This window comes from Chryseobacterium sp. C39-AII1, assembly GCF_039672645.1.
Lineage (GTDB): Bacteria > Bacteroidota > Bacteroidia > Flavobacteriales > Weeksellaceae > Chryseobacterium.
This window is the reverse complement of the sequence record NZ_JBDFPQ010000013.1, coordinates 1-57,671: the sequence shown is the minus strand read 5'-3', so window position 1 is coordinate 57,671 and position 57,671 is coordinate 1. Positions and strand designations below refer to the sequence as shown.

Here is a 57,671-nt window from a genome sequence, read left to right as displayed (position 1 = left end):
CTGGAAGTGTTGACATTTTAAGCGCCAATTCTTTCAGCTTAGCCAAGTCGTAAGTTGTGTCTACAGGCTGTTGAACAGCACCTCTCTTTCCAATTGGATAGTTCGTCCAGTCTTCCGCCATGAAAACGTCCATTACGTTTTTCTCAATTTCTTTAGAAGCATCAAAATCTTTATCTAAAAGACCTTTGAAATCTGCCTCCATTTTAGCGATTACATCATTTGAAGTAATACTGTCTTTAAGCAATTTATCTTTATAAATCTCTCTTGGGTTCGGATGCTTAGAAATTAATTTATATAAATTAGGCTGAGTAAATCTTGGTTCATCACCTTCGTTATGACCATATTTTCTATATCCTAATAAATCGATGTAAACATCTTTTCCGAATTTAGCTCTGAAATCAGCAGCAAAGTGAATTGCGTGAACTACCGCTTCTGCATCATCAGCATTTACGTGCATTACAGGAGATTCTGTAACTTTTGCAATGTCTGTACAGTACGTAGAAGATCTTGCATCCATATAATTCGTTGTAAACGAAACCTGGTTGTTAACCACAATATGAACTGTACCTCCCGTTCTGTAACCTTCCAAAGTCATCATCTGAGCCACTTCGTAAGCAATACCTTGCCCAGCAATTGCACCATCACCGTGAATGATGATTGGTAAAACTTTAGCATAATCTTTATACTTATCATCTACTTTTGCACGGCAAATTCCTTCTACAAGAGCTGCTACCGTTTCAAGGTGAGATGGATTCGGAGTCAAATTGATAGAAACCTCTTCTCCTGAAGCTGTTTTAATCTTTTTAGATGAACCTAAGTGATATTTAACATCACCAGAGAATACATCTTCTTCGAATTCTTTTCCTTCAAATTCTGAGAAAATCTGCTTGTAAGATTTACCGAAAATGTTGGTTAACACGTTCAATCTACCTCTGTGAGCCATCCCCAAAACCACTTCGTCTACTCCTAATTGAGAAGATCTTGAGATCAACTGATCTAAAGCAGGAATTAAAGTTTCACCACCTTCCAGTGAGAATCTTTTTTGTCCTACGAATTTTGTGTGAAGGTAGTTTTCAAAAGCAACAGCCTGATTCAATTTTAATAAAATCTCTGTTTTTTCATTTGCTGAAAGATTCGGATGGTTTTCGTTTACTTGTAACCATCTTTTGATAAAATCTTTCTCTTCAACATTGTTGATGTGCATGTATTCAACCCCGATAGAATCACAGTAAATAGTTTCTAAACGAGTTACGATTTCTTTTAAAGTAGCAGGCTCTTTGAACCCGATTTCTACAGCACCGTTGAATTTTGTATTTAAATCTGAACTGCTAAGACCGAAATTTTCAATGTCTAAAGTAGGCGTATAATGTCTTCTTTCTCTTACAGGGTTTGTTTTTGTGAACAAATGCCCTCTTGTCCTGTACGCTTCAATAAGGTTGACTACCTTAAACTCTTTCTTAATGTGCTCAGGAACCTCACCGTTTGCTGCTGCCTGAGTTGCTTGCTGCACAGGAGCTGAAGTGGCTGGTACCTGGATATATTGGATGTTTTCGTCGTCACCATAAGTCTCCAAGGCAAAATCGAAGCCTTGAAAGAAGGCTTTCCATGATGGTTCTAAGGAGTCTGGGTATTTTAAGTACTGTTGGTATAAATCCTCAATTAACTGAGAATGAGCTGCGTTTAGGAATGAAAATCTGTCCATTATTACAGTTTATCTGTTATTAAAATTTGTTTGTCGAATTAATCCTCAAATTTAATAAAAAAAACCGAGTTAAAACAGCCTTTAAAGTATTAAAAAAACTATAAAATAAATATCTCTGAAAAATTTACTTAAATACTGATAATGAGAGCTTCATATTGACCTCCTGCCCCTCCATTGGGCGTTCTACAAAAGTCTGATATATATCACCAAAACGCATCTCGTCTTTTTTGGCTTTCTGAATTAATTGTTGTATAGCTTTCACTCTCCCTTCGTATGTTCCTTTGTAATACATCACGTAATTCTCTGTCGCATTTATCGTTCTGAAACTAAAGTTATTATCTGTAATCCCGAATTTTTTAGACAAAGGAATAGCCATAAAATAAGAAACCTCTTTATCTTTATAATTATCAGCATCTGTAATCATCATCGGATAACCGAATTCATCATCTTTTTTCCCAAGATCCATCGTTACGTAATTATAAACTTTATTATAATTCATCACAACATTCCTATATAAAGCATCTTTTTTATTAGATGTACTTACGTTGATTCCTAATAATAGTTGCGAATCTTCTTTTTCCACCATTAGGCTGTCGTATTTTATCGCAGCCATTTTGTTATCCTTTTCTACTTTGTTGCCTAAAACGTTTTTCAGATTCGTCATGCTTTTATCAATATTTTCAGCAAAACGGTCTTCAGTCCAAAAATTTTCAACTCTTCGGAAAACGGATAATTTCGGCGTACTTACATACCATATAATCTGTGTTTTTTCGGGAGCAACAGGTTTAAATTTAACATCAACCAAAGTCGGGTTTTCATTTTCGTCCTCAAAAAGCTGATATCTTAGGGTTTTATTCATATTTTGATATCTAATGAACATTTCACCATCAGTATCATTTTTCTTATCAACATAGCTCATAGAGCTTCCCTGACCTTCATATGGCGTATAATAATCGATGTCGATAGTCGGTGAGCTTGTAAAGAAATTGTTCCAACGGGTAAACTGCTGCAAATTATTGAACTGCGAAAAAACCTTATCCACGGGATAATCGATCTCTTTTACAATTTTAAAATTCTTGCTTTCATCCACGAAATAATACATAGAAGCTGCATAAGCTCCCGCTAGTAAAATAACAAATACCGCTATGACTTTGAAAAAACGCATATCACAAAAGTAATACAAATAAAAAAAGTGACCAATATCTTGATCACTCTTGTTTTTTTATTTTGGATGGAAGCTGGAGGAATAGATGATGGAAGTGAATATATGAAATTTAAATAGTTCATCTTTTTCAACATCAAAACTTCCTGCTTCCCACTTCTATCCTATATGAGTTCCCGGAGGTAAAACGGCACCTTTCTTCACGACAACAATTCCGTCCTGAACGGAGTGTGTTCCGAAATCACCGTCTTTAAGATGTTTTCCACCGATAATTCTTACATTATCTCCAATGTAGCAGTTTTTATCCAAAATTGCTTTTTCAATATAGCAGTATTTCCCTATTCCCATGTTGGGTTTACCGCTTCTGTCATTCATGACAATTTCAGTTGTATTCTGATAGAAATCTGCACCCATGACATAAGAGTTCACGATCGTACTTCCTTTATCAATTCTGGTTCTGTTTCCTATCACTGAATTTTCAATTTTATCAGCCATAATGATACATCCGTCTCCAAAAACAGCTTTGCTTACGTAAGAGCCGTTAATTTTCGATGGTGGAAGCATTCTTGCTCTCGTGTAAATTGGCGATGACGAAAACAGATTAAACTGAGGAAAATCCTGACAAAGATCTAAGTTAGCCTCGTAAAAAGATTCGATGGTTCCGATGTCCGTCCAATATCCTTCATACTGATAGCTCAACGTGGTATATTTTCCGATGGAATTTGGAATGATATCTTTTCCGAAATCATCTCCTGCCCCTTCATCAAACATTTTTTTAAGAATGCTTTTCGTGAAAATATAAATTCCCATCGAAGCTAAATATTCTTTTCCCGCATGTTTGTTTTCTTCGGAAACTTCAGATTTTAAACCATCCAAAAGGTCATTGGTTGGTTTTTCAACGAAAGAAGTAATATTTCCTTCATCGTCTGAGCTTAAAATTCCGAAACCTGTGGCATCTTTGGCATTTACCGGAATTGTGGCAATCGTTACATCACCTCCTTTTTCGATATGGAAATCCAGCATTTCCTTAAAATCCATCTGATAAAGCTGATCGCCGGAAAGAATCAAGATATACTCATAATCATACTTTTCTAAATGTTTCATTGACTGGCGAACCGCATCGGCAGTTCCCTGATACCAACTTTCGTTTTCTACATTTTGTTCTGCTGCTAAAATATCAACAAAACCTTTGCTGAAAATATCAAAATGATAAGAGTTTTTAATATGAGAATTCAAAGAAGCAGAATTAAACTGAGTCAACACCAAAATTTTATTCAATCCAGAGTTTAAACAATTTGAAATAGGAATATCTACCAACCTGTATTTTCCCGCGATGGGTACAGCCGGCTTTGATCTTGTGTACGTTAACGGAAAAAGTCTTGTTCCTCTTCCTCCCCCTAAAACAATGGAAATTACATTGTGATTCATAAATTATCTGCGTTTTATTTTATTAAGTTTACTGTTCTATCCTTGGTGTTCACGTTTACTGAAAAACATTCTTTATTTTCAGCTTTTAAATTTTGATTATAAACTACAACTTTATACAAATTATCTCCCAACTCTTTTACCTCCTTGTCTACGTCGTAAATTTCTATATAATATTTCTTTAGTTCATCTCTGAATACTTTATTGGTAATTAAAACATCCATAACATCGACTTTCTTCATCATAAATCCATCAATATCTTTATCGTATTTTTGTCTCCAATCTTTTCCGTATTTTCTTTCAATGGCAGCGTAGGTCTTTTTATTTTCAGCATCAACACTATCCATTACTTTTTTATCAATCATACATCCGGAAACCGAATGATACTTAATTTTCCATTTATCTGAAATTCCATCTGCTGCTTCGTGAAAGTCCATTCTCGGATAACCGTAGGTATAAATCCAATAATATCCTCCTCGATAACTTCCTTTCTCGTTACAAGAAAACATCGTTATCAACAGAAATAAAAAAGACAGCTTTTTCAATGTTTTAGCTTTTATATAAAGCTATGTATTTTTCTGCCGACTTTTCCCATGAAAAATCAAAATTCATATTAGAATGGATTAAATTCTCCATCACCTCCTTTTCATTATAAATGCTTAAAGCTCTGTTCATCGCATGAATAATATCGTCTACTCCCGGAAATGTAAAATTAATTCCCGCTCCGCCTGTTGAAATATCTTCTACGGTATCTCTCAAACCACCCGTATATCTCACAATCGGAATGGTTCCGTATCGCATAGAATACATTTGATTCAGACCGCAAGGTTCAACCCTTGAAGGCATTAGTAAAAAATCCGCCGAAGCATATATTTTATGTGAAAGATGTTCTTTATACCCTAAATCCAACGCAAAATTGCTGTAGACATAGTCATATTCTTTCAGTTTATTTTCAATATAAGAATTTCCAGAGCCTAAAATCATGATATTTAAAGCACCATAACTTTGCTTTATGCTTCTCCAAACTACATCCGGAAGAAAATCCGCCCCTTTTTCTGTGGCAAATCTTCCGATAAAAGCAAACAAAGGAAGTTCAGGCTTCAAACCATATTCTTTACAAAGCTTTTCTTTATTTTTCTTCTTTTGAGCGATGGCATTTTTACTATTAAAATTAAAATCAAGCATCGGATCGGTTTCTGGATTCCAAACATCAGAATCTATTCCGTTGATAATTCCATAAGCTTTACCAAACTCATCACGAACCAAACTTTCCAACCCTCTGAAACTCACAAAAAGCTCTTCAAGATAACCTTGAGAAACCGTCGTAAAAGCCGTCGCACATTTAATCATGCTTGCTAAAGGATTAATAAATCCATTCCAGTCCATCAATCCCCATTTATAAGAATCAAAAGAAGGCATATAGTTTGCCATTTCCCAACTCATCATTCCCTGATATTCACCGTTGTGAATGGTTCCGATGGTTTTAACGCCTCTCAAAAACGAAAATTCGTCGCAATGTTCAATCATAAAAGGAACCAAGCCCGTATGATAATCGTGGCAGTGCAGAATATCGGGACGAATTTCCATCGCACTCAGCCAATGCAAAACGCCATGCTGAAAGGCCAAAAACTGAAAACTTTCATCCTGATAACCGTAAGGATTATCGCGGTCTAAAAGTCCGGGAATTCTAACCATAAAAAGTTCAAATCCCAAAGCATTGGTTTTCTCTTTCAAAACCTGAACCTGAAGCATATTTGGCCCTTGGTGAATGAAACCATCAAAAACTATGTCAAACTCATGTTCGTGAACGAAACTTTTGTTATACCAAGGCATAACTACTTTCGCATCAACACCTTTTATTTTGTTCTGATATTTCGGTAAAGCGCCTACTACATCTGCCAAACCTCCTACTTTCGCTATCGGATAACACTCCGTACTGAGATGATAAACTACCATTTTTACTTTTTATCTTTTGTGTTGTTTGATTCTATTTTGTTTGTACTTTTTGTCTTTTCTTTTCAGTACAATTCCTGCAAGCGGCGGCAATTTTATACTGATTGATTTCTGATGCCTCATATAATCTTCAAACTGCTCGCTGAAAATTTCAGGCTGAACTCCGCTTCCTGCATATCTTTCATCATCAGAATTAAAAATAATCTCCCAATGACTGCCTGCATTCACTCCTATTTTATAATCGATCACTCGTGGCGTAAGATTTAAAACAATCATGAAAACATCTTCTTTCTTCTTCCCTTTTCTAAGATATACATATACCGAATTTTCAAGATCATCTGCTTCTACCCATTCAAAACCATCTTTATTAAATTGATTTTCGTAAAAAGCAGGTTCATAACGATAGAGATGATTTAAATCTTTCACTAAAGTCTGCAAACCTTTATGAACAGGATACTGCAATAAATGCCAATCCAGACTTTGTTTAAAATTCCATTCGCCCGTTTGCCCGAATTCATCACCCATGAAAAGCAATTTTGCTCCCGGATGCGTAAACATATAGACATACAACGCGCGAAGATTAGCAAATTTTTGCCATTCGTCGCCCGGCATTTTATAAATTAAACTCGCTTTTCCATGCACCACTTCATCGTGTGACAAAGGCATCATATAATTTTCATTATACATATACATAGAAGCAAATGTGAGCTTATGATGAAAAAACTTTCTGTTGAGAGGATCTTCTTTAAAATAATCCAACGTGTCATGCATCCAGCCCATCATCCATTTCATACCAAATCCCACGCCACCGTCGTGCACAGGCTTCGTTAACATAGGAAAATCTGAACTTTCTTCCGCAATCGTTATGATATTATCTCCAAATTCTTTATAAACCGCTGTATTAAAATCCTGTAAAAAGGCTTTGGCTTCCAGATTTACATTTTCTCCATAAATATTTGGTTCCCACTCGCCTTCATTTCTTGAATAATCGAGGTGCAACATGGAAGTTACGGCATCTACACGCAATCCATCGGCATGATACCTTTCCAGCCAAAACATGGCGTTTGAAATCAAGAAAGATTTCACTTCATTTCTTCCGTAATTGAAAATATAAGACTTCCAATCGGGATGAAAACCTTTTCTGGGATCTTCATGCTCATATAAATAAGAACCGTCGAAACGATGTAAACCATTTGCGTCACCCGGAAAATGCGACGGAACCCAATCGAGAATAACGCCAATTTCATTTCTGTGAAGCTCATCAATCAGAAACATTAAATCCTGCGGCGATCCAAAACGTGAATTTGCCGCAAAAAAACCTGTGATCTGATAACCCCAACTCGGATCATACGGGTATTCCATCAAAGGCATAAATTCTACGTGCGTAAAACCCATCTCTTTTATATAAGGAACCAGTTTTTTTGCCACATCCCGATAATTCAAAAAACGATCGGGATCATTTTCATACCTTACCCACGAGCCCAAATGCATTTCGTACACAGAAATCGGAGCATTTAAGCTATTCTTTTTCCAACGGTTCTCAAGCCATTCTTTATCGTTCCATTCATACCAATTGGTAGAAACCATCGACGCTGCCTGAATATTTTGTTCCCAGCTTAAAGCATAAGGATCACTTTTCTCCAAAATTTCTCCCCGAGGAGTTTCAATAGCATATTTATATAAAGTTCCCCACGTTAAACCGGCAATAAATCCTTCCCAAATTCCGGATTCATCCCAGCGCGGAAATAAAATATGGTCTTTATGATTCCAATTATTGAAGTTACCTATAACTGAAACTTTTTTCGCATTTGGAGCCCAAACCGAAAAATAAACACCTTTTACCCCATCTTTCTCTGCAGAATGTGTACCGAATTTCTCATACAGCTTATAATGTTTACCTTCTTTAAAAAGATAAATATCCTGATCTGTAAAAAGTGTATACGTTTTAACCGAATTCATCACGGTTTTAATTTAATTTATTATTTTCTTTGAAACTACGAAAAAATATTAACAAGAACTGTTAACTATTGTTGAATAATTATAATGCCAATCTCTTCCCATCGCTTGTTCTATCAAATATAGGATATTTTTTATTCCCTTTTTTATGATTTTAAAATTAATGATATAAAAGATTTTTTATAAATTTATCAGTTAGAAAATTAATAAAAACACACGATGAGGTTTGAACTTTATACCGAGGAAAGTGACGAGAGAACAATCTACATCACAGGAAATTTCAATAGCTGGAATCCGAAAGACAGGAGATTTCAGCTTACACAAACAGATCCCAACCATTATTTTATAGAACTTGAAGATCAGATTCTATCAGAAATTATTGAATATAAATTCACAAAAGGCGGCTGGGAAAATGTGGAATTGGATAAATACGGAAATATTACCCCCAACAAAAAAGCAGCAAAATCACTGGGAATAACTTCTGATATTGTTGAGAAATGGAGGTTTAACTGGGGACCTTTTAAAGATGAATATTTTCCGATCGCTGAAATTATTTCGGAGGAATTTTACATTCCTCAGTTGGAACGTTATCGTAAAGTTTGGGCTCTTTTGCCTTATGATTACTATGTTTCCAATAAAAATTACCCTGTTTTGTATCTTCAGGATGCTCAAAATTTATTCAACGAAGGAAGTGGCTATGGAAATTGGGAAATCGACAAAAAACTATCCATTCTCTCCGAATATGGTCGTGGCGACGTAATTATCATCGCGATTGAACACGGTAGCGAAGAACGAATTAAAGAATATATATTTGATAATGACAATGTTGCGAACGGTTCTGAAGGAAAAAAATACATACGATTTATTACAGACACGTTGAAACCTTACGTAGATCAGAACTATCGCACAAAAAGGGATAGGGATAACACAGGAATTGGCGGAAGTTCATTAGGTGCATTAATCAGCATTTATAGTGGATTTTTGTATCCTGAAGTCTATTCCAAACTTCTTATTTTTTCACCTTCCCTTTGGGTAGAGCCTAATAATAATTTTCCGATGATGAGTTTCAGAGTTCCATTTAAAACAAAGATTTATCTTTACGGAGGCGATCAGGAAGGCTCAAAAATGGTAAAAAGAATCCATATTTTCGAAGAATATTTGAAACGTTGGGAAAAGAAAAATTTATTCGATTTTGAATTTAAAACCAATATCAATCCGGAAGGTACACACAGCGAATTTTACTGGTCTCAGGAATTTCCAAGAGCTATAGAATGGCTGTATTATAATAACACAGAAAATCCTGTAGAAGTAAAACCCCATCAACAAAGCATTAAAAATTAACGTTATGAAGCTAATTAACACAAAAAATAAAAACTATACTCAGGTTTTTCACATCTTTACTGAAGAAGAGTGGTCAAAAACAAGTAAAAATTTCAATAAAAACATTGCCAATTTCTTTACGGGAAAAAAGCATGAAATTTTCGTAAATGCCCATGAAGAAGGAATTACTTACTTTATAGGTTTAGGAAAATCGACTTTACAAAATTTCGAAATTCAGCAGGTTGCCGTAAAATTTTCTCAAACACAAAAAGAAAAAGTTCATGCGGTTCCGACTTTGTTTTTTGCGGATTTTATGAATGAAAAACAATTTGAAGAATTTGCAAAAGGCTTGTTGATCGGAACTTACCACTACCCTTTTGAGAAAAATCATCCTGTCTGGGATTCTAAATTTGAGCTTCATTTTGAGAATTTAAGTCAGAAAAAATTAGACAATATCAGTCGAAAAGCTGAAGCGCTAAGCAATGGGCAAATCGCCTGTCAGGAATGGCTAAACAAACCGGCAAATCTTAAAAAGCCGGATGCTTTTAGCTTATATTTAAAGAATTTAGCTAAAAAATACGATTTAAAATATACTGTTTTAAACAGAAAAAAATGCGAAGAACTTGGCTTGGGAGCTTATCTATCGGTAAATCAGGGAAGTGCTTACGATGCTGCATTCACTATTTTGGAATATAAAACAACGGCAAAAAATGCTAAAACTTTTGGTTTAGTCGGAAAATGTGTTTTATTTGACACAGGCGGAATTTCGTTGAAAAACCCAGATAATATGCATTATATGAAATCGGATATGGGTGGCGCAACAGCTGTTTTGGGAACTTTAATTTATGCTGCAGAAATGGAACTTCCGGTAAATATTATCGCTATTTTGCCGATTACGGATAATGCTATTTCTGAAAACGCTTTTCTTCCAAGCGACGTGATCACAGCTTATAACGGAAAAACAATTGAAGTTCTGAATACCGATGCGGAGGGCAGAATGATCTTAGCAGACGGGCTTTCTTATATGGCAAAAAACTACAAAACAGATTTTATGATTGATCTTGCGACATTAACGGGAAGTTCGGTGAGAATGTTCGGTGATACCTGCGGTGCGATGTTTTCGAATGATGAAGAATTAAAAAATCTTTTAATAAAAACTGGAGACAGAACTAATCAAAGACTTTGGAATCTTCCGCTTTGGGATGTTTGGAGCAATGATATTCAATCGGACGTGGCAGATTTGAAGAATATTTCAATGAAACCTATCGGAGATTGTATTGTTGCTGCAAAATTTTTAGAACAATTTATTGAAGATCATCCAAAATGGGCGCATTTAGACATTGCGGGAGTAGCTTTCGGAAGTGTGGGTTATGCTAAAGAAAAGGCTGCAACCGGCTTCGGAGTGCAATTATTAGCAGATTTAATTGAAAATTATCACTAAAAATTAGTTTATTTCAAAAATTCTCTGTATAATTGATATAGAAATTTTCAAAAACACAGTATAATTAAGTTTTTAACATTAACTAATTAACAAAAATTTAATTTTATTTTTGAAAATTCATAAAAACATAAAAAACATTATATGGAGAAGAAAACAATAGTATGTATTTCGTGCTATTATAAGGGCTATGACTTCATGGACGAAATGAAGCAGCTTGGTAATAAAATAATCTTAGTAACATCCGAAAATCTTAAAGAAAAAGACTGGCCTTGGCACGCCATTGATGAGGTATTTTACATGCCTGAGGTAAAGCCTTCCGTTTGGAATTTAGATCATCTTATTCAGGGATTTTCATTTTTAATGCAAACCAGAAAGGTTGATGCGGTGATTGCTTTGGATGATTACGATGTGGAAAAAGCCGCTCTTATCCGCGAATCATTCAGAATTCCGGGGATGGGACAAACTACGCACAGATATTTCCGAGATAAACTGGCCATGCGACAGAAAGCAAAAAGTTCGGGCATTCATGTTCCTGAATTTACGGCCGTATTTAACAATGATGAGGTTAATGATTTTGTTGAAAAAGTTCCCGCGCCTTGGGTGTTGAAACCCCGTTCAGAAGCTTCTGCATCAGGAATTAAAAAACTAACATCAAAAGATGATCTTTGGGAAGCGTTGAATGCGCTGGGTGAAGAACGTCATTTGTTCCTTTTGGAAAGCTTCAAACCTGGCGATGTTTATCATGTTGACAGCTTAACATTCAATAAAGAAATTGTTTTCACTTCTGCTTCAAAATATTTGGCTCCTCCGATGCAGGTTTCGCACGAAGGCGGTGTTTTCAGAACCAAAACTCTGGGAAGATATTCTGATGAATTTAAAGCATTGGAAGAAGCTAATGAAAAAGTTCTTTCAAATTTCGGCTTGATGAATGGCGCGACTCACACAGAATTTATCCGCAGCAAAGAAGATGGAAAATATTATTTTCTGGAAACATCATCGCGAGTTGGCGGCGCTCACATTCCCGATTTGGTGGAAGCTTCAAGCAATATTAATATCTGGAGGGAATGGGCAAAAATAGAAGATGCTTTGTTGAGAGGAAATCATTATGAAATTTCTAAACCTACAGGATATTATTCAGGATTAATTATTGCTTTAATTAAGGATAAAGAGCCTAATTACAGTGAGTTTGAAAGCGAAGAAGTCGTAAAATTTTTACCTATTGATTACCATGTTGGAATCGTTTACAAATCAAATGATTCTACCGTAGTTCAGGAAAAATTAGATAAAGCAGCAGAAAAAATTCATGCTGAAATGCTGAATATTCTACCTCCGAAAAGCAAACCGACGAGTTAAAAAATATCAATTAAAAAACCAAATAAGAAGAAAAATGCCGCACATAGAGCATACAGACTATTATTCACATATATTAGGAACAAGCCTTAAAGTGGAGGTTACGGGACACTATGGTTATCCAATCGTTATGTTTCCCACTTCCCAAGGTCAATACACCCAAAACAATGATTTTCATTTAAATGGAAGCATCAATTGGTTTGTTGAACAGGGAAAAGTTAAACTTTATAATATCCAAACGATTGACGGCTGGAGTTTTTATGATGACAATATTTCTCCACAGCAAAGAATCAGAAATTACGAAAAATATGTTCAGTTTTTGATCAAAGAGTTTATTCCTTACATTCAGAAAATTCATAAAGTGCATCGTGTGGCAGTGGCTGGAGCTAGTTTTGGCGGTTATCACGCGGCAAATTTTGCATTCAGATTTCCCGATGTGGTTTCGCATTTATTCTGCCTGTCCGGTGCATTCAGCATAAGAAACTTTATGGACGGATATTCTGACGAACTGGTTTATTTTAACTGCCCCAGAGAATTTGTGAAAAATGATGAAGCTTGGAAATATAAGCACATGCACATTGTTTTAAGCACTTCTGATCAGGATATTTGTAAAGATAAAAATATCGAAATGGCAGAAATTTTAAGTTCAAAAGGAATTGATTTCTGGTATGACGAAAGAAAGTGGATCAATCATGACTGGCCGCTTTGGAGAATGGTTTTCCCAACATTTATCGGAGCATTCTTCTCTTAAAAATTTTAATTAAAATCAAATATTAATATAAAAACATTTAAAAATACAATTATGGCAAAAAAAGTTGGAATTCTATTCGGTATGGAAGATACATTTCCTTGGGCGTTTATAGACAAGGTGAATGAATTAGGCGGAGGAGAAATCATCGCAGAACCCGTAAACATCGACAAGCTTGAGCAAGGTGCAGATTACGAGTATGCAGTCATTATCGACAGAATTTCGCAGGACGTTCCTTTCTATAGAGCTTATCTTAAAAATGCAGCATTAAACGGAACTTACGTTATCAACAACCCTTTTTGGTGGAGCGCAGACGAAAAGTTCTTCAACAATGCTTTAATGACAAAACTAGGAATCCCTCTTCCGAAAACGGTTTTGCTTCCTTCGCATGAAAGACCTACCGACACTTCAGAAACTTCTTTCAGAAATTTAAAATTCCCGCATGACTGGGATTACATTTTCGATTATGTGGGATTCCCGGCTTATATGAAACCTCATGATGGAGGTGGTTGGAAAAACGTTTACAGAGTAGAAAGTCCGGATGATCTTTGGAGTAAATTAAGTGAAACAGGCCAGTTGGTGATGATGGTTCAGGAAGAAATCGTGTTTGATGACTATTATAGAGTATATTGTTTAGGTCAGAAATACGTTCATATCATGCCTTACGAACCGAGAAATGCGCACCACTTGAGATATGCAACAACACATCAGACACAAGGTGAAGAATTGGAAAAGCTATTAAAGACCATTCATGATTATACGATTAAAATGAATAAGGCGCTTGGTTACGATTTTAACACGGTTGAATTTGCCATAAGAGACGGAATTCCTTATGCGATCGACTTCTGTAATCCAGCTCCTGATGCAGACAGAAACTCTGTAGGTGAAGAAAATTTCGCTTGGATCGTAGAACATTCAGCAAAATTAGCGATTGAAAAAGCGAAGGAATATGTAAAAGGTAAACCTAATATCTCTTGGGGAACTTTTGTAAAAGATTCCGTAAAAAAATAAAAACATAGAAAAACATAAAAGCACAAAGAAAATGCATCAATTTACCATTGGAATCGAAGAAGAATATCAGATTATTGATGTTGAAAGCAGAGACTTAATATCTCATGTTTCTAAAATAATTGAAGGGGGAAAAGCCGTTTTAAGTGAAAATTTAAAGCACGAAATGCACGAATCCATGATTGAAATGGAAACGGGCATTTGCCAGAATATTCAGGAAGCAAGAGCTGAACTCACCAATTTAAGAAGGCATTTAATAAAAATTGCTCACGAACAGGGACTTAGAGTTTCCGGAGGCGGAACACACCCTTTTTCAAACTGGGAGCACAACACCATTACCAACGGCGAACGTTACAACAAAATCGTAGACGACATGGGCGATGTCGCCCGTGGTAACCTTATTTTTGGTTTACACGTTCACATAGGGATTCCTAATCGTGAAGAAGGGGTAAGAATTCAGAATGTGATGAGGTATTTCCTGCCACACGTTTATGCGTTATCAACGAATTCTCCATTTTGGATCGGAAGAAATACGGGTTTTAAATCTTACAGACAGGAAATTTTCGTTAAATTTCCAAGAACCGGGATTCCGAGTTTCTTTAATTCATTAGCAGAATTCGACAGTTATGTTGATCTTTTAGTAAAAACAGGAACTATTGATAATGCCAAGAAAATCTGGTGGGATTTGCGGGTTCATCCGTTCTACCCTACCATTGAATTCAGGATTTGTGATATGCCGCTGAGAATCGATGAAACTGTTTGTATGGCTGCGATTATGCAGGCTTTGGTAGCTAAAATTTATAAACTTCATCAGCAGAATTTAAGTTTCAGAAGCTACCGAAGATTATTATTGAATGAAAATAAATGGCGTGCTTCCAAAAGCGGAATTGAAGCTCATTTGATCGATTTTGGTAAAGAAGAATCTGTGCCTTATCCTGATTTATTGAAAGAGTTATTAGAGTTTATCGATGATGTTGTGGATGATTTAGGATGTCGTGAGGAAGTGGAATATGCTTGGAAAATTTTAGAAAATGGAACGGGAGCCGACAGACAACTTCAGATCTACAGAGAGACAGGCGATCTAACGAAAGTAGTTGATTATATGATCTCTGAAACAGAATATGGTATCACACATGGCGAAACCGCTTCGTAATTTTTTGGTAACTTTGCAGAAAATATGAAGCAGTATGAATGATATTAGAATCGCTTTGTTAGACATGAATAATAATCAGGTCAATCAAGGCTTTAAAAATATAAGAGAAATTTCCGAAGTTTTTCAGCAGAATTCTGAAGAAAATGTAAGCATCAAAACTTTTGATGTAAGATTTAAGAATGAAATTCCCAATATTGAGGATTTTGATATCTTTATTTCTTCGGGAGGTCCCGGAGATCCTCACAGAGAAGGGCTTGAATGGGAAGATCAATTTGCTAATTTTTTAGATTCAGTTTTTGAGCACAATAAAAATAATGATGATAAAAAATATTTGTTTTTGATCTGTCATTCGTTTCAACTGGCAAGTATTCACTGGAAACTGGGAAATATCTGCAAGAGAAAATCTTATTCCTTCGGAGTAATGCCGATTCATAAAACTGAAGAAGGCGAACAGGAATTTTTATTTAAAAATCTTCCAGATCCTTTCTATGCCGTAGATTCAAGAGCATTTCAGTTCATTGAACCAGATCATGAGCGCATGGATGAATTAGGAATGAAAATCGTTGCTATCGAGAAAGAACGTCCGCATATTAATCTGGAAAGAGCTATTATGGCGGTTCGTTTTTCAGAAGAAATTTTCGGGACACAATTCCATCCGGAAGCTAATCCAGAAGGTATGATTGAAAACCTGAAAGACGAGAAAAATAAAGAAGCCATGATCGAAAATTTCGGAATGGAAAAATATCTTGAAACCGTCGACAGAATGGATGACGAGGACAAAATTGTCTTAACTCAGGCACAAATTCTTCCAAGATTTTTGCAATTTGTAAAAAAAAACTTGTTGAAGCAAGCTGAAGCTTTAGTTTAAATTAATATATATGCTTTGACATGTTCAGCATGATATTTCTAATACTAATATTAAGTGTTTTTATTAGAATTAAATTATCGCAATATCATGTTGAGCGCAGTCGAAGCATAAAAATAATTAATCACAGAATCGGGCAAAAACTGTCCGATTTTTTAAAATCACAAAGAAAAAGAATATGATCTCAAAATACAGAAAACAGTTTAATCAGGAATTTTCACAGGAAAAATATGAACAGTTTAAAGAAATTTTAAATAAAAAAAGTGGAATTCCGCCAGGTTTTAGAATTTCAGAAAGTCCCATGATTCTTTCAAATGATTTTAAAAATAAACTGATAGAAGCGAGTGAAAGCATTATTGATCAGATCAAGGCTTTGCCGGAAGAAACCCTTCAAAAGGCGATTCCTGAAAACTGTTATGTTCCCAACGACACCAAACAACCTCATTTTTTCACCATTGATTTTGGAATCTGTAAAAATGAAGAAGGTGAAATTGTTCCTCAACTGATAGAATTACAAGCATTTCCGTCTCTTTATGCTTTTCAGAAAGTTTTAGAAGAAACCTTTTGTGAAGTATATCCTTTTCTGTCTGAAATCAGGAATAAAATGCCTCATGAAGAGTTTAAAAACTATCTTCAAGAAGTTTTGATAGGAAATGAAAATGTTGAAAACGTAGTTTTATTAGAAATTTACCCCGAAAAACAAAAAACAGCAATTGATTTTGCTTTGACTGAAAAATTATTGGGCATCAAAACTGTTTGTCTAACAAAAGTACAGAAAGAAGGAAGGAAATTATTCTATGAAAATGAAGGAAAACGAATAGAAATTAAACGAATCTATAATCGTGTAATATTTGATGAACTTGATCGCATTCCTGACTTAAAATTAGAGTTTGACTTTCGTGAAGATATTGATGTAAAATGGATTACGCATCCTAATTGGTTCTTTAAAATTTCAAAATACCTTTTGCCTTTATTGAATCATCAATACGTTCCTAAGAGTTATTTTCTTAATGAATTTCTAGCAAACGAAAATCTTGAAAATTTTGTATTAAAACCTTTATTTTCATTTGCAGGAAGCGGAGTAAATCTAAATCCAACGAAAGAAATTACAGATTCTATCGAGGATAAAGAAAATTATATTTTACAACGAAAAGTAAATTATGAACCAATATTTGAAGATATTAACGGTGAATTTTCAAAAGCTGAAGTTCGTTTGTTGTATATTTGGCGGGAAAATGATGAACGCCCTATCCTATTGGAAAATCTTGCAAGAATGACAAAAGCAGCTATGGTAAATGTAGATTTCAATAAGAAAGATGCAATTTGGATCGGTAGTTCTAATGCTTTTTTTACGGAAGAATAATTTACACTTACAATGATAGCTAAATTTAAAATTTCTGTATTTTTCATTTTAGGACTAAATTTTTATCTTCCCGCACAGGAAGTAAATCCTAATAAATTAAAAAATGAAGCTCAAGAATTCGCAATTTCTTATGTTAAATTATATTTCAATGGAGATTGTGAAGAAACATATAGTTTAATGTCTGAATCATTGATTCATTTTGAAAAAAAAGACATTAAATTCTTTGATAAAGAGAAAATAAAAGATAGAATTTGTGAAACTTATAATAAAGCTGTCCGTGACAAATCAAAGTCATTTGACGATTATCTCCAAATTTATGAAACACGTATATATTCCCCTTACGAATTTGAAGAGGCACTAGATACAAAATTACCCAATACTTACATTCCAAAAGTGACAGAATTCTTTTTTATTGGAGGATACAAAAAAGATTCTCAAGAAGAGAGTTTTATTTGGGATGATGTATTTATATTTATGGTAAGGAAAGAGCACGAAAAATGGTTAGTTGTTAGCATTTAATATTATGCAAATAATTACAATAAATTCACGAATACATAATTTTCATCTCTCTAAATCCGAAAATTTTGAAGCATTCAGTAAATTTTAACATTATTTTATAATTCCATTTAATTTTTTGGCACACATTTTACATGATTACTAATAACAAATTTTAATATTAATCACTTAAAAAAATAGAAATCATGGGAAACAAGACAAAAGGTTTATTAGCGCTAGTAGGTTTAGGAGCATTGGCATATTGGAAGTACAAAAACTCTTCTGCTGAAGAAAAACAAGCAGTAAAAGACAAAATAAATACAGCAAAAGACAACCTAAACAAATGGGGAAATGATCTAAAGGATAAGGCTAACAATGTTGCTTCCCAGGTTCAGGATAAAGTAGATGATGTGAAGAACAAAGCACAAGAAACCATCGGGTAAGACTAGTTTATTTTAACATTCATATATTTAAAAGTCATCGTAATTTTATAGTTACGATGACTTTTTTTGAGCTTTTATCGCAAATATTAAAGGGATTTTATTTCCAAACTGAGGAATTCGCCATTTTCCTTTTTCGAATTCATTTACATGTTTGAAGCATGGATAGGGTGACCAGTCGAATTCTTTAAAATTTTCAATCTGAATATCGTTCTGAAGTAAATTATCAATGACATCAGCCAAAGAATGATTCCACATGACATAATCCTGAACGATATCTGCATTTTGATCTGCATAAGTTCCTTCATAGGTTTCCGTTATTGGCTTTTCATTGAAATAATTGTATTTCACTCCTTCAAAATCATCATCAAACATCCAAACGACAGGATGAAATTCTGCCATGATAAATTTTCCGTTAGGTTTTAGAAAATGATTGATAATTTTCGCCCACTTTTCTAAATCTGGAAGCCAGCCAATGGTTCCGTAACTTGTGAATACAATATCAAACTTTTGATCTAGAGCATTAGGCAAATTGTACAAATCGGTGCACATAAATTCAACATTTTCGCCAGTTTTCTGTGCTAAATCTTTTGCCGTTTCAATAGCTTTATCAGACAAATCGATTCCAGTAACTTTGGCTCCCATTCTCGATAGCGAAATAGAATCCTGACCAAAATGGCATTGCAAATGAAGAACTGTTTTACCTTTTATATCTCCCAAAAGCTCCAACTCGATAGAATTTAGAGAAGTTCTGCCTTTTAAAAATTCATCTACAAAATAGAAATCAGACTTCAAATGCGGCTCTACTTTGGCATTCCAAGAATTTTTGTTGATTTCGAGATAGTTTTCCATTGGTTTTTAATTTTAAATTAAAGTCTTTCCAGTAATTTCTTTTTCTGTTCCGCAAATTCTTCTTCCGTCAAAACTCCCATTTCTCTTAGCTTCCCAAGCCTTTCCAATTGCTGGAAAATCACTTCTGCAGATTCTTTTTTTACATTTGAAGCAGCAGTTTGAGGTTTATGATAACTTTGTGGCTCAGGTGATTTCTGTGTGCCATAAAAACTATTTGCCGAAGCTTGATTTTGTGGTATATTTTGTGTTTGAGGTTTCTGTCGAACATTTCTTATAGCATTGTCGAAATCTTTTGCTGCACTCTTATTATACAGTTTAAATTCAACTACAGCACCCGAAACATTTAGTTTTAAACTTGAAGTCAACAAACTTGAAGAATGGTCAATAGATGAAATTTTTTCTAAAATAAATTCGTTTTTATCAACACCACCAAAGAATTTTTTATCAAAGAAAATCACTCTTCGCTGTGTTGCAACCAACACACCTTCCAGATTGTTATACAAATATTTTCCTTCAGCAATAGCGATCAATCTTTCGTCTTTATCTAAAATATTGACCAGCTCTTTCACTTCACTGTTTACAAAAATACTTAATCGGGCATTTAAACCTACAATCTGATCTTTTATTTCATCCAATCTTGAAGGAGCTTCTGGTCTATACTGATAGCCACTTTCGCCTGAATCGGAAGCTAAATTTATATTTTGTTGAAAAGAAGAAATCTGAAAAACTTCGGGCTCTTCATAGATACCCAATTTGCCCTGAAGAAGAATTCCCCTGATTTCAGCGAGATTGAAGCTGCTGAGATTATTTATAAGATTTTTATTAACATTCGTAGCTTCGTTAAGGCATTTATTACAAAGAAGTTGCCCATCGGAAAGTTTGTTTTCGCCCAAAAGTGTGTCCATAGACGTTAACGGATTTCCGCATAATGCACAAATAGTACTCATCTGGTTTTTATGTTTTATTAGTTTAAATAATTAATACTGTATTTTATTAATACAAATTGGTGCTCAATTTAATAAAATTTTTTAATTAAACTAAAAAGCACTATCGGGAAGATAATGCTTTTTAATTTTATATTTTATGAAAGATTACTTCAGAAACTCTTCTAAAGAAACCGTTTTCTGTTCTCCAGCTTCCAGATTTTTAAAGGTAACCGTTTTATTTTTCAATTCCTCTTCGCCTAAGAAAACCAAATTCTTAATTCCTTTCTTCTCGGCATAGGTAAATTGTTTTCCAAGCTTTGCATTTTCCGGATACAATTCTGCAGAAATTCCTTTTTCTCTTAATTTTAAGATTAATTTCAAAGCTTCTACCGTTTCTTCACCTCCGAAATTAGCGAACAAATATTCGATTTTGGAAGTCGCTTCTTCAGGGAAAAGTCCTAATTCTTCCATGACAAGATAAATTCGGTCAAGACCAAAAGAAATACCGATCCCCGGAATATTTTTCACTCCAAAAACTTCTGTAAGGTTATCATATCTTCCGCCACCTCCGATAGATCCCATCTGAACCTCATCTGCTTTCACTTCGAAAATAGCACCCGTATAATAATCTAAACCTCTTGCTAAGGTAATATCAAAAACAAGATTATTCATGTCAACTCCAAGATTTAATGATTGCGTAAGAACAAATTCAAGCTCTTCAACACCTTTTAAACCAATTTCATTTCCAACAAATTTCTCTTTCAACTGAAGAAGATTTTCCAGCGCATCATTGGACTGAGTGAATAAGAAATCCAGCTTATCAATCGAATCCTGAGAAATTCCTCTCTCCAATAATTCTTTTACAACACCTTCTTTGCCAATTTTATCAAGCTTGTCAAGAGCAACAGTAAAATCAATTAATTTATCTGTAATTCCAGCATATTCAGCCAATCCGGAAAGGATTTTTCTGTTATTTAAATGAATCGTAACCGGAACTTTTAAATCTGAAAATGATTTTAAATATAACTGAACCAAATCAACTTCCTGAAAAAGACTTTCGCTACCCACAACATCGGCATCACACTGATAAAATTCTCTGAATCTCCCTTTCTGAGGACGATCCGCTCTCCAAACCGGTTGAATTTGATAACGTTTATATGGAAATGTTAATTGACCATGATTCATCGCCACAAACCTCGCAAAAGGCACAGTAAGGTCGTAACGAAGAGCTTTGTCTGTTAAATTATCTGAGCTAAATGGCTTATCTAACGCTTTTTGAAAATCATTGAGCATCTGATTTTTTTTCTCTTCTTTAGCTTCATTAATACTTGAATTTAAGATTTTGAAGATCAATCGATCTCCTTCTTCTCCGTATTTTCCTGTTAATGTTGAAAGATTTTCAAAACTAGGTGTTTCTAATGGTTGAAATCCGAATAGTTCAAAATTTTTCTGTAAAATATTGATAATAAATCTTCTTCTTGAAACTTCTAATGCCGTAAAATCTCTCGTCCCTTTTGCTAAACTTGGCTTCATTATATTGTAATAAATGATAATTAATAATTGATAAGACTGCAAAAATAGTGAATTGAAAGGACTTTTAATCTAAATAAAAAAACCATAGAAAATTAATTCTATGGCTTCGGTATGTTTTCCAGCACTTGTGTCCTTGGTTGTTTTTATAAATATTTACGAATATAGTTAATTTTTGTTAAACTATTCAAATATTTTCTAATATATTTATTATTTCCATACCATAATTTTCTATTTTGTGTTTACCAAATCCTTTTATATCTAATAATTCTTCTTTTTTGGCTGGTTTATATTTTGCAACGGAAATCAACTCTTTATTGGTTGCAACAAAATAAATTGGCAAATTTTGCTCTTTCGCTCTATCTGAACGCCAAGATTTTAAGGCTTCTAAAATTTTAAGTTCATCAAAAGACAATTCTTCACTTTCGGCAGAGTATTTATTTGTTTTTGAATCTTTTACCGTATGTTGAGGTGATTTGGTTTCTCCAAAGTATAAAATTACAGACCAATAGTTTTCATCATTTACAAATGCTGTTTCTACATTCAGAATTTCGTGTGATTGTAAAAAATCGTCAAGCATTTTCTGATCAAGATGAAGAAATTCTTCACCTAATCGAATTTTAAAAATTTGTACTTTCATGGTTTGTGTTTTTATCCTTTATTTTCCGCCTAACAATAGAATTTCATCTACTTTTATTTCTGTTATATAGCGTTTTACGCCATCTTTGTCATCATACGAACGATACATCAATTTTCCTTCAATCGCAATTTCTTTTCCTTTTGTGACATATTTTTGAAAAATCTCTGCCGTTTTACCAAATGCAACCAGCGAATGCCATTGCGTTTCCTCAACCTTTTCACCTTTTGCATTGGTATAATGATCGTTGGTTGCTAAAGACACACTTGCCTTTACATTACCATTTTCGAAATTGATCATTTCAACTTCTTTACCTGTGAACCCAATAAGGGATACCGAATTTCTTAGTGACATAATTTCTGTTTTTTTTAAGATTATTACTCAGATAAGAGACGCTCACCGTTTTCTCAAATCTCTGATGCAAAGATTGTTGAACAGTAAAATTAAAGTCGGTTGTAAACTATTTAAATCCGTTTGTAGTCGTTTGTAAATAAATTTTAAAACACATCAAAATAACAAAAGCTCCCTGATAGAAAGCTTTTACTGAAATTATATGTCGAATAAATTTTACTGAATTAAAAGTAAATTTTTAACCGTTTAAAACAGGAAATTCACCATCTTCCAAAGCAGGTCTGAAATTAGAATGCATTGTCGCGGTAAAAAAATCACTAAAAATCTGATAAATCGCAGAATCTGTATGCGTTGCTTTTATTCCTAACTGAATATAGATTTGAAGAATTTTATGCGATAAATCTTCAACTACAAAAGTTCCAAATTGATGAATTTCGGATTGTTTTTCAGAAGAAATTAACTTTGAATTATTTAAAGTGAATTCAATATCATCTGCAAAACTCAACGTTTTCTGTAGTTTTTCTTTAATTAAATTATGAAACGGATCTAAATTAAGATTTGGTCTGATAACATTCGCTTCCTCCAAAAAATGCGACGCCATTCCTAAATAATTAACCAATAAAGTAAGATCCGCAAAAATTCTAAACGGAATCCTGTCTAAAGCATCATTGGTGAAAAATTCATCATAAATAAAACTGTTATCCTCTGAAACTTTCACATTATTTACCTTAAAAGAATAGGTTCCGGTAGCTTTCATCCCCATCGATTTCCAATTGGGAATAACTTCAGCATCATTCTTAGAGATAATAAATGATCGGATAATTTCCTCTCCATTTTCATTTAAAATTGGCAGTCCGTTTTCTGTAAGTTTTGCATTTAAAGTAAAATGACTTAAATGTGGTGCGCCCGTTGCAAAATGCCAAAGTCCGTTGATTAGATAAGTTCCGTCATCTTGTTTTTCTGCCGTTCCACCAATCATTCCGCTTCCACCAAAGCAGGTTTTAGAATTACTGAAAAGTTCTTTAGCAATAGTTGGCTTTAAGTTTCTTGAAAAAAAATTGGCTCCAGCGCATAAAGTGAGCATCCAGCCTAAGCTTCCGTTTGTTTTTGCCCATTCAAATAATAAAGATAAACCTTCCCCAAAACGATAGCCTAAACCACCATATATTTTAGGAACCCAAACCTGAAGTAATCTTTGTTCGTGGATACAATTTATTATTGAATCCGAAACTTTTGTGGCTCCTAACATTTTTCTTCTGATTTCACTAACTGTAAGCATCAACTTTCTTTTGATTTAAAATTTTTCTCCATTCCATATAAGCTGAAACCGCGACGATAAATAAAAAAGCCGTCAAAACCGCATAGAGATACAAATTTTTATGAATCATCAACGGAATTGAAATAATATTGCTGATATTCAGTAAAATCCAGTTTTCAATTTTTCGTCTTGCCATCAGCCACATTCCAGCCCACGCAAAAGCGCTCACTAATGAATCCCAAATCGGCACATCAGAATCTGTATAGTGCGTCAGAAAAAACCAGAAAATTCCGAAAGTTACCACTACAATTCCTGCAGAAATCAGTTTTTCCGAATTTGTTGTTGAGGAAATGGCAGTTTCTTTATGCTGTTTTCCAAATTTCCAATATATCCAACCGTAAATGCTCATCACGAGGTAATAGAGATTTAAAGTAAATTCTGCATACAATCTCGACACAATCATAACATAAAGTGTCAGCAAAATTCCTGCGATCCCAAAAAGATAATTGTTTGAATTGTTTTTTCGAGCCAATAAAACCTGCACTACCGAAAATAAAACCCCGAACCATTCTGCCCAGGTTGTTTGTTGTAAAATGTCCTGCATCAAATTAACTTATATAAATTAAATGATGAGATGATAAATCAAAATCCCTACGTCGGCATTATCCGAATCAGGTGTGGAAGCCAGTTCCCGGGTATCATCTCAGCCGCCAAAACAAGCAGCACCCCATTGAGGGATCAAAGTTGATGCTTTTTTCTGAGAATAAAAAATCAATGATCATAATTTAGCTGAAATAATAAAAATAGCTTCCGAAAATATTTAGATTTGTATTTCAGAAGCCATTAGAGTAATAAAGTTAATTTAAATTTAAGTGAAGTTCTGCCAAACTATTACTTTACTGATTTGAATGACAGCTTTTACATTCGTATAGTGTACAGCGTCTTCTTCAAGGATTGTTTTATTAGGCAAAAAACAATTGTAAAAATGCTCAATTTCTTCGAAAAAAAGATGCCCAATAACTTTGTAAACAGAATCGGAAGATTCGGATTTCTCAATTCCGATCCCTTTCAAATAATTTCCAAAGACAGATTTTGATAAAGCTAAATGCTTTTCGGTATAGTATTCCATGTCAAACCAATCATTTTGTTTTACAGGATAAAATATGGTAATTTTAAACATATCTATACTTTTTCACATTCTACAATGCTAGAAATTTCTGTATTAGTTTGAATTAACTTTTTAAAAGTAAGCCCAGATTGCTCAACAAGATATTTAAATTCACTTAGAGTTCTCTCTTTTCCTGTTGTCATCGCCATTATATTAATATCCAACAACTTACCGGCATGAGGTTTATTTTCAGAATCATCAGGAATTACAGAATCTATGATTAATAATTTACTTCCGACAGGCATTGCTTTATAAATATTTTTTAAAATTCTGATTGATTCTTCATCGTTCCAATCATGTATTACCCATTTTGTCATATAAAGATCCTGATCAGCAGGAAGTTCTTCGAAAAAACTACCTCCCATTACCATACATCTGTGTTTTATGTCGGGTGGAATTAAATTAACGGTTTGTTCCACTACATAAGGCTGATCAAAAACAATCCCGACGCTATCTGGTGCTGTGTCCAAGACGGCAAATAGTAGCGCTCCATTTCCACCGCCAATATCTGTAATCTTCTTATGGGGCTTGAAATCATAAACATCAATAATCGCTTTTAAAACTGCACCAGACATTCCCGCCATTGCTTTTGCTAAATTAGCTCCAGCTTCAGGATTTTGCTTATAATATTCCCATACCGGAATTCCATATGCATCGTCGAAAGGTACCTTTCCGGTTTTTACACCGTAAGTAAGATTTCCGAAAGCTTTGTAATGCTCTCCTAAATTTGCGAGTGCCCAAGGTTTTACTGATCCTGGGACATCCGACAGTAAAGTGCCCCCGAAATCATTCAGTTCAAAAGTACCATCATTTTTTTCTTCAAAAATCCCGACGCTGGTAACCGCACGAAGCAAACGGTAAAGAGATTGTTTATCAGAATTGGTTTCCTTGGCCAATTCATCTAAACTTTTGGAACCGCTGAGTAATTTTTCAGCAATGTCTAGTTGTGCAACAGAATGAATACAGCAGGCGATCCAATAGCCGCTGATCAATTCATACATCTTAAATGAGAGTTCTGGTTTTTTCGGTAGTTTTTTCATATTAATAATTATTGATACTAAAAATTCAACAATATGTGAAATTAATTATTTTTTTTATATAAATTTACTTTCATTAAAAAAATTTAAAACTAACCAACCAAATCGCAACAAAATGTTAACAAAAGACACAGACGTTTTATCGTTAATCGAGGATGCTGTAGAACTTAATCCCCAAAAAACAGCATTAGTGTATGAAAACTCAGCGATCACATTCGCCCAGCTAGGTATTAAATCTAATCAGTTGTCTAATTATTTGAAAAAGAGAGGTGTATTTACAGATGTTCCTCTTTGTTTCTGTCTGAATCAATCTATTGACAGAGTAATTGCCATGCTATCAATCTGGAAAGCCGGAGGAGCTTACGTTTCTCTAGATCCTTTATATCCGGATCATCGATTGCAGCATATTTTGAACGATACCGACAGCCCCATTCTGATCACCACAAAAAAATATTCAGAAAAATTCAAATTTTATAAAGGCGAAATTATTCTTATCGACGAGCATCAAAAAGAAATTGAGAAAATGCCAAGCCAAAATTTTTATCCCGATATTTCCAATGGCCTGGCATATCTTGCATATACCTCAGGAAGCACCGGAATTCCTAAGGCGGTAATGGCAGAACATAAGGGCTTAGGAAACTTTGTGAGATATTTTGGCGAGATATTGGCTCCACAAAAAAATGATGGCGCCCTGAATATTTCTTCTTCGAATTTTGACGGAATCGTTCTCGATCTATGGGTTCCTTTATCTTTAGGAATTACTACCTTTCTCTATCCAGATAATAGAATTGTGGGAGAAGCGCTTCTTGATTATATCCGAAAAAATAATATTTCTGTTCTTCCCTATCTTCCTGTTTCTATCTTGGCCACTTTGCCTACAGATCAATCTATCGGAAATCTACGCAAAATTTTCACAGGAGGTGAAGCTCCAATTGCCAATGTCATTGAAGCTTGGAAAAAAAAGGTAGAACTCATCAATATGTATGGCCCTACTGAAACAACGGTTGTAGTTTGCACTTTTAAATTTGATGAAGAGCACCCTTTAAATACCATGGGAAAACCTTTGAATAACGTAGATTTTTATGTTTTAGATGAAGAAATGAAGATTTTACCTGTAAATGAAGTTGGTGAATTGTATATCGGAGGAATTCAGGTTTCCAGAGGATACTACAATCAACCGGAACTTACAATAGAAAGATTTTTGCAAATAACAGATCCCGATGGCAAACCTGCAAGAATTTACAAAACCGGAGATCTTGTGCGAAGGCTGGAAGATGATACCATAGAATTTGTAGGAAGAGCCGACCAGCAAGTAAAAATAAGAGGATTTAGAGTAGAGCCTGCAGAAATTGAGGAAACTATAAAACGCGCTTATCTCGTTGAGAACTGTGTGATAATTATTCAGGAAGAATGTAATGAAAAACAAATGATCTGTTTTTATAAAAATAGTAAAGAAAAAGAAACGTTTCCTGAAGATCTTCGAAGCTATTTGTTTGAAAAACTACCTTCATACATGATTCCATCAAAGTTTATCGAAATTGATAATTTTCCGCTCACTGCTAACGGAAAAGTAGATAAGTACATTTTAAAAAATTTAGAAATACAAGAAGAAAAGCGAAAAAATTTCACGGCACCAAAAACTGAAACTCAACAACAATTAGCTCTTGTTTTTAGTGAAGTTTTAAAAATGAAAGTGATAGGAATTGATGATAATTTTTTCAAATTTGGAGGAAATTCTATTTTAGCTTATAAGTTAATTTCAAAGATCAGAAAAGAGCTTCAGTACCCTTTACAGACTTCCGACCTTTTTTTATATCCAACAATTAATGAACTAGAAAATTATATTCACAATCATGATTTTACTCAAAATAATGAAAAATTTTCCCTTTCGGAAGACAAACAACCTCAACTTTCAGTCCAACAGCAAAGCCTCTGGTTTCTAGATCAACTTCATGGTAGTACAGCTTACAATGTAGGAGCATTATATCCGCTAAACAAACATACCAATATAGCAAAACTCGGATCTTCTATTCAGAAACTTCTTAAAAAACATGTTGTTTTAAGAACTATTATTGATGATAAAAATCCTCAGCCAACCACTATTGAACTTAGCGCAAACAACTGGCTGCTACAAACACTTCATCAAAGTGAAGATCTTCAGGAAATATTGCAGATTCCGTTTGATCTGCGAAGAGATTATATGCTTCGGGCTTATGTAATTTATGAAAACAATCAGCCCCACTCATTATTTTTAATAGTTCATCATATCGTTACAGATGGTTGGGCAATGCCTTTAATTATTGATGAAATAAATACGATTTACAGCCAAAGCCAAGAAAACGGTGAATCATTCAATCTTGTAAATTATCAAAAATATATCCAATGGCAATCACAGCAAAATCAAGAAAACGGGATAATTTTTTGGAAAAATTATCTTGATAATGTTCCGGTTTTGCAGATTGCCCAAGATTTTAAAAAACAACAATCACATTCAGATTCCGGAAAGCAGTTTTGTTTTGAACTTGATGAACATTTAACAACAAAACTTCGAAAAATTTCAACAGAAAACTCAACTACTTTATACACTACCCTCCTTTCTGCTTTTGGTTTGCTAATGCAATATTACAGTGGCCAATCTGATATTTGTATCGGCAGTCCTTCCGCCAATCGCCCACATCAGTTTGATAAAACCATCGGATATTTTGCCAATATGCTTCCGATTCGTTTGAAAATTGAAGGAAATCCAACATTTTTAGATTTATTAAAACTGAACAGAGAAATGATTTCCGATATTTTCCAAAATGAAAGCATTCCTTTGGAAACGATTATCAGCCATGTTGTAAAAGATCGTTTCACAGGGCATAATCCGTTATTTCAACATGTTTTTGTGCTACAAAATCCTGTTGAAGAAACAGAAAATTCAGATCCTATAAATTCTTCTGAGGTTGAATGGATTTTTAATGGAAAAGCTAAATTTGATCTTCAATTTGAAGCCTTTCCAATTCATCAAAAGCTTAAATTCAATATTGACTATTCTGATGTTTTATTTAAACAAAAAACAATTGCCGAGATGGCAAGAGCTTTTCAATATATTTTAGAATCCGTCTCAGAATTTCCTGATCAAAATATTGGAAGTATTGATATTTATTCTGTTATCAAAAATGGTAAAAATGAATTCATCGAGATTTTTGAAACACCCAAAACCTTCATTCAGCTATTTGAAGATCAAGTAAAAAAATATCCTGAAAAGACAGCTTTAATTCTTTCAGGAATTGGCATCACATATCATGAATTAAATGAAAAATCTAGCAAAATTGCAGAAATTCTGATCGTAAAAGGAATAAAAAAAGGAGACTTTGTAGCATGCTTTCAGGATCAATCGATTGAAAGAATCATTAGTTTGCTAGGAATTATAAAAGCAGGAGCGGCTTATGTACCCTTAGATACTGTTTATCCGTCCGAAAGAATCAATACGATTTTAAATGATACAGCAGCAAAAGTAGTTATCTCTTCGGAAAAATCTAAAAATACTGAAATTGCTGGAGATATTTCAGTTTTATTTATTGAGGACTTAATGAAAATATCTTTAGAAAACATCCGAGAAAGTTATTCAGACACCCATTCTGAAAATGATTTAGCTTATGTTATTCATACTTCGGGCACCACAGGAACGCCCAAAGGTGTTTTGATAGAACATCAATCTTTAGGGAATTTCATAACAGAATACGGTAAATTACTCAACATTACAACAGTAGATAGAACATTACAATTTTCACCATACAATTTTGATGGTTCAGTCATCGACCTTTGGATTCCGCTAGCATATGGATCGACCGTTCATCTTTATCCAAACAACAAATTATTGGGAAAGCACTTGGCAGATTTTCTTTTGTTACACGAAATATCAGTGATCCCTTTTATATCTCCTTCCGTACTATCTACCATTCCTCAATGCATAGAATTTCCTTCATTAAAAACGATCGGAACGGGAGCCGAAGTATGCCCGACACAAGTAATTAACCATTGGAGAACAAAAGTAAAGTTCATTAATATGTACGGACCAACAGAATGTACTGTCGCAGTAAATCAATTTATTTTTGATAATATTCATCCTGAAAATACAATTGGAACTGCCATAAAAAATATGCAATTATATGTTTTAGATCAATATCAGCGAAAACTTCCGAGTGGAGTGATTGGTGAATTGTATATTTCGGGTATTCAGCTATCCCGAGGATACTTAAACGAACCTGAGTTAACGGCAGAAAAATTCATTAAAAACCCTTTTATTGATAATGAAAACAGCATATTCAGCAAAATGTATAAAACTGGCGACCAAATGAGAAGTCTTACAGATGGCATGCTGGAATATGTTGGAAGAGCAGACCATCAGGTAAAAATAAGAGGGTACCGTATTGAGCTTTCAGAAGTTGAAAATGCCATTTGCCACATTAAAGGGGTAGAAAAAGCTATTGTTCTTGTTCATTCCTATTCAGAATCTGTAAAATCTTTACGTGCTTTTATTGTTGGTAATATGGAAATTAATAGTATTAGAAATGAACTAAGTAAAAAACTTCCATCCTATATGATTCCGAATGAAATATATTTCACTGAAAATATTCCATTAAAATCAAATGGTAAAACAGATATTATATCTTTAAATGAGATTGCTGAAAAGTTTAAATCGGAAAATCAGGAAAATCAGGAAGAGCCTGCCAATGAGTACGAAAGAATAATTAAAGAAGTTTGGGTTGAGGTTCTTCAGCGCAATATCACCAATATGGAAGATGATTTTTTCTATTTGGGAGGTCATTCATTACTTTTAACAAAGCTTTATAATAGATTATACAAGCATTTCCCCAACAAACTTTCTCTTAGTGAACTGTACATCAATAGTTCCATCCGAAAATTAGCTCAACTAATCCAGGAAAGAGATCTTAATCCTGAAATTCAAGATTACGATTTGGGAGCCGACTCTCTAACTGAAGAAATAAAAAAAGATGCAACTATAGATCCCAATTACTTTCAATTTAACGTCACAGAAAAAGGAGACTTTGAAAACCCAAAAGCTATTCTTTTAACAGGCGTTACAGGTTTTGTTGGAGTTAATTTATTAATGGAATTATTGCAATCAAACGATGCTGATATTTACTTGCTCATTCGCGCTGACGATGAAAACCATGCCAAAAGGCGTCTCTTTGAAACAATGGAAGATCAAATAATTTCAACAAGTTATGATGAGAAACGTGTAAAATTTTTAGCGGGCGATTTAGCAAAACCATATTTAGGCTTAAAACAGACAATCTACACCATCCTTACACAAACCATTGATATTGTCTATCATGCGGGAAGTTCTGTGAATTTTATTCAGCCTTACTCCTATATGAAATCTGCAAATGTAGATGCTTTACACACGATGATAAATTTTGTAACAACTCACAAATTAAAGCAATTGTCTCTTTTATCAACAGTTGGCGTTTTCAGCTGGGAACATTATTTCACAAAACCTACATTGATTAAAGAAAATACAGATACAACTTCCGCGTTAAAATATCTGAGTCGAGATATGGGCTATATCCAAAGCAAATGGGTGATGGAGCAGGTTGCAAAAGAAGCTATAAAACAGGGAGTTCCTATTATTATTTTTAGGTTAGGATACGTTTTTTGTCATAGCTTAACGGGAGCCACTGCAAAATATCAGTGGTGGAGTTCATTGATAAAAACTTGCATTCAATTAAAATGTTATCCAATCCTTATCGACCAGAAAGAAGAGCTTACAATGGTAGATTTTGTCAGTAAATCTATTGCTTATATTTCAAGAAACCCTCAAGCAATCGGCGAAATATTTCATCTAAGTCCGGAACCTGAAGACAATATGACAGTTATGGATTTTTTTGAATTTTTACGAAGTGAATTGAATTTTGAGCTAAAACCGATCCCGTATCATGAATGGATGCAGCTTTGGGAAAATGATGAAAACAGCCCATTATATCCTCTTCTGAATTTATTTAAATTTAAAGCTTACGACAATAAAGCGATTATTGAGATTCATCAGAACACACCTGATTTTGATATTAGTAATACTAAAAAATTCCTTCGTGGAAGCAAAATTGACAATACTAAAATCAATAAAAATAACGTAGAAGCGTTCTGCAAATATTTAGGAATTCTTTAGATGAAAGTTAAAATATTTTTTACCAGATTTAATTCCGGTGAAGAGACAGTCATTTTAAATCAATGGCTGTCTTTTCTTCCTATTGCACTTCAGAATATCAATCATCAATTTATAAATAAGGAAGATAAAGTAAGAAATTTACTCGGAAAATTATTGCTAATAGAAGCCTTAAAAAAATCTAATCACCAATCTATTTCTCTTGAAAATATGAAGTTTAATAATTATCTTAAACCATATTTGTGTAATAATCTCGATTTCAGTATTAGCCATTCCGCAAATTATGTTTTTTGCGCCATTGGCGAAAATATAAAGCTGGGAATTGATATTGAAGAAATAAAATCAGTTGATTTTAATGATTTTGAAAATGTTATGAGCCAGTCAGAATGGTTTAAAATTAATACTTCACCCAACCCTTTTCAAAAATTCTTTGATTTCTGGACATTAAAGGAGTCTTTAATCAAAGCGGAAGGAAAAGGCTTTTTTGCTGATGTAAACAAAATTATTATTACAAAAAACAATATTATATATGAAAATAATATGTGGTTTTATCAAAAACTATACATTGATAAAAATTATTCCGGTCACATTGTAACCAATCATTTTGATACAACAATCGAGATGATTTTTACAAGATTTATTTGATGCTAAAAGCCATTTGCAAACGGATAATTACGTACCTTTAGCATTAAATAAAAGTCATAATGAAGAAGACCTTAAAAAGGACGTTTAGAGTATCCAAATATGTAATTTATAAAGAAACACTGGTTGATTTTAAAGAACATTTTTGGTCATTTTTAGGTGCTTTTTTCGGGATAGGAATCATTGCATATCTACAGTCTCACAGCATATCGGCTACAGAAAATATTTTTTTGATTGGTTCATTTGGAGCATCGAGTGTTTTGATTTACGGAGCCATCCAAAGCCCGCTGGCTCAGCCGAGAAATTTGGTTGGCGGACATGTTATTTCGGCATTGGTCGGCGTTACAGTTTTTAAACTTGTACCAGAAATTATTTGGCTTTCTGCACCCTTAGCCGTTGCATTTTCAATTGTTTTAATGCAATATACGAAAACTTTACATCCGCCGGGAGGCGCTACAGCACTGATTGCGGTAAGTTCCACAGGAAAAATCCCCGAATTAGGATATTGGTACGTTGTTTCTCCGGTTCTTACAGGCTGCATTATTTTACTATTAATTGCCTTATTTTTTAATAATATTACTCCAAACAGGAGCTATCCAACGCATAGTCGGTTTAAAAAATTATTACAAAAGAAACATGCACATCCACACAAAATGAAAAAATAAAAATTTATGAATTGTCTCGAATGTGGCGAAAAAATTATTGGCAGATCAGATAAAAAATTCTGTAATGATGCCTGCCGAAACGCCTACAACAATAAGCAAAATAAGGATTCCAGCAATCTGATGCGGAATATCAATAATAAACTTCGGAAAAACTACAGAATTCTGAAGGAAATAAATGTTGACGGAAAGGCAAAAATTCTAAAATCTAAGCTAGATGGCTTAGGTTTTGATTTCGATTATTTCACAAATCTTAAAGTGTATAAAAACGGTTCTGAATACAAATTTATTTACGATTACGGCTATAAACTTTTAGAAGACGATTTTGTTTTGATTGTAAAAAATCAATTATAAAACACCATCACACTTAAAATTATCAATATGAAAGAAGTTGTTTTGATTACCGGAGCTGGGGGAATGATAGCCCGTGAACTCGTAAAAAAAATTGAAAACGAATACGAGGTTCGATTTTTAACCCGAAAAAAAAGACAAAACAACGATTATGAATGGGATATCAAGCAAGGAATAATTGATGTGTCAGCCTTCGATAATATTTCACATATTATTCATTTGGCCGGAGCCAATATTTCTGAAAAACGTTGGACTGATGAACGAAAAAAAGAGCTGATTTCCAGCCGTGTCGATTCTGCTCAACTTCTTTTAAACACTTTACAGAAAAAGAAAATCAAATTAAAATCTTTCATTTCTGCTTCTGGAATTAATTATTACGGAACAAAAACAACCGATAAAATTTTCACAGAAGAAGATGATCCCGGAAATGATTTTCTAAGTGAAGTTGTGGTTTTGTGGGAAAAAGCTGCCGATGATTTTAAAGAACAGAATTTAGCGGAAAGAGTGGTCAAAATTCGAACGGCAGTCGTACTTTCTGAGCAGGATGGTGCTCTGAAAAAGATGGCTCCAACCATTAAAAATTATATAGGATCACCTTTGGGAAGCGGAAAACAGTATATGCCCTGGATTCATATTGATGATATTTGCTCAATCTATGAATTTGCTTTAAAAAATTCAGATATGAACGGAGCGTATAATGCGACTTCGTATCAGCATACAACCAATGAAAATTTAACCAAAAAAATTGCAGAAGTATTAAATAAACCTTTATTTATGCCGAATGTCCCAAGTTTTGTTTTAAAGCTTATTTTCGGAGAACTAGCTGATGCTCTTCTCGAAGGTTCCAGAGCGTCATCACAGAAAATTCAGGATGCCGGATTTCAATTTGAATTTCCTGATTTGAAAAAGGCTTTGGAAAATTTATTACAAAAGAATTCATGAAATTATAATTCAGACAAAATAAATAGATGCAAAATAGTAACGTACATATTGAAAAGACAGAAATTTTATCAGACAACTGGTATACGTTGAAAAAGATTACTTTCAACATTCAAAGAAAAGACGGAACCACCGAAACTCAAAGCCGGGAAGCCTATGACAGAGGAAATGGTGCTGTCATCTTACTCTATAATCCCGAGACAAAAAATATAGTTTTAACGAGACAATTCCGGATGCCGACTTACCTCAACGGAAATACCTCGGGAATGTTGATCGAAGCCTGCGCAGGACTTTTAGACAATGATAATCCAGAAGATTGCATCAAAAGAGAAACCGAAGAAGAAACAGGTTATAAGATTTCTAAGGTTGAAAAAGTGTTTGAAGCCTATATGTCGCCGGGTTCTGTAACGGAAATTCTTCACTTTTTTGTTGCTGAATATTCTAATGATATGAAAGTGGCAGATGGTGGCGGACTGGAACATGAGGGTGAAAATATCGAAGTGCTGGAATTCTCTTTTGAAACTGCTTTACAAATGATCGATTCTGGGGAAATAAAGGATGCAAAAACAATTATGCTTATTCAACATATTCGCTTAAAAGGTATTTTATAATGAATTTTTCAATCATTTTTCATTAGTTTTGTTAAAACCATCTATTTATCAGGAATTGGCAAGTGCTTTGCTGGAAAATGAAAAGTAAATCATCAAACAAAAATCTTATGAAATTATTATATACGTTCGGTCTTTCTTTATTGTTATCAGCCAGTGTTTTTGGGCAGAAAACAGAAAAATTAGGTCCGAAGGAAAAGGCCATGATTGAGCAGTATAAAAATGAGTATAAGAAAAAAAATTATAAAAAATTTGAAGGGAAAATCTCCCTCACAGACAGCCATGCGCAATTTGATGATAAAGTTTTTTACTACAATAAATCTGATAAATTTACCACAGAATTATTAAAAGAGGGTTTGTTGTATCCTCAGTTGATAACAGATTATCAAATGCAGAAATTTTTGGATGAAACTACGGATAAAACTCAGAAAAGATTTCTTAAACTGCAAAAAGATCCGCGTGCCGGTTTTGATGTGAATAATGTAAGCATAAGCAATACAACAGAATTTCCCTCTGAAAATTCAAATCCGAAAACAAAGATTTTCAAATTTCTTTATAAGGACAGCAAGTTGGGAAATAATTCAATTCTTTATTTAATTGAACTAACCAATAAATCTGCAACAAAAGATACTTCGTTGGAAGACTTTATTAAAGGGGCGAGTTTGACGTATTTGCAACAACAAAGACTGGATTAATTTTCTAAGTTAAATTAATTATGGAAATTCAAAAAATTGACCATCTTGTTTTAACCGTAGCGGATATCGACAAAACAATAGACTTTTATACTCAAATTCTGGGTTTTGAAGTCGTAACTTTTGGAGATAACCGAAAAGCGCTGACTTTCGGAAATCAGAAAATCAATCTTCATCAAAAAGGAAAGGAATTTGAACCTAAAGCTGAATATCCTACATCAGGCTCAGCCGATTTATGCTTTATTGCTACAACAGATATTCATGAGGTTTTGAAAGAATTACAACATAAAAATATAGAAATCATCGAAGGAATTGTTGACAGAACCGGAGCTTTAGGAAAAATAAAATCTGTGTATTTTCGAGATCCGGATTTAAATTTGATTGAGGTGAGTAATTATTATTGATGTAAAGCAATCTCTTGATAGAAAACACTTAGTTTGTCGTACTTAAAGCATCTTAGCACAGTATTAGAAAAATTCGAACCTAGATGCTTTCAGCATGACAAAACTAGCGGTAATATACTAAATGCTCACCCCATGCGTATTTTTCACTTCCGCCATTACAAAAGTACTGTGCGTACTTCCGATAGAATCTACAGAACCTAATTTATTGAACACAAAATCCTGATAATGTTTCATATCTCTTACCTGAACTTTCAGTAAGAAATCAAAATCTCCGGAGATATTATAACATTCTGCCACTTCATCGATTTGCAGAATATCTTTCACAAACTGGTTTCCTACAGAACGATCGTGAATTTTCAGCTTTACCTGACAAAAAATGGTAAATCCACGATTCAGTTTTTCTGCTTCCAAAACAGCAGCATAATGCTTGATATATCCCTCCTGCTCTAGTCTTTTTACTCGTTCGAAAACAGGAGAAGCAGATAGATTGACCTCTTTTGCGAGTTCTTTTACGGTCAGTTTTGCATTTTTTTGAAGGATTCTTAGCAGTTGTAAATCCTTTTCATCCAGTTTTTCCACAGAATAATATTCTTTTTTGATTATGTTTTTCAAAATTAAAGAATAATTTGCTTTTAGAAATAACTGCAATAAAATGTTTTACCAAATATTAGCCAGAAAACCTATTAATATACTTTATGAACTCATGATGTGGAAGCTTCGAGGGAATCGATACACTATTTTACTTGGCTTGGATGGCTCAGCAAGTATTGGAAACGCACAAGAAAGTTTTAAAATATTTGAGGAAGATGATAATTAACTTTAAGTTTCATGAAATAAATCAAAACAAATTAACAATCAAAAACTTACAATATCCCAAAATAAAACCTTAATTTTGCACCCCGAAAATAAGGGTTAGAACATATGAAAAAAATAGGCGATTACAGAAAGCTTCTTGAAGTAGATAAAAACGTTACGTTGAAGGAATTAAAAACAATTTACAGAAATGTGATGAAAGATACGCATCCTGATAAATTCATCAATGATGAAGCGGGAAAGCAGGAAGCGGAAGAAAAAAGTAAGACGGTGATTGAAGCCTATCATTTTTTGGTAAGCATTAATCCGGAAACGCAGGAAAAATACAAAGAAGAATATACAGAAACGATTACAAAATCTAATATTCAGGATTTTTATCTGGAGAAATCGGTTCTTACGGTTCAGCACTTGAACGGAAATATGTACGAATACATCGGAGTTCCGAAAAACACATACATTAAAATGGTGAATGCAGATTCTCCGAGCCGTTTTGCAAGAAGACATATCTATGGAAGTTTTGTTTACAGAAAGTCCGGAGAGGCAATGGCAGACTAATTTTTCATCTATAAAAATATTGAAAGCTTTCGGTAATTCCGGAAGCTTTTTTGTTGAAAATACTCTTGACATTTCATAAAAACAGCCTGACAAAGCAAATGTCGTACATTTGTCGTATCAAAATTCATTATTACTATTTATAAAAAACTACATTTGAAAAAAAAATCTATGACCTCAATTGGCGAAATTATCATCGCATCCCGAAAGAATAAAAACCTGACTCAGGAGCAACTTGCTGATCTTTCAAAAGTAAATCTGAGAACCATTCAAAGGATTGAAAACAACGAAAATATGCCACGAGAAAATACCCTGAAATTAATTTGCGATACGTTGGAAATTTCGATTCCGAAAGCTGAATCATCATCAATCGAAAAGCCTTTAAATTTTATTGAAATAGGTTTTAAATATTTCTCTTTAATCATTATCAATCTTGCATTAATGGCTATTATTGGCTGGATGACTTTGGATTCTGAAGCTAATTTAAATTCGCGATTTGCAGGATTATTATTGAGTTTTCTGCTTCCCATTTCTATTGTATTTTTCACTTTAAAAACAAGCAGAACCCAAAGGCTTTTAAAATTTGGAAGTGGCTTTTTAGTTTACATCGTATTGGCAATTGTTACGGTAGGATTTCCGACGGCTTTTGTGACAGGTTTGTTGCCTTGTTTATCGATTTGTTTGTTAACTTTATTTTATGGGGATTCTTTATTATTCAAGAAAATTGCCGCTGGCGAATAGTGTATTATTTTAGATATAATTAAAAGCTTTCAGAGATTCTGGAAGCTTTTTTTATTGTTGTGGAAGCGCTTCGAGAGCCTCAGCGTGACAGTGCTAATACGAACTGTTTTATAAACCAAAGAATAAAAGTTTGTCACAGCTCGAATCTTTTCTTACTGCTTTCTAATACTATGATTAGATCCTTACAGGATGACAAATTGTATGGATATTTTTTGAGATTGTTTCTTCGCTTTGCTTATCGCAATAACGAAAAAAACCGCATCATTGCTGATACGGTTTTTCGGTTAATTAAAGGTTGTTATATTAGTCTACGTGTTTCGGAGTAAATCCGTCTTCACTTAGTTCTCTGTGATCATAATCAGCCTTCATTTCAGCTTCATAATCTATTTTTTCATCTTTACCCATTCTCCTTAAAATTGAATCGAATAAAGAGTAAACTACCGGTACGATAATCAAGGTAAGGAATAATGACGATGTTAAACCACCGATGATTACCCAAGCCAATCCGTTGTTCATCTCGGCTCCTGCACCTTTTGCAATCGCAATCGGGATCATACCGAAGATCATCGCAATCGTGGTCATCAGGATCGGACGAAGACGCGCGTGGTTTGCCTGAATCAAAGCATCATGTGTTGTTGCTCCCGCTGCTTTTCTCATATTAGCAAAATCGACAATCATAATCGCGTTTTTCGCTACCAAACCGATCAACATGATCATCCCCAGCATCGTAAAGATGTTCAGTGAATTTCCGGTGATGGCCAAAATAACCATTACCCCGATCAATGCCAACGGAATGGAGAATAATACCACAAACGGGTAGACAAACGAGTCGTATAATGAAACCATTACCAAATAAACCAATACGATAGCCGCTAATAAAGCGATTCCTAACGTACCGAAACCTTCGGTTTGGTTTTCCATATCACCACTCCAGATATAGCTTACACCTGCAGGTTTTGTTTTTTCGTTATCCATGAACTTTGCTGCCCATTCGCTTGCTACGTCTCCTACCGGACGACCTACCACTTTAGATTTTACTTTTACGGAAGGCGCTTTATCTCTACGTTCAAGCAAACTTGGTCCTGAACCCATTTTTACATCTGCAAACTGGCTCAATCTCACCTGCTCTCCTTTAGCATTCGTAAACATCAGGTTTCTTACATCATCAATAGATTGTCTGTTGGCATCTCCAAAACGGATGTTGATATCATATTCATACTCTCCTGCTCTGAACTTCCCGTCTGTATTTCCACTGAATGCCGTCTGCATCGTTTGTCCAACACTTGAAAGGTTTAAACCTAATGCTGCCATCTTATCTCTGTCGATATTCACCTGAACTTCCGGGTTTCCAGAATCGGTTGATAACTCAGCATCTACAGAACCAGGAACTTTTTTAAGCAATTCAAGAATTCTGTTCGCTTCTTTATTTGCCGTTTCGTTATCCTGAGCCGTTACTACCATTTCGATCGGTGCATTATCTGCTCCCATTAATCCGATTGGTGCGGTTTTAAACTCAACTCCGGTGAATTTCTCTTCTAAAGCTCTCTTGATTTTAGCAGATTTAATATCTGTACTTTCGTTACGTTCAGATTTATCAACCAAAATTACCTGAATTTCTGATTGATACAACGTTGCCTGTGCCCCACCAAAACCTGATGACTGCTGACCCACTGTTGTAATCATATCTACTACATCTTTATCATTTCTAAGGTATTTTTCAACCGCTAAAGTTACCTGATTCGTTTTTTCTACCGAAGCATCTTTTGGTAATTCCATCTGAACAAGGAACTGACCTCTATCCATTTTAGGGAAGAATTCACCTCCGATAAATCCGAATGCCACCAACATAAATGAAGAAATCAAAATGATGAAAGTAATCACTACCGTCATGATTCTTCTTAATGTTGTTTTTAAAGCCCATTCTAAGATTCCTGTGATCCAGTGTGTGAATTTCTCCAATTGCTTTTCAAACCAAAGAATAAATCTTTCGAAAACATTTTTACCTGAAAGGTGTACCAATTTACCATATCTTGATGATAACCAAGGAATGATGGTAAATGAAGCTAATAACGACAACATTGTCGCGATAACCACGGTTACACAGAACTGTGCCAGGATATCAGATACCAAACCTGAACTCATCGCAATCGGTAAGAATACCACCACAATTACCAAAGTAATTGCCGTTACCGTAAACCCGATTTCTGAAGCTCCGTCGTATGCTGCACGAATTCTGCTTTTCCCCATCTCCATGTGACGGTATACGTTTTCCAGTACAACGATCGCGTCATCCACAAGAATACCTACTACCAATGAAAGTCCAAGTAAACTCATTAGGTTTAGGGTATATCCCATCAGATACATTCCGATTACTGTTGCAATCAAAGACATCGGGATCGAAACCATTACGATAAATGCGTTTCTGATGTTGTGAAGGAATAATAACATTACCACTGCCACCAAAATAATCGCTAAGAATAAATCGAAGATTACGTGGTCTGCTGCTTCAAGCGTAAAATCTGTTGTATCATCTACAATATTGATTTTAATCGCCTGTGTTTTATAATTATTCTGAACATCCGCAATCGTTTTCTGAACTAATTCTGAAACCGCTACCGCATTGGCATCCGACTGTTTTTTTACCTGAAGTAAAATCGTTGCATTCTGATTGTATCTTGCAATTTTTTCAACATCTTTCTGAGAGTCAAAAACCGTTGCTACGTCTGACAAACGAACCTGCGCACCGTTTTTATCGGAAACCACAAGATTGTTCATTTCAGCAACATCTTTATATTTTCCTGAAAGTCTGATCGTAGATCTTGAAGTTCTCGTTTTCAAAGCTCCCGTCGGGAAATCTAAGTTGGAAGAAAGAATTGCCTGCTGTACGTCTCCGATTGAAAGACCGTACCCCTGCAATTTCTTTTCATCTAAATTTACCTGAATTTCTCTCTCCTGTCCCCCGACAAGATCAACCTGAGCCACACCGTTTACACGGGAAAATACAGGCTCAATTTTCTTATCTAAAAGATCGTAAAGCTCTTTATTATTTAGTTTATCACTTGAAATACTCAGCGTCATGATCGGTAAATCATCCAATGAGAATTTCTGTAGTGATGGCGGATCTGCATCGTCCGGAAGATCTGCCAAAATAGCGTTTACCTTTCTCTGAGCATCATTCAGTGCATAGTTTACATCAGCACCCGTGTTCAGCTGAACCATGATTACCGATAAACTTTCGTAAGATGAAGATTCTACTTTTTTTACGTTTTCCAAAGATCCCACGGCATCCTCGATCTTTCGGGTAACCGATGTTTCCACCTCAGAAGGCGAAGCACCCGGATATACCGTAGAAATGGTTACCATATTGGTTTCAAACTTCGGAATCAACTCGTACCCCATCATGGAGTAACTTAATAAACCACCTAGTGTAAGTATCGTAAATAATACGATAACCAAGGACGGTCTTTTAATGGATATTTCTGCTAACTTCATCTTCTCTTACTTTACGATATTGATTTTTGAACCGTTATCAAGGTTAATCTGTCCGCTGGTAATTACCTGTTCGCCACCGTTCAGTCCGCTTAAGATCTGAACTTTATCACCGTAAACTTTTCCGGTCTGAACTTTAATTAATTTAGCTGTTCCGTTGCTTACCACAAATAATTGTCCTGAGCTTACTCCGTTTACGAAAGCTTCCGCAGGAACTGTCAGCATATTTTGAGTTTCAGCACCATTGTTGGTTTTGAAAGTCGCTGTTGCATACATACCTGCTTTTAAGTTCCCTCTGTTCTGAACCTCAACCTCAACTGGGAAATTCAAAGAAGCATCACTTTTAGGAGCAATAAATGTAATTCTTCCTGTGAAAGAATCGTCTGGTAAAACATTTACATTAATAGCCACTTCCTGACCTAAAGCAATTTTTCCGATCTGGCTTTCATCCACCAAAACTGAAAGTTTTAATGAATTGATATTTACGATTTCGAAAAGTGCAGTTCCCGGAGCAACCACCATTCCCGGTTCCACCATTTTTTTGTTGATCGTTCCGCTGATTCCCGCTCTGATGCTTGCATCATTTACTCTTACTCCCTGAGCTTTTACCGCCGCCTGAGCATTTTTCAGCTGTAATCTTGAATTATCAACCTGTTGCTTAGTAACACCTCCCGTTTTGAAGGCATTTTCGTAACGTTGATTATCGATAATTGCATTTTGTAAATTGTTCTGAGCCTGAGTAACGTCTACTTCAATCGCATCTTTTTTAATCGTTGCTAAAACCTGACCAGCCCCTACTTTTGAACCTTCTTTCACCAAAACGCTTACTACGCGTCCTGAAATTTCAGAAGACTGATTAGATTCCTGTTTCGGGATAAAAGTTCCGTTGGCTGAGTAATCGGTATTGATGTTTTCTCTTGCTACTGTGATTACGTTCACATTGATTTTGTCTACCTGCTTGGCAACTTCTCTTACTTCCGTCTCCTGCTTCTCTTTGTTACCTGCAATCTTGTACGCTGCTAAACCAATAAGTACAGCCGCTACGATGATATATATTAAAGTTTTTTTCATTATAGTTTATTATGGGTTTTGTAAAGTATTTAGCTCTCCTTTCGCTTTAATTAATTTTATTTCAGCTTGCTTATAATCCAATAAAGCATTGGCATAATTCTGTTTAGCCTGAGTTTGTGCATTTTCAGCATCCAAAACTTCCGTTAATGTTGCTAAGCCGTATTGATAGTTAGATTGCGTATTTTTTTGAACTCTTTCTGCCAAATCTACATTATCTTTCATGCTTTCGATATTGATTAATGCATTTTCCATATTGGTAATAGCATTTTTATAATCTAAACTTAAGCTTAGCTGTGTATTTTCAATATCAACATCAAGATCCTGAATGTCGATTTCAGCCTGATTGATCTTTGCTTTTGTAGCACCTCCCGTGAAAATCGGGATATTTACATTTAAACCAATCGCTGAATAATCACTCCAAAGTACTCCGTTTTGAAGACCGTTCGTTAAAGGAAACTTTGCTCCCGTTGCACCCCAACCATAATTGGCAACCAAACTCACCGTTGGATACAGATAAGCTTCCGTTGCTTTTTTATTGAATACTAAAAGTTCTCTGTTTTTGTTTAAAACTTTGATCTCTGTACGATCATCAAGATTTACATTGCTTGCGATCAATTCAGGTTTAGGCTCGATGGTTTTTTCCTCCAATTCAATATCTGTAGAAATCGGAACTCCCATATAAAACTTCAAAGCATTTTTCGAAAGCTGAACAGAATTAATTAAAGTCTGTCTGTTTGAGCCTATATTCGTTAGCTGAACATTCGTTCTGTCTAAATCAATAGCTTTTGCCAAACCGTTGTCTACCAAACTTTTGATTACATTTCTTGTTTTTTCTGTATTAGCATAGCTTGCCTCCACCGTTTTCAGGTTTTCTTCCTGAACAAATACCTGATAATAAGCTGTTGCTACATTTTCAATGATCTGTTCGTTGGTTAACTGAGCGTTCAGAACATAAAATTCTCTAGTGGATTTTGCTGCCTTAAGCCCTGTGAATACTCTTTGGTCAAAAATTGCCTGCTGAAGCTGCACAGAAGCCGTTGAACTCCAAGGCTGCCCTAACTGAGCTCTGATTTTCTCTCCACCAAATTCAAGCAATGACTCCTGAATAATCGGATTATAAGTAAGACCAGCTGTAGCAGTAACTTGTGGTAAAGCTCCGGCTTTTGCTTCATCAATTTTATATTCGGCTTTTTTTACCTGTAAAGCAGCTTTTTTAGCTTCTGCTTTATTTTGAAGTGCCTGTTTTATTGCTTCCTGTAAAGAAACCTGCTGTTGAGCAGACACTGATGAAAAACCGAAAATCATAAATGCTGCAGCTACCCCAATTTTTAGCTTTTTTGCAGTTATACGTTTTCTTTTCATAATCTTATACTTCGTTTATTTTTTTAATTTTTTGTCTTCTCTATTTTTTAATTCTAAAGGACGAATCATTTCTTAAATTACTTTAACAGTTTTGTTAATTTTTAAATAAAATATTCAGAATGATGTCTTTTCTTGCCGCAATGATCTGGTCGAATTTCTTCTCACTAATCATTAAATTTTCCATTAATAATGGTCTTATTGCACTTGGGAACACCAATAAAGAAACCATATTAAGCACAAACTGAATAGGTTCCATCGTGTCGATATTTCCTAAAGCCATTTCTTTTTTGATGTCTTTGTACAGCTTTTTAAGCTCATCTTCTTCGATGTCTTTTTTATGACAGTTTCCTTTATTGATTTGTGAAACAATATAAGTTTCTAAGTATGGATATTTAAGGCTGGTCGATAAACTATGCTCAATAAACTGCCCCATTTTCTCTTTAAAAGGAAGATCTGAGTTTTGAATAACTTTAGATTTATCCTGTTCTACCTTTTGCGCTTCATCAAAAATGATCTGAATAAGATTGTCTCTGGAACGAAAATAATAATTGATCAACGTTCTGTTTACTCCCGCTGCATCTGCAATTTCTTGCGTTGTAGCATCAAATTTCCCTTTCACAAAGAATAAATTCTTTGCTGTCTCTTTGATTAATTCCTGTGTTTGGTCTTTTTTTGCTTGATTTGACATTTTTGTTAAACAAATTTGTGCAAATTTAAATCAATTTTATTTTTTGACAAAATTGTTAAACAAAATAATTAAACAAAATTGTATGACATACATCAGTTATCTAGGTTCAATTTCAACTCATTGCATAAAAAAAGCGGGTAGAAAATAAATTCCTACCCGCTTTTTTTATAATATTTTTTTTATAATAATTTGATTTTATCGTCTGAAATATCAATAATTTTATCTTTATAAAGTCCTCCAATTGCCTTCTTGAAGTTCTTCTTACTCATCTGGATTTCATCTTTAATTTCCTCCGGAGTAGATTTGTCTGAAAGATAAAGCAAACCATAATTTTCCTCTAATTTGTCTAAAATTTTCTTTTTAAACTCATCAATATTTTCAAAACCTTGTGGCTGCAGAGAAACATCAATCTTTCCATCCTCACGAATTTCTTTGATGTAACCGCTTTCTTCAGACAAAGGATATAGTTTCTTGAAAACATCAGAAGTATAGATCAAGCCGATGTATTTTTTGTTGATTACGACGTTCCAGCCCAATTCACTTTCATTCATCATAATCAAATCTACCTTATCTCCTTTTTTGAAAGGCAGATCCTGATATTGAGGATTTCTTTTAAATTTGGTGGTTCCCGTAATTAATTCCAATTCATCATCTACATACAAATGAACCAGATATCTTTTACCTTCAACAATTTTAGATTTCTGTTGCTTGTAAGGAATAAATAAATCTTTTATAATTCCCCAATCCATAAAAGCACCACTAGGAAGGCTTTGAACACAGCTCATCACAGCAAATTCATCAACTTCAGCCAATGGAATTTCTGTAGTAGCTTTTAGTTTATTATCATCCTGATACACAAAAACATCTACCTCTTCGTCGATTTCTTTTTCATCCTGAATGAAGATTTTTGGCAAAAAAGCTTTTTCACCTGATTCGTCTGTTAAAATCCATCCTGAGCTGATTTTTTCTGAAATTTTTAAAGTTTGAGTTTTTCCGAGTAACATGTATGATAAAATTAGTCTGCAAAGGTAAGGAAAATAATGGCAAGTTTTTGTGAGGGAATTTTAGAGTCGGAGAGTTTGAGGATTTTAGAGGATTAGTTTGAACATAAAAAAGGCTGTCATCATATTGACAGCCTTAATTTTTAAATATTTAAAATGATTAAATCTTTTAATCAAATATTACATATGAATCGGTCTCTTAGCTGTAGCATCCAATGCAGCTTCTTTAATAGCTTCTGCATACGTCGGGTGAGCGTGAGAACTTCTTGCAATATCTTCAGCACTTGCACGGAATTCCATAGCAATTACCCCTTCAGCGATCAAATCGGCAGCTCTTGCTCCTACGATGTGCATCCCCAAAACTTCGTCAGTTTTTTCGTCTGCAATAATTTTAACCAAACCATCAACATCACCACTTGCACGGCTTCTACCTAATGCTCTCATTGGGAAAGATCCTACTTTGTAAGCAATACCTTCTTCCTTCAATTGCTCTTCAGTTTTACCAACTCCGGCAACTTCAGGCCAAGTGTAAACAACACCAGGAATTAAGTTATAATTAACGTGAGGTTTTTGTCCAGCCAATGTTTCAGCAACGAAAACTCCTTCTTCTTCAGCTTTGTGAGCCAACATTGCTCCTTTGATAACATCTCCGATTGCGTAGATATTAGCAACGTTCGTTTGAAGGTGATCGTTAGTTTTTACTCTTCCTCTTTCGTCAAGCTCTACACCAGCTTTCTCTAGTCCAAGTCCGTCTGTGTAAGGCTTTCTACCTACAGAAACTAAACAATAATCTCCTTCTACAACTACCTCTTCTCCTTTTTTATCTTTAGCTGTAATTTTTACAGTATCTCCATTTCTTTCAACCGCAGAAACTGCTGTAGAAAGCATGAACTTCATTCCTTGTTTTTTAAGAACTTTAGTTAATTCTTTACTTAAAGCTCCATCCATTCCAGGAATGATTTTATCCATAAACTCAACCACAGTTACTTGAGCGCCTAATCTTAAATAAACAGAACCAAGCTCAAGACCAATAACTCCACCTCCGATCACTACTAAATGCTTAGGAATTTCCTTAAGATTTAAAGCTTCCGTAGACGTAATTACTCTTTCTTTATCTAAAGTAATGAAAGGTAAAGAAGTTGGTTTAGAACCCGTTGCAATGATTGTATATTTAGATTCGATCGTTTCAGTAGAACCGTCGTTTTTCGTTACTTTAATTTGAGTTGCAGATTCGAAGCTCCCAACACCTTCAAAAACAGTAATTTTGTTTTTGTTCATCAGATAGCTGATTCCGTCTGTATTTTGTTTGATTACCTCATTTTTACGCTCGATCATTCTTGCGATATCTGCCTGAGGCTCGTTGATAATGATTCCGTGACCTGCAAAATTGTGTTTTGCGTTCTCAAAATGCTCAGAGCTGTCTAAAAGCGCTTTTGACGGAATACATCCCACGTTAAGACAAGTTCCTCCTAAAGTTGGATATTTTTCAATAATAGCTACTGTGAAACCTAATTGTGCAGCACGAATTGCAGCAACATAACCACCAGGACCAGAACCGATTACGGTAACATCGAATTGACTCATGTTATTATATGAATTTGTTTATTATTATCTATCTTAATTCTTACAAATTTAACGATTAATTACCACGTGAGAAAGTGAGATTTATCAAATTTTTTCAAGTTCGAAGTTGGAGGATGGGTGATGGGCGATGGAAGTTTAAAGTATTGTGTATATTTTTTAAAACTTAGCGCTAAACATGATCTTCCAGCCTCTAGCTTCAGACTTCCAGCCCGTCTAAAAATTTACATTCAATTTGCCCTGTCCAAATTCTATCTTATTTTCAAAATAAGAACCTCCATACACATACCACTCAAGACTTTCCAGAAATTCAACTGCATTTTCGGGAGTAATTTGTGGACGGTCTTTTTTCGAAACAATTCCTTTATACCATTTTTCGGTTTCCGGTAAATTTTCGGATTTAATAGAATAATGAATCCAAATTCTTTGGCATAATTTACACTGCTGAATACTTACTTCCGCATTTTTTCCGTGGGAATGATCTGTTCCCAACTCAGAAGTTCTGTATTCCGTATAATTTGAAGTAGGTTTTTCACACGCGCAGCCTAATTTCTGAACTTTATTCATTGATGAAATCTTGATTTTAAATAAAATTAACAGCCCCAAATGTACGGAAAGTATCCATAAATATTATTTGGTCATGAGATCAATCAAAACCTGTTCGTATTTATCTAAAATAATATTCTTTGAAAATCTGGATTTTATAGAATTTTTTATAGCATCTTTATCGTGATCTCTGTGAAGAATTTGGAGTATTTTTCTGGAAAAATCCTCATGATTTTCAATATCTGCAATTTCGCCATTCGTATTATCTTGAATAATTTCGTTGATTCCTCCCGGACAATTATTCGCTAAAGAATAAGTTCCGCAAGCTCCGGCTTCCAATAAAACATTGGGAAAACCTTCATATCTTGAGGAAAGAATAAACAAATCGGCATACTTCAGAAATTGATACGGATTTTCCTGTCGACCATGAAAAATAACCTGTTTTAATCCCAAAAAATCTTTCATCTGATGAAGAATTTCTCGGTCGTGACCATCACCTAAAATGTGAAGAATAATATTTTCATTTTTTAATCTTGAAAATACTTTCAGCAAATTATCAAACCCTTTTCTGGCAGATAAATTACCAATGGCCACCACATTTTTATAATTATATTTAAAACTTTCAGGCTTTGTGGAAACTGCCAGTTTAGCATCAATAAAATCAAAATCTACAGGATTATTGATCTTCACAATTTTCCCTTGCTTAATATTAAAATTATCGATAAGATCTTTTCGCATATCATCGCTTTGCGCAATGATTCTCTGGTAGTTATTATAAAAGTTGTAGAAAAATTTAATTTCTTTACGCGTCACATGTTGCGTCACCACATTGGTTTCTCTTGCAATAAACTTCGTTCTCGGAAAAAGCTTGATAAACAAAGACAAATAAGCATTCACTTCACCAAAACCTGAAAATACAATATCCGGTTTTCTTCTGTAAATTTCCCTTAAAATTGGTCTTAAAGAATGACGAATCCTTTCGGTATTAATATCAATAATATCCACATCATCCTTTAAAAAATTCAGATAACCGCCCTGCTTACGTAAAAGCATAATCTTAGGCTCAAATCGATCTCTGGAAAGATGATTCACAATAGTGGTAACGATCCTTTCTGCGCCTCCGGTTTCAAGGTCCGGCAGAATAAATATGACAGAAATCTTTTTCATCAGTGTAAAATTAGTAAAAAGTTTTGGGAACTATCAATCCCAACCCGTAATTAATGATTTTTAACTTAAAAATTAAATAACCTTTAAAATTTTCTATCATCCAATTTGTCATTCTGTAGGAATCTAGACATAGTATTCGAAAAAATAAAATGTAAAAATTCGAGCTTAGATTCCTACGGAATGACAAACTAAACGTTAAAGTTTCTTACTTATTTCAAATAAAAAAGAAATTCTTCCTAGGAAGAATTTCTTTTAATATTATTTCATTATCGTTTAAAATCATTTTAGTTCGCGACGTCGCTAATGAATTTTATCCTCAACATTCGTACTTCTTCATCAGATAATTCATCGCCAAATTCATCCAATAAAACTTTCATGCTGTCGCTTTCAGATTCATTCATAAATTCCATGAAACCGTCTACAATATCTTCATCAAAATTATCTTCGATATAATAATCAATATTTAATTTTGTACCCTGATAAACAATACGTTCCATCTCCTTCAACAATTCATCCATCGAAAGATTTTTCGCTCTTGCAATGTCTTCAAGATCAATCTTTTTGTCGGTACTTTGAATGATAAAAACTTTATGGCTCGATTTATTTGCCACCTGTTTCAACACCATATCCTGAGTACGTTCAATATTATTTTCTTCTACATATTTATTGATAAAATCCGCAAATTCTTTACCGTATTTTTTGGCTTTCCCTTCTCCAACACCATAAATTTTCGCAATTTCTTCAACGTAAATCGGGTATTGAACCGTCATATCTTCCAAACTCGGATCCATAAAAACCGTGTACGGCGGAATCCCGTATTTTTTGGCAACTTTCTTTCTTAATTCTTTTAATAAAGCGAATAAATTTTGATCTAATCCACCTGCAGATTGCTGTTGGATCTGGTCGCTTTCTGCCTTACTTTGTGTTAAATCAAATTCTCTGTCTTCAGCAATCAGAAAAGAATGTTCAAGCTTACCTTCCAGAACCAATCTTCCTTTTTCGGTAATTTTTAAAACACCATACGTTTCAATATCCTTTTGAAGGAAATTCTGAACCGTTGCCTGTCTTAAAATCGTTTTCCAGTGATTGTCTTTTTCTTCTTTTCCAAATCCGAAATACGAAGCCTGCTCCAATTTATATGATTTTGTCACCGCATTTTCTTTTCCGGCAATAACAGAAATCAGATCTTTTGATTTAAATTTTTCACCTGTATCGCGAATTAGCTCTAAAGCTTTCTTCAAATCATCCGTTGCATCCTTCAGTTTTGGAGGATTCGATGAATTATCACACATTTTGGCGCCGTCACCATGAATCGGATCGAAGTTTTCACCAAAATAATACAATATATATTGTCTTCTGCTCATTGAAGTTTCGGCGTAACCTACTACTTCATTCAACAACTGTAATCCGATTTCTCTCTCGGAAACAGGTTTTTGAGCTAAGAATTTTTCTAATTTTTCAATATCTTTAGGATCATAGAATGCCAAACAGTGGCCTTCACCACCGTCTCTACCTGCACGACCGGTTTCCTGATAATAACTCTCCAACGATTTTGGGAAGTCATAGTGAATCACAAAACGGACATCCGGTTTATCAATTCCCATCCCGAATGCGATGGTTGCAACGATTACATCCACCTCTTCCATCAAGAATTTATCCTGATTCGCTACTCTTACTTTTTGATCTAGACCAGCGTGGTAAGGTAATGCATTTACCCCGTTTACCTGTAAAAGCTGCGCAAATTCTTCAACCTTTCTTCGGCTTAAACAGTAAACAATTCCCGATTTTCCTTTATGTTGATTGATAAATTTCACAATTTCACGATCTACATTTACTTTTGGCTGTACCTCGTAATATAGATTCGGTCTATTAAAACTTTCCTTGAAAACCAAAGCATTAATCATTCCTAAAGTTTTCTGAATATCATCCTGAACCTTAGGCGTTGCCGTTGCCGTTAATGCAATCACAGGAACATCTGCAATTTTATCGATAATGGATTTTAAATTCCTATACTCAGGTCTGAAATCGTGTCCCCATTCTGAAATACAGTGCGCCTCGTCAATAGCAAAGAAGGAAATTTTCACTTCTTTTAAAAACTCTAAATAATCTTCTTTAATTAATGATTCAGGAGCTACATATAAGAGTTTTGTTCTGCCACTTTTAATATCATCAAAAACCTGTTTGGTCTGAGTTTTGTTCAATGAAGAATTCAAAACATGGGCTACCCCATCCTCTGATGAAAGACCGTTTACAGCGTCTACCTGGTTCTTCATCAACGCAATTAAAGGTGAAACCACAATTGCCGTGCCCTCAGAAATAAGTGCCGGAAGCTGATAACATAAAGATTTACCACCTCCGGTCGGCATTAAGACAAATATATCCTTCCCTTCCAACAGGTTTTCTATAATTTGCTCTTGTTGACCTTTAAATGTAGAAAACCCGAAATATTTTTTCAATTCGCCTGATAAATTGGCTTTTTTTGCACCCATCTAATTTTCTATTGCTAAATTTGCATGTATCCCAAAGTTATAAAAATTTTGCTTAAAATAAAAGCGAACGAATTTATAAAAAATAAAATTTATATTAAATATTCTTTTTAAAATATAACGGTTATAAAGAATTTTATTGTATACCTATAAAAGTAAAATGGAAAAAGCGAACATCATTTCAATCGCGAAAACGACTTTAGAAATAGAGATTTCGGAACTTGAAAAACTTAAAAACAGGCTTGATGATGATTTTGTGAAAGCTGTGGAAACCATTCATTCGGCAAAGGGAAAACTGATTGTCGTAGGAATCGGAAAATCGGCTCACGTTGGAAATAAAATCGTTGCCACGCTGAATTCTACAGGAACACCTTCTCAATTCCTGCATGCTTCGGAGGCAATTCATGGAGATTTGGGCGTGATTCAGAAGCAGGATGTTGTTTTATGCATTTCTCTTTCGGGAAATTCGCCTGAAATTGTAAACCTCCTTCCCTATTTAAAAGATTATTCTTCTTCATTAATAGGAATGACAGGAAATAAATCAAGTAAGCTCGCTGAATATTCTGATATTATTCTGGATACGCATGTTGATAAAGAAGCTTGCCCAAACAAACTGGCTCCTACAAGTTCCACGACCTTACAAATGGCGCTTGGTGATGCTTTAGCCATTTCTTTAATGGAACTGAATGATTTTAAAGCTAATGATTTCGCGAAATTTCATCCTGGCGGAAGTTTAGGCAAAAATTTAATCTCAAAAGTTGATGATTTCCTTTCTTCGCAAAAGCCTCAGGTGACAGAAAATGATACGGTAAAAGATGTTATTATATCGATAAGCAGCTCGAGACACGGGATTACGGTAGTTACAGAAAACGATAATATTATTGGTGTTATTACTGATGGGGATCTAAGAAGAATGTTGTTGAAAGGCGACGATATTGCTCAGGTTTTGGCGAAAGATATTATGTCTGCCAATCCAAAAACGGTAGAAAGAACCGCTTTAGCCAAAGAAGCCATGAAAATTTTAAAGGACAATAATATTGGGCAACTGATTGTTACTGAAAACGGAAAATATTTCGGAATCATTGATCTACATAAGTTGTTGGATGAAGGAATAAATTAAGCTGGAAAATTGTAAAAACATTCAAATGCTTCGGCTTAGCTCAGCATGACATCGCTACAAATTGACTGTTAAATAAAGCGGTTGGTACAAGAATTATCATATTGAAGCAGTGGAAGCATCTTAAATTAAAATTAAACTTCCATCTTCCCACGACCAACTTCCTGCTTTACTGAAACTTTTTTCATAAATTTGGAGCCTTAAAAAATTTTATTCTGTGAGTGAAGGTAAAGACATGTCCTTTCTTGGGCATATTGGAGAACTAAGAGGTCACCTCATCCGCTCGATTCTTGCGATTGTAGTCGCTGCATTCATTGTCGGCTTTAATATCAACTGGATTATGGATCACATCTTTTTTGGTCCTACGAGAAATGATTTTCCGACTTTTGAATTGGTCAACCACTTTTCAAAAATGGTATTGGGCGAAGAAAGTATTCACCTTCCGAAAGATTTTCCGGTGCGTGCGAGTAAATTATACCAACAATTTAATGTGATGATGGCTGTTTCCATCTTTGGTGGAATGGTTGCAGCATTTCCTTATATCGTTTGGGAACTTTGGAGATTTATCAGTCCGGCATTACATCCGAAAGAAAGAAAAAATTCAATCTTTATCATCAATGCAGTTTGGATGTTGTTCATGATCGGGGTTTTATGCGGATATTTTTTAATTCTTCCTTTTGCAGTTAATTTCGGAGTTATCTTTAAAATTTCCGATATTATCGTTCCGTTATATGATTTGAGCGATTATACGACGTTATTTTTACAGGTTGTTTTAGGAATGGGAGTAATTTTCCTTTTCCCTGTCTTGATTTATTTCCTTACATCGATAGGAATTTTAACGCCTATGTTCATGAGAACGTACCGTCGTCACGCGATTGTTTTAATTATGGTTGTTGCTGCAATTATTACTCCGGCAGACGTTTTAAGTATGTTGATGGCAGCATTCCCATTATTATTGCTGTACGAATTCAGTATTTTGATGTGTGGCTACACTTACAAAAAAGTACAGAAAGCCAACGGAAATTTACCCGCAGTTCAGAAATAAATAAAAGCAAAAACTTCTTAAATATAGTCCCGCGGATTTTTCTTCGGGATTTTTTATTTTGAAATTTTTAAACTCCACTGCGTTTCGCTCAAAATAACACCCTGCAAAATTTATCTCTTTTTCAATGCTGAAGCTTTATGAACGGCTGTTTTCCCAGTCTTTTCGCTCATAACTTCATACTGAGGATTTTCTTCTGATGCTCGGCGTTGACGATTCATAAAAACGAAATCTTTGGTATGAATTTTAATGATGATTCCGTAGGTTTCACCATTGCTGAACCGCCATTTTACGCTGTCTCCTTTTTTTAACATGATAAATTATGTTTTGGGTATATATAAATTCAAATCAAAAAAAGAGCCGTTTAACATTAAAATTTAGATCAAAAAAAATCCCGCTTAAAAAGCAGGATTCTATATATTATTTTGTTGTTTAATTATTGAGCCAATTGGTTGAAAGGTGTAAGCTTATTCCCTTCTGCCATCGACTGATCCATAAATTCTACTTTTTGAGGACCTTTCATTCTTCCTGCTGCATCGTTTGCATTGAAGTAAGCTTCCGATAATTTAGTAGAAATTTCAGTAGGTTTAAAATCGAACTTTGTATCGCCTTCAACTCCTAAATATCCGTTCTTTTTTGTAAGGTTTGTGATATAATTGTTGTAGTTGATCATTGTACCTCTAAACATATCATTATGATATTGCATACATTTTTTTGCCTTCTTCGAAGAGTTGTTCAGAATACAGTTTTTCATATTATTTCTGTACAAAAACCACTCAGATTCCATAATTCCATATTCTTTACCTAAGGCAAATTTTCCGTTGGTAACAATATTATTGTCACCTTCTTTAGATGCAATTGTCTGCAAATGCTGAATAACAAGCGGAACCGTTTTTTCTATTTTAGATTTCGTTTCTCCCAAAATGCTCAAATCTGCTGCCGGAGACTTCTTTTGAGCCGTAGTAACGTTAAAAATTAGTAGTAATAGTACAATCAATAAATTATATCTTTTCATGAGAAATTTTTAAAGCACTAAAATAAATATATTTTCTCAGTTTAAACAAATAGATTTTAATTTTATTTAATAAAAATTAACAATTCTCTAACATTAATTGTTCATTGTTGTAAAAATGATGATTTCAAAGTCGTGATTTGTGTAATTTTTGTTTGAATAGATTGTTACTGAATAAAAATCTTCAGCTTTACATAAAAAGAGAATATTTTAAAATTTATTTATTTTGAGTAGCAAGATATTGTCGAAATTGATCATTCAGCATTTCACATTCCTGCTGAAGAATTCCTGATTCTATTTCAGGTTTTTTGCCCCATTTCAGAATAGTTTCCGTTTCTAGTATTTTGAATTCAGAAGTTTGTCCGCCAACAAGCGGAACAGAAGTACCGAATACTATTTTTTTAATTTGATAATGCCTGATGAAATAAGAACACATAATACAAGGTTCATGAGTTGAGAAAAGTATAGCTTGGTTTAAAATGTCTCGGTAACCATTTGCCAAAGCATCTTTTACCGCTAAAATTTCTGCATGTTGCGTAATATCTCCTGAAGATTTGCCAGATTCAACGCCTCTGCCGATAATTTTATCTTCAAAAACTAATAAAGAACCAACGGGCGGATTTCCGTTTTCTAATGCCTGTTTGCCCAATTCAATACACTTAATCATATAATTATTGTAGTCGTTCATTGTTAATATTTTACAGATAATAAAGAAAATAGGTTTATATTAATTATTGGCATTTCCTCTGTTAAAACCAATCGTATTTCTATAAATTTGAGGTGAAATATCGGTCTTGTTTTTAAAAAGCCTGCTGAAATAATATTCGTCATCATATCCCAGTTCATAAGCGATCTCTTTAATCGTCTTATCTGTAAGGTACAATTCTCTTTTTGCTTCAATAATAATCCGTTCGGTAATCATGTCAGAAAGGGTTTTATTAAAATGATTCTTCGTAATTCTTGCCAGTGAAGCCGGAGTTTGATTCAAAAGGTCGGCATAATCACTCGCCGAATGTTTTATCCTGAAATTATCTTCAATAGCGTTTTTAAGATTCTGAATAATAAACTGTTGCTTGATATTCGTTGTCTGCGAATCCTGAAGCGATTGTTGTTCAAGCTTTATCCTCGTTGCCGTTACGAGCAAAATTTTCAGATAAGAAACCAACACTTCATCTTTTCGGAAACCGTCGGCTTTTAATTCATTTGCAATTCCGTTGATGAGATTCAAAATAGAACTTTTACTGAATTCATTCAGGCAAATAAAAGGTTGCTGGTAAACATTATTAAACAAAATACCGTTTGATGCAATTTCCTTATGATGGCGATAAATACAGAAAAAATCATGGTGAAACTGTATAGAAATTCCCATGATTGGTTTTTTAGAACACAGCATAAAGGGCTGATAAGGATAAAACGCAAACATCGTATTTTCCTGAAACTGATAATCACAAAGATCAACGGTTGCAGTTCCTTCACCGGAAGTAATTAATATTAAAGTGAAATAATTATTACGCTGAATATGATCAAAATAGCTATTGTTATCAAACTCAAACAGTTTGAAGGCAAGATTTCCATTTTGCTGATTGACAAGCGTATATACAGATTGTGACAACATGATGTCTGCAATTTAATTAATATTTTTAAACTGTTCTTCATTAAAACTGCCCTCCTAAAAATCAGGAGAGCAGTTGAGAGCTTTGTTAGAAAATCAAAATATCGAAACCTTCATTTCTAAGGTTGAGTAAGCTTGGTAATCCCGGAGTTCCAGGCACTTCATTTTCGTTCAAAAGATCGTAGCCCGAAACCTCTGTTCCGAAAACCGCTACACAACCTTTTGAAAGACCCTGAACGTGATTTCTTACCTCGCTGTAAAGCCTATTAAGAGGATGGTCTGCCTTTTCTAGTTGCTCTGGCCATCTGATTCCCGTTCCCTGAAAAATGATTTTCACCTCTTCTCCTGCATGCTTAAACTCGTAAGCTGATGCCAACGCGTTGAACACTCTCCCCATTGCTTCTTCTGAATCCGATTTTGGATCAGAAAGGATAATAATTGCTGTCTTTTTCATAAAAATTTATTTACACTGCAAAGATGTGGCAATAGCAGCAGCCAAAGAATGGATGATTTTTACTTTGTCATGGAGATTCTTTTAATCCTCAAACTCTCCAATTCTCAAACTCTCCAACCTAATAAGGAGCTTTTTCCCGCTATCCATTTTATCTTTTTTGTTACGGCTCCGCTTCGCTCCGCCGCAACAAAAAAGGATGCCATTTCTATGGTAAGTTTGCAAATAGAAAAAAATAGATATAGATTAGTTAAAAAAATTAACCTAAAGGAAAAGCAGCAGGATAAAGAAAGACGTTTCGTTGATACCAAGATATCGCCCCTGATTTTA

At 34.4% G+C, this 57,671-nt stretch carries 53 protein-coding genes and 1 riboswitch (1 of these 54 running past the window's edge); of the genes, 23 read left to right on the top strand and 30 right to left on the bottom strand.

The features are described from left to right. The 6 genes from ABEG63_RS17165 to glgB all read right to left on the bottom strand — a co-directional run. On the bottom strand, positions 1 to 1,702 hold the 5' portion of the coding sequence (locus ABEG63_RS17165) for a 2-oxoglutarate dehydrogenase E1 component (protein WP_346586453.1). Its footprint begins 1,109 nt before the window's first position; 1,702 of the gene's 2,811 nt are visible here — the first part of the coding sequence; its start codon is at positions 1,700 to 1,702; the stop codon falls past the left edge of the window. Between the two features lie 124 nt (positions 1,703 to 1,826). Next, the gene (locus ABEG63_RS17160) at positions 1,827 to 2,867 is read right to left on the bottom strand and encodes an SRPBCC domain-containing protein (protein WP_267402879.1); all 1,041 of its coding nucleotides are present in this window, start codon (positions 2,865 to 2,867) and stop codon (positions 1,827 to 1,829) included. A gap of 156 nt (positions 2,868 to 3,023) precedes the next feature. Beyond that, a complete protein-coding gene (locus ABEG63_RS17155; RefSeq protein WP_267402878.1) occupies positions 3,024 to 4,292 on the bottom strand; it encodes a glucose-1-phosphate adenylyltransferase in 1,269 nt (422 codons plus the stop codon). 14 nt (positions 4,293 to 4,306) lie between these two features. Then, a complete protein-coding gene (locus ABEG63_RS17150) occupies positions 4,307 to 4,834 on the bottom strand; it encodes a hypothetical protein (protein WP_346586450.1) in 528 nt (175 codons plus the stop codon). A 4-nt stretch (positions 4,835 to 4,838) separates the two neighbouring features. Next, positions 4,839 to 6,245, bottom strand: coding sequence for a glycogen/starch synthase (locus ABEG63_RS17145; protein ID WP_346586449.1), 1,407 nt, complete (start codon positions 6,243 to 6,245; stop codon positions 4,839 to 4,841). Positions 6,246 to 6,254: 9 nt separating this feature from the next. After that, positions 6,255 to 8,201: a 1,4-alpha-glucan branching protein GlgB gene (glgB, locus tag ABEG63_RS17140; protein ID WP_346586447.1), complete on the bottom strand. Its 1,947-nt coding sequence runs from the start codon at positions 8,199 to 8,201 to the stop codon at positions 6,255 to 6,257. A 216-nt stretch (positions 8,202 to 8,417) separates the two neighbouring features. On the opposite strand from glgB, the gene ABEG63_RS17135 reads away from it, so the two are divergent. From ABEG63_RS17135 to ABEG63_RS17090, 10 genes are all read left to right on the top strand, one after another. Beyond that, positions 8,418 to 9,539 carry an alpha/beta hydrolase-fold protein gene (locus ABEG63_RS17135; RefSeq protein WP_346586445.1) on the top strand — a complete coding sequence of 374 codons (1,122 nt, stop codon included), beginning with the start codon at positions 8,418 to 8,420 and terminating at the stop codon, positions 9,537 to 9,539. A 4-nt stretch (positions 9,540 to 9,543) separates the two neighbouring features. Beyond that, complete coding sequence (locus ABEG63_RS17130) at positions 9,544 to 10,959, top strand: leucyl aminopeptidase family protein (protein ID WP_346586443.1); 1,416 nt, start codon at positions 9,544 to 9,546, stop codon at positions 10,957 to 10,959. 141 nt (positions 10,960 to 11,100) lie between these two features. After that, entirely contained in the window at positions 11,101 to 12,312 is a 1,212-nt protein-coding gene (locus ABEG63_RS17125) for an ATP-grasp domain-containing protein (protein WP_346586442.1), read from the top strand. Between the two features lie 34 nt (positions 12,313 to 12,346). Next, a complete protein-coding gene (locus ABEG63_RS17120; RefSeq protein ID WP_267402871.1) occupies positions 12,347 to 13,060 on the top strand; it encodes an alpha/beta hydrolase-fold protein in 714 nt (237 codons plus the stop codon). Between the two features lie 51 nt (positions 13,061 to 13,111). After that, positions 13,112 to 14,068 (top strand): hypothetical protein, encoded by a 957-nt coding sequence (locus ABEG63_RS17115; RefSeq protein ID WP_312394247.1) that lies wholly within the window; start codon positions 13,112 to 13,114, stop codon positions 14,066 to 14,068. 31 nt (positions 14,069 to 14,099) lie between these two features. After that, positions 14,100 to 15,218 (top strand): carboxylate-amine ligase, encoded by a 1,119-nt coding sequence (locus ABEG63_RS17110; RefSeq protein ID WP_267402869.1) that lies wholly within the window; start codon positions 14,100 to 14,102, stop codon positions 15,216 to 15,218. Between the two features lie 34 nt (positions 15,219 to 15,252). Further along, the gene (locus ABEG63_RS17105) at positions 15,253 to 16,086 is read left to right on the top strand and encodes a GMP synthase (RefSeq protein WP_346586440.1); all 834 of its coding nucleotides are present in this window, start codon (positions 15,253 to 15,255) and stop codon (positions 16,084 to 16,086) included. Positions 16,087 to 16,261: 175 nt separating this feature from the next. After that, the gene (locus ABEG63_RS17100; RefSeq protein ID WP_346586439.1) at positions 16,262 to 17,446 is read left to right on the top strand and encodes a hypothetical protein; all 1,185 of its coding nucleotides are present in this window, start codon (positions 16,262 to 16,264) and stop codon (positions 17,444 to 17,446) included. Positions 17,447 to 17,458: 12 nt separating this feature from the next. Beyond that, a complete protein-coding gene (locus ABEG63_RS17095) occupies positions 17,459 to 17,965 on the top strand; it encodes a hypothetical protein (RefSeq protein ID WP_312394255.1) in 507 nt (168 codons plus the stop codon). Positions 17,966 to 18,147: 182 nt separating this feature from the next. Then, positions 18,148 to 18,384, top strand: a complete 237-nt coding sequence (locus ABEG63_RS17090; protein ID WP_267402865.1) for a YtxH domain-containing protein — start codon at positions 18,148 to 18,150, stop codon at positions 18,382 to 18,384. Positions 18,385 to 18,435: 51 nt separating this feature from the next. Here ABEG63_RS17090 and ABEG63_RS17085 read toward each other — a convergent pair whose 3' ends face one another. The 9 genes from ABEG63_RS17085 to ABEG63_RS17045 all read right to left on the bottom strand — a co-directional run bounded on the left by ABEG63_RS17085 (position 18,436) and on the right by ABEG63_RS17045 (position 26,143). Continuing rightward, a complete protein-coding gene (locus ABEG63_RS17085; protein WP_346586437.1) occupies positions 18,436 to 19,233 on the bottom strand; it encodes a class I SAM-dependent methyltransferase in 798 nt (265 codons plus the stop codon). Positions 19,234 to 19,250: 17 nt separating this feature from the next. Continuing rightward, on the bottom strand, positions 19,251 to 20,180 hold the full coding sequence (locus tag ABEG63_RS17080; RefSeq protein WP_346586435.1) for a PH domain-containing protein: 930 nt from the start codon (positions 20,178 to 20,180) through the stop codon (positions 19,251 to 19,253). Between the two features lie 144 nt (positions 20,181 to 20,324). Then, positions 20,325 to 21,692 (bottom strand): histidine--tRNA ligase, encoded by a 1,368-nt coding sequence (hisS, locus tag ABEG63_RS17075; RefSeq protein WP_346586433.1) that lies wholly within the window; start codon positions 21,690 to 21,692, stop codon positions 20,325 to 20,327. 184 nt (positions 21,693 to 21,876) lie between these two features. Next, positions 21,877 to 22,329, bottom strand: coding sequence for an HRDC domain-containing protein (locus ABEG63_RS17070; RefSeq protein ID WP_267402861.1), 453 nt, complete (start codon positions 22,327 to 22,329; stop codon positions 21,877 to 21,879). An 18-nt stretch (positions 22,330 to 22,347) separates the two neighbouring features. Next, a complete protein-coding gene (gene ssb, locus ABEG63_RS17065; protein WP_346586431.1) occupies positions 22,348 to 22,680 on the bottom strand; it encodes a single-stranded DNA-binding protein in 333 nt (110 codons plus the stop codon). A gap of 235 nt (positions 22,681 to 22,915) precedes the next feature. Further along, on the bottom strand, positions 22,916 to 23,956 hold the full coding sequence (locus tag ABEG63_RS17060) for a hypothetical protein (RefSeq protein ID WP_346586430.1): 1,041 nt from the start codon (positions 23,954 to 23,956) through the stop codon (positions 22,916 to 22,918). Then, positions 23,943 to 24,542 carry a nicotinamide riboside transporter PnuC gene (pnuC, locus tag ABEG63_RS17055; RefSeq protein ID WP_346586428.1) on the bottom strand — a complete coding sequence of 200 codons (600 nt, stop codon included), beginning with the start codon at positions 24,540 to 24,542 and terminating at the stop codon, positions 23,943 to 23,945. The genes ABEG63_RS17060 and pnuC overlap by 14 nt, the downstream gene beginning before the upstream one ends. 24 nt (positions 24,543 to 24,566) lie before the next feature. Continuing rightward, positions 24,567 to 24,675, bottom strand: a riboswitch (TPP riboswitch). 128 nt (positions 24,676 to 24,803) lie between these two features. Continuing rightward, complete coding sequence (locus ABEG63_RS17050) at positions 24,804 to 25,115, bottom strand: EthD family reductase (RefSeq protein ID WP_346586426.1); 312 nt, start codon at positions 25,113 to 25,115, stop codon at positions 24,804 to 24,806. 2 nt (positions 25,116 to 25,117) lie between these two features. Further along, entirely contained in the window at positions 25,118 to 26,143 is a 1,026-nt protein-coding gene (locus ABEG63_RS17045) for a methyltransferase (protein WP_346586424.1), read from the bottom strand. A 112-nt stretch (positions 26,144 to 26,255) separates the two neighbouring features. Here ABEG63_RS17045 and ABEG63_RS17040 point away from each other — a divergent pair, with 112 nt between their 5' ends. From ABEG63_RS17040 to ABEG63_RS17005, 8 genes are all read left to right on the top strand, one after another. Beyond that, the gene (locus ABEG63_RS17040; protein ID WP_346586423.1) at positions 26,256 to 32,315 is read left to right on the top strand and encodes an amino acid adenylation domain-containing protein; all 6,060 of its coding nucleotides are present in this window, start codon (positions 26,256 to 26,258) and stop codon (positions 32,313 to 32,315) included. Further along, positions 32,316 to 32,957 (top strand): 4'-phosphopantetheinyl transferase superfamily protein, encoded by a 642-nt coding sequence (locus tag ABEG63_RS17035; RefSeq protein WP_346586421.1) that lies wholly within the window; start codon positions 32,316 to 32,318, stop codon positions 32,955 to 32,957. Between the two features lie 59 nt (positions 32,958 to 33,016). Further along, entirely contained in the window at positions 33,017 to 33,619 is a 603-nt protein-coding gene (locus tag ABEG63_RS17030; protein WP_267402853.1) for an HPP family protein, read from the top strand. 6 nt (positions 33,620 to 33,625) lie between these two features. Continuing rightward, positions 33,626 to 33,970 (top strand): hypothetical protein, encoded by a 345-nt coding sequence (locus ABEG63_RS17025; protein WP_267402852.1) that lies wholly within the window; start codon positions 33,626 to 33,628, stop codon positions 33,968 to 33,970. 27 nt (positions 33,971 to 33,997) lie between these two features. Next, positions 33,998 to 34,909, top strand: coding sequence for a TIGR01777 family oxidoreductase (locus tag ABEG63_RS17020; protein ID WP_346586419.1), 912 nt, complete (start codon positions 33,998 to 34,000; stop codon positions 34,907 to 34,909). Between the two features lie 26 nt (positions 34,910 to 34,935). Beyond that, complete coding sequence (nudK, locus tag ABEG63_RS17015; RefSeq protein WP_346586418.1) at positions 34,936 to 35,517, top strand: GDP-mannose pyrophosphatase NudK; 582 nt, start codon at positions 34,936 to 34,938, stop codon at positions 35,515 to 35,517. Positions 35,518 to 35,624: 107 nt separating this feature from the next. After that, a complete protein-coding gene (locus ABEG63_RS17010; RefSeq protein WP_267402849.1) occupies positions 35,625 to 36,209 on the top strand; it encodes a hypothetical protein in 585 nt (194 codons plus the stop codon). 20 nt (positions 36,210 to 36,229) lie between these two features. Further along, complete coding sequence (locus ABEG63_RS17005; RefSeq protein ID WP_346586416.1) at positions 36,230 to 36,610, top strand: VOC family protein; 381 nt, start codon at positions 36,230 to 36,232, stop codon at positions 36,608 to 36,610. 117 nt (positions 36,611 to 36,727) lie between these two features. On the opposite strand, the gene ABEG63_RS17000 is transcribed toward ABEG63_RS17005, so the two are convergent. Continuing rightward, positions 36,728 to 37,189 carry an Lrp/AsnC family transcriptional regulator gene (locus ABEG63_RS17000; protein WP_267403246.1) on the bottom strand — a complete coding sequence of 154 codons (462 nt, stop codon included), beginning with the start codon at positions 37,187 to 37,189 and terminating at the stop codon, positions 36,728 to 36,730. A gap of 342 nt (positions 37,190 to 37,531) precedes the next feature. Between ABEG63_RS17000 and ABEG63_RS16995 the strand changes: the two genes are divergently transcribed. After that, positions 37,532 to 37,978 carry a KTSC domain-containing protein gene (locus ABEG63_RS16995; protein WP_346586414.1) on the top strand — a complete coding sequence of 149 codons (447 nt, stop codon included), beginning with the start codon at positions 37,532 to 37,534 and terminating at the stop codon, positions 37,976 to 37,978. Between the two features lie 153 nt (positions 37,979 to 38,131). Beyond that, positions 38,132 to 38,716, top strand: a complete 585-nt coding sequence (locus ABEG63_RS16990) for a helix-turn-helix transcriptional regulator (RefSeq protein ID WP_346586412.1) — start codon at positions 38,132 to 38,134, stop codon at positions 38,714 to 38,716. A 303-nt stretch (positions 38,717 to 39,019) separates the two neighbouring features. Here the strand turns inward: ABEG63_RS16990 and ABEG63_RS16985 are convergent, their stop codons facing one another. The 9 genes from ABEG63_RS16985 to recQ form a co-directional block, all read right to left on the bottom strand. After that, a complete protein-coding gene (locus ABEG63_RS16985; RefSeq protein ID WP_346586410.1) occupies positions 39,020 to 42,208 on the bottom strand; it encodes an efflux RND transporter permease subunit in 3,189 nt (1,062 codons plus the stop codon). 6 nt (positions 42,209 to 42,214) lie between these two features. After that, positions 42,215 to 43,276, bottom strand: a complete 1,062-nt coding sequence (locus tag ABEG63_RS16980) for an efflux RND transporter periplasmic adaptor subunit (RefSeq protein ID WP_267402842.1) — start codon at positions 43,274 to 43,276, stop codon at positions 42,215 to 42,217. A gap of 9 nt (positions 43,277 to 43,285) precedes the next feature. Further along, positions 43,286 to 44,638 carry a TolC family protein gene (locus tag ABEG63_RS16975; RefSeq protein WP_346586409.1) on the bottom strand — a complete coding sequence of 451 codons (1,353 nt, stop codon included), beginning with the start codon at positions 44,636 to 44,638 and terminating at the stop codon, positions 43,286 to 43,288. A 94-nt stretch (positions 44,639 to 44,732) separates the two neighbouring features. Then, complete coding sequence (locus tag ABEG63_RS16970; protein ID WP_346586407.1) at positions 44,733 to 45,326, bottom strand: TetR/AcrR family transcriptional regulator; 594 nt, start codon at positions 45,324 to 45,326, stop codon at positions 44,733 to 44,735. 179 nt (positions 45,327 to 45,505) lie between these two features. Then, on the bottom strand, positions 45,506 to 46,330 hold the full coding sequence (locus ABEG63_RS16965; RefSeq protein ID WP_346586405.1) for a S1-like domain-containing RNA-binding protein: 825 nt from the start codon (positions 46,328 to 46,330) through the stop codon (positions 45,506 to 45,508). 177 nt (positions 46,331 to 46,507) lie between these two features. Beyond that, the gene (lpdA, locus tag ABEG63_RS16960) at positions 46,508 to 47,911 is read right to left on the bottom strand and encodes a dihydrolipoyl dehydrogenase (RefSeq protein WP_346586404.1); all 1,404 of its coding nucleotides are present in this window, start codon (positions 47,909 to 47,911) and stop codon (positions 46,508 to 46,510) included. Between the two features lie 213 nt (positions 47,912 to 48,124). Next, on the bottom strand, positions 48,125 to 48,475 hold the full coding sequence (locus ABEG63_RS16955) for a hypothetical protein (RefSeq protein WP_346586402.1): 351 nt from the start codon (positions 48,473 to 48,475) through the stop codon (positions 48,125 to 48,127). Positions 48,476 to 48,538: 63 nt separating this feature from the next. After that, positions 48,539 to 49,621 carry a glycosyltransferase gene (locus ABEG63_RS16950; RefSeq protein ID WP_346586400.1) on the bottom strand — a complete coding sequence of 361 codons (1,083 nt, stop codon included), beginning with the start codon at positions 49,619 to 49,621 and terminating at the stop codon, positions 48,539 to 48,541. A 284-nt stretch (positions 49,622 to 49,905) separates the two neighbouring features. Beyond that, a complete protein-coding gene (recQ, locus tag ABEG63_RS16945; RefSeq protein ID WP_346586398.1) occupies positions 49,906 to 52,110 on the bottom strand; it encodes a DNA helicase RecQ in 2,205 nt (734 codons plus the stop codon). Between the two features lie 157 nt (positions 52,111 to 52,267). Here recQ and ABEG63_RS16940 point away from each other — a divergent pair, with 157 nt between their 5' ends. Further along, entirely contained in the window at positions 52,268 to 53,227 is a 960-nt protein-coding gene (locus ABEG63_RS16940) for a KpsF/GutQ family sugar-phosphate isomerase (protein ID WP_267402833.1), read from the top strand. A 214-nt stretch (positions 53,228 to 53,441) separates the two neighbouring features. Then, positions 53,442 to 54,269, top strand: a complete 828-nt coding sequence (tatC, locus tag ABEG63_RS16935) for a twin-arginine translocase subunit TatC (protein ID WP_326983832.1) — start codon at positions 53,442 to 53,444, stop codon at positions 54,267 to 54,269. 110 nt (positions 54,270 to 54,379) lie between these two features. Here the strand turns inward: tatC and ABEG63_RS16930 are convergent, their stop codons facing one another. The 5 genes from ABEG63_RS16930 to ABEG63_RS16910 form a co-directional block, all read right to left on the bottom strand. After that, positions 54,380 to 54,580: a DUF2945 domain-containing protein gene (locus ABEG63_RS16930; protein ID WP_267402831.1), complete on the bottom strand. Its 201-nt coding sequence runs from the start codon at positions 54,578 to 54,580 to the stop codon at positions 54,380 to 54,382. Positions 54,581 to 54,702: 122 nt separating this feature from the next. Next, complete coding sequence (locus ABEG63_RS16925; RefSeq protein ID WP_267402830.1) at positions 54,703 to 55,281, bottom strand: hypothetical protein; 579 nt, start codon at positions 55,279 to 55,281, stop codon at positions 54,703 to 54,705. Between the two features lie 214 nt (positions 55,282 to 55,495). Further along, a complete protein-coding gene (locus ABEG63_RS16920) occupies positions 55,496 to 55,966 on the bottom strand; it encodes a nucleoside deaminase (RefSeq protein WP_346586396.1) in 471 nt (156 codons plus the stop codon). A gap of 39 nt (positions 55,967 to 56,005) precedes the next feature. Beyond that, on the bottom strand, positions 56,006 to 56,893 hold the full coding sequence (locus ABEG63_RS16915) for a helix-turn-helix transcriptional regulator (protein ID WP_346586394.1): 888 nt from the start codon (positions 56,891 to 56,893) through the stop codon (positions 56,006 to 56,008). Positions 56,894 to 56,978: 85 nt separating this feature from the next. After that, positions 56,979 to 57,344: a DsrE family protein gene (locus tag ABEG63_RS16910; protein WP_346586393.1), complete on the bottom strand. Its 366-nt coding sequence runs from the start codon at positions 57,342 to 57,344 to the stop codon at positions 56,979 to 56,981. Positions 57,345 to 57,392: 48 nt separating this feature from the next. Between ABEG63_RS16910 and ABEG63_RS16905 the strand changes: the two genes are divergently transcribed. Continuing rightward, on the top strand, positions 57,393 to 57,671 hold a 279-nt coding region (locus ABEG63_RS16905; protein ID WP_346586391.1), incomplete at its 3' end, for a hypothetical protein.

What these genes read in the sequence shown, in the direction of transcription:
- ABEG63_RS17160 (WP_267402879.1), bottom strand. Translation starts at nt 2,867, where the DNA reads ATGCGTTTTTTCAAAGTCATAGCGGTATTTGTTATTTTACTAGCGGGA.
- ABEG63_RS17155 (WP_267402878.1), bottom strand. Translation starts at nt 4,292, where the DNA reads ATGAATCACAATGTAATTTCCATTGTTTTAGGGGGAGGAAGAGGAACA.
- ABEG63_RS17145 (WP_346586449.1), bottom strand. Translation starts at nt 6,245, where the DNA reads ATGGTAGTTTATCATCTCAGTACGGAGTGTTATCCGATAGCGAAAGTA.
- glgB (WP_346586447.1), bottom strand. Translation starts at nt 8,201, where the DNA reads ATGAATTCGGTTAAAACGTATACACTTTTTACAGATCAGGATATTTAT.
- ABEG63_RS17135 (WP_346586445.1), top strand. Translation starts at nt 8,418, where the DNA reads ATGAGGTTTGAACTTTATACCGAGGAAAGTGACGAGAGAACAATCTAC.
- ABEG63_RS17130 (WP_346586443.1), top strand. Translation starts at nt 9,544, where the DNA reads ATGAAGCTAATTAACACAAAAAATAAAAACTATACTCAGGTTTTTCAC.
- ABEG63_RS17125 (WP_346586442.1), top strand. Translation starts at nt 11,101, where the DNA reads ATGGAGAAGAAAACAATAGTATGTATTTCGTGCTATTATAAGGGCTAT.
- ABEG63_RS17120 (WP_267402871.1), top strand. Translation starts at nt 12,347, where the DNA reads ATGCCGCACATAGAGCATACAGACTATTATTCACATATATTAGGAACA.
- ABEG63_RS17115 (WP_312394247.1), top strand. Translation starts at nt 13,112, where the DNA reads ATGGCAAAAAAAGTTGGAATTCTATTCGGTATGGAAGATACATTTCCT.
- ABEG63_RS17110 (WP_267402869.1), top strand. Translation starts at nt 14,100, where the DNA reads ATGCATCAATTTACCATTGGAATCGAAGAAGAATATCAGATTATTGAT.
- ABEG63_RS17105 (WP_346586440.1), top strand. Translation starts at nt 15,253, where the DNA reads ATGAATGATATTAGAATCGCTTTGTTAGACATGAATAATAATCAGGTC.
- ABEG63_RS17100 (WP_346586439.1), top strand. Translation starts at nt 16,262, where the DNA reads ATGATCTCAAAATACAGAAAACAGTTTAATCAGGAATTTTCACAGGAA.
- ABEG63_RS17095 (WP_312394255.1), top strand. Translation starts at nt 17,459, where the DNA reads ATGATAGCTAAATTTAAAATTTCTGTATTTTTCATTTTAGGACTAAAT.
- ABEG63_RS17090 (WP_267402865.1), top strand. Translation starts at nt 18,148, where the DNA reads ATGGGAAACAAGACAAAAGGTTTATTAGCGCTAGTAGGTTTAGGAGCA.
- ABEG63_RS17085 (WP_346586437.1), bottom strand. Translation starts at nt 19,233, where the DNA reads ATGGAAAACTATCTCGAAATCAACAAAAATTCTTGGAATGCCAAAGTA.
- ABEG63_RS17080 (WP_346586435.1), bottom strand. Translation starts at nt 20,180, where the DNA reads ATGAGTACTATTTGTGCATTATGCGGAAATCCGTTAACGTCTATGGAC.
- hisS (WP_346586433.1), bottom strand. Translation starts at nt 21,692, where the DNA reads ATGAAGCCAAGTTTAGCAAAAGGGACGAGAGATTTTACGGCATTAGAA.
- ABEG63_RS17070 (WP_267402861.1), bottom strand. Translation starts at nt 22,329, where the DNA reads ATGAAAGTACAAATTTTTAAAATTCGATTAGGTGAAGAATTTCTTCAT.
- ssb (WP_346586431.1), bottom strand. Translation starts at nt 22,680, where the DNA reads ATGTCACTAAGAAATTCGGTATCCCTTATTGGGTTCACAGGTAAAGAA.
- ABEG63_RS17060 (WP_346586430.1), bottom strand. Translation starts at nt 23,956, where the DNA reads ATGCTTACAGTTAGTGAAATCAGAAGAAAAATGTTAGGAGCCACAAAA.
- ABEG63_RS17050 (WP_346586426.1), bottom strand. Translation starts at nt 25,115, where the DNA reads ATGTTTAAAATTACCATATTTTATCCTGTAAAACAAAATGATTGGTTT.
- ABEG63_RS17045 (WP_346586424.1), bottom strand. Translation starts at nt 26,143, where the DNA reads ATGAAAAAACTACCGAAAAAACCAGAACTCTCATTTAAGATGTATGAA.
- ABEG63_RS17040 (WP_346586423.1), top strand. Translation starts at nt 26,256, where the DNA reads ATGTTAACAAAAGACACAGACGTTTTATCGTTAATCGAGGATGCTGTA.
- ABEG63_RS17035 (WP_346586421.1), top strand. Translation starts at nt 32,316, where the DNA reads ATGAAAGTTAAAATATTTTTTACCAGATTTAATTCCGGTGAAGAGACA.
- ABEG63_RS17030 (WP_267402853.1), top strand. Translation starts at nt 33,017, where the DNA reads ATGAAGAAGACCTTAAAAAGGACGTTTAGAGTATCCAAATATGTAATT.
- ABEG63_RS17025 (WP_267402852.1), top strand. Translation starts at nt 33,626, where the DNA reads ATGAATTGTCTCGAATGTGGCGAAAAAATTATTGGCAGATCAGATAAA.
- ABEG63_RS17020 (WP_346586419.1), top strand. Translation starts at nt 33,998, where the DNA reads ATGAAAGAAGTTGTTTTGATTACCGGAGCTGGGGGAATGATAGCCCGT.
- nudK (WP_346586418.1), top strand. Translation starts at nt 34,936, where the DNA reads ATGCAAAATAGTAACGTACATATTGAAAAGACAGAAATTTTATCAGAC.
- ABEG63_RS17010 (WP_267402849.1), top strand. Translation starts at nt 35,625, where the DNA reads ATGAAATTATTATATACGTTCGGTCTTTCTTTATTGTTATCAGCCAGT.
- ABEG63_RS17005 (WP_346586416.1), top strand. Translation starts at nt 36,230, where the DNA reads ATGGAAATTCAAAAAATTGACCATCTTGTTTTAACCGTAGCGGATATC.
- ABEG63_RS16995 (WP_346586414.1), top strand. Translation starts at nt 37,532, where the DNA reads ATGAAAAAAATAGGCGATTACAGAAAGCTTCTTGAAGTAGATAAAAAC.
- ABEG63_RS16985 (WP_346586410.1), bottom strand. Translation starts at nt 42,208, where the DNA reads ATGAAGTTAGCAGAAATATCCATTAAAAGACCGTCCTTGGTTATCGTA.
- ABEG63_RS16980 (WP_267402842.1), bottom strand. Translation starts at nt 43,276, where the DNA reads ATGAAAAAAACTTTAATATATATCATCGTAGCGGCTGTACTTATTGGT.
- ABEG63_RS16975 (WP_346586409.1), bottom strand. Translation starts at nt 44,638, where the DNA reads ATGAAAAGAAAACGTATAACTGCAAAAAAGCTAAAAATTGGGGTAGCT.
- ABEG63_RS16970 (WP_346586407.1), bottom strand. Translation starts at nt 45,326, where the DNA reads ATGTCAAATCAAGCAAAAAAAGACCAAACACAGGAATTAATCAAAGAG.
- ABEG63_RS16965 (WP_346586405.1), bottom strand. Translation starts at nt 46,330, where the DNA reads ATGTTACTCGGAAAAACTCAAACTTTAAAAATTTCAGAAAAAATCAGC.
- lpdA (WP_346586404.1), bottom strand. Translation starts at nt 47,911, where the DNA reads ATGAGTCAATTCGATGTTACCGTAATCGGTTCTGGTCCTGGTGGTTAT.
- ABEG63_RS16955 (WP_346586402.1), bottom strand. Translation starts at nt 48,475, where the DNA reads ATGAATAAAGTTCAGAAATTAGGCTGCGCGTGTGAAAAACCTACTTCA.
- ABEG63_RS16950 (WP_346586400.1), bottom strand. Translation starts at nt 49,621, where the DNA reads ATGAAAAAGATTTCTGTCATATTTATTCTGCCGGACCTTGAAACCGGA.
- recQ (WP_346586398.1), bottom strand. Translation starts at nt 52,110, where the DNA reads ATGGGTGCAAAAAAAGCCAATTTATCAGGCGAATTGAAAAAATATTTC.
- ABEG63_RS16940 (WP_267402833.1), top strand. Translation starts at nt 52,268, where the DNA reads ATGGAAAAAGCGAACATCATTTCAATCGCGAAAACGACTTTAGAAATA.
- ABEG63_RS16930 (WP_267402831.1), bottom strand. Translation starts at nt 54,580, where the DNA reads ATGTTAAAAAAAGGAGACAGCGTAAAATGGCGGTTCAGCAATGGTGAA.
- ABEG63_RS16925 (WP_267402830.1), bottom strand. Translation starts at nt 55,281, where the DNA reads ATGAAAAGATATAATTTATTGATTGTACTATTACTACTAATTTTTAAC.
- ABEG63_RS16920 (WP_346586396.1), bottom strand. Translation starts at nt 55,966, where the DNA reads ATGAACGACTACAATAATTATATGATTAAGTGTATTGAATTGGGCAAA.
- ABEG63_RS16915 (WP_346586394.1), bottom strand. Translation starts at nt 56,893, where the DNA reads ATGTTGTCACAATCTGTATATACGCTTGTCAATCAGCAAAATGGAAAT.
- ABEG63_RS16910 (WP_346586393.1), bottom strand. Translation starts at nt 57,344, where the DNA reads ATGAAAAAGACAGCAATTATTATCCTTTCTGATCCAAAATCGGATTCA.